The 57,671-nt window shown below is 67.9% G+C and carries 46 protein-coding genes, 1 pseudogene and 1 riboswitch (2 of these 48 cut by a window edge); of the genes and pseudogenes, 23 read left to right on the top strand and 24 right to left on the bottom strand.

Annotated features, from left to right (window positions below):
* Window positions 1–1,563, bottom strand: partial view of an FUSC family protein gene (locus AQ611_RS12695; RefSeq protein ID WP_069234727.1) — the 5' portion only. The gene continues 720 nt to the left of window position 1, outside the view; the window shows 1,563 of its 2,283 coding nt (coding positions 1–1,563); it begins with the start codon at window positions 1,561–1,563; its stop codon lies beyond the left edge, outside the window.
* Window positions 1,564–1,865: 302 nt separating this feature from the next.
* On the opposite strand from AQ611_RS12695, the gene recC reads away from it, so the two are divergent.
* The 4 genes from recC to arfB are packed head-to-tail and all read left to right on the top strand — an operon-like array spanning window position 1,866 to window position 12,035.
* Window positions 1,866–5,213 carry an exodeoxyribonuclease V subunit gamma gene (gene recC / locus AQ611_RS12690; protein WP_069234726.1) on the top strand — a complete coding sequence of 1,116 codons (3,348 nt, stop codon included), beginning with the start codon at window positions 1,866–1,868 and terminating at the stop codon, window positions 5,211–5,213.
* Entirely contained in the window at window positions 5,210–8,995 is a 3,786-nt protein-coding gene (recB, locus tag AQ611_RS12685) for an exodeoxyribonuclease V subunit beta (RefSeq protein WP_069234725.1), read from the top strand. Before recC ends, recB begins: the two co-directional genes overlap by 4 nt.
* A complete protein-coding gene (locus AQ611_RS12680; RefSeq protein WP_069234724.1) occupies window positions 8,992–11,619 on the top strand; it encodes an AAA family ATPase in 2,628 nt (875 codons plus the stop codon). The genes recB and AQ611_RS12680 overlap by 4 nt, the downstream gene beginning before the upstream one ends.
* On the top strand, window positions 11,616–12,035 hold the full coding sequence (gene arfB, locus AQ611_RS12675; RefSeq protein WP_069234723.1) for an alternative ribosome rescue aminoacyl-tRNA hydrolase ArfB: 420 nt from the start codon (window positions 11,616–11,618) through the stop codon (window positions 12,033–12,035). The genes AQ611_RS12680 and arfB overlap by 4 nt, the downstream gene beginning before the upstream one ends.
* Window positions 12,036–12,080: 45 nt before the next feature.
* Here arfB and AQ611_RS12670 read toward each other — a convergent pair whose 3' ends face one another.
* The 5 genes from AQ611_RS12670 to thiC all read right to left on the bottom strand — a co-directional run bounded on the left by AQ611_RS12670 (window position 12,081) and on the right by thiC (window position 17,459).
* Entirely contained in the window at window positions 12,081–13,370 is a 1,290-nt protein-coding gene (locus AQ611_RS12670; RefSeq protein WP_069234722.1) for a sensor domain-containing phosphodiesterase, read from the bottom strand.
* A gap of 12 nt (window positions 13,371–13,382) precedes the next feature.
* Window positions 13,383–14,315: a DMT family transporter gene (locus tag AQ611_RS12665; protein WP_069234721.1), complete on the bottom strand. Its 933-nt coding sequence runs from the start codon at window positions 14,313–14,315 to the stop codon at window positions 13,383–13,385.
* Window positions 14,316–14,498: 183 nt separating this feature from the next.
* Window positions 14,499–14,753: a hypothetical protein gene (locus AQ611_RS12660; protein ID WP_059514060.1), complete on the bottom strand. Its 255-nt coding sequence runs from the start codon at window positions 14,751–14,753 to the stop codon at window positions 14,499–14,501.
* A gap of 222 nt (window positions 14,754–14,975) precedes the next feature.
* Entirely contained in the window at window positions 14,976–15,188 is a 213-nt protein-coding gene (locus AQ611_RS12655; protein WP_059514057.1) for a glycine zipper 2TM domain-containing protein, read from the bottom strand.
* Window positions 15,189–15,527: 339 nt separating this feature from the next.
* Complete coding sequence (gene thiC, locus AQ611_RS12650) at window positions 15,528–17,459, bottom strand: phosphomethylpyrimidine synthase ThiC (RefSeq protein WP_069234720.1); 1,932 nt, start codon at window positions 17,457–17,459, stop codon at window positions 15,528–15,530.
* A gap of 165 nt (window positions 17,460–17,624) precedes the next feature.
* Window positions 17,625–17,741: riboswitch (TPP riboswitch) on the bottom strand.
* A 184-nt stretch (window positions 17,742–17,925) separates the two neighbouring features.
* Here thiC and AQ611_RS26355 point away from each other — a divergent pair.
* The 3 genes from AQ611_RS26355 to AQ611_RS12630 all read left to right on the top strand — a co-directional run bounded on the left by AQ611_RS26355 (window position 17,926) and on the right by AQ611_RS12630 (window position 20,603).
* Complete coding sequence (locus tag AQ611_RS26355; protein ID WP_069234719.1) at window positions 17,926–18,402, top strand: hypothetical protein; 477 nt, start codon at window positions 17,926–17,928, stop codon at window positions 18,400–18,402.
* Between the two features lie 13 nt (window positions 18,403–18,415).
* Window positions 18,416–19,270: a DUF1223 domain-containing protein gene (locus tag AQ611_RS12640; RefSeq protein WP_069234718.1), complete on the top strand. Its 855-nt coding sequence runs from the start codon at window positions 18,416–18,418 to the stop codon at window positions 19,268–19,270.
* 397 nt (window positions 19,271–19,667) lie between these two features.
* Window positions 19,668–20,603, top strand: coding sequence for an EamA family transporter (locus tag AQ611_RS12630; RefSeq protein ID WP_059514046.1), 936 nt, complete (start codon window positions 19,668–19,670; stop codon window positions 20,601–20,603).
* 326 nt (window positions 20,604–20,929) lie between these two features.
* Here AQ611_RS12630 and AQ611_RS12625 read toward each other — a convergent pair whose 3' ends face one another.
* Complete coding sequence (locus AQ611_RS12625) at window positions 20,930–22,126, bottom strand: MFS transporter (RefSeq protein ID WP_069234716.1); 1,197 nt, start codon at window positions 22,124–22,126, stop codon at window positions 20,930–20,932.
* A gap of 300 nt (window positions 22,127–22,426) precedes the next feature.
* On the opposite strand from AQ611_RS12625, the gene AQ611_RS12620 reads away from it, so the two are divergent.
* Together AQ611_RS12620 and AQ611_RS12615 are read left to right on the top strand one after the other, a co-directional pair.
* Window positions 22,427–23,185, top strand: coding sequence for a COG4705 family protein (locus tag AQ611_RS12620; protein WP_069235287.1), 759 nt, complete (start codon window positions 22,427–22,429; stop codon window positions 23,183–23,185).
* Window positions 23,186–23,281: 96 nt separating this feature from the next.
* The gene (locus AQ611_RS12615) at window positions 23,282–23,695 is read left to right on the top strand and encodes a hypothetical protein (protein ID WP_059514040.1); all 414 of its coding nucleotides are present in this window, start codon (window positions 23,282–23,284) and stop codon (window positions 23,693–23,695) included.
* 267 nt (window positions 23,696–23,962) lie between these two features.
* On the opposite strand, the gene AQ611_RS12610 is transcribed toward AQ611_RS12615, so the two are convergent.
* The 7 genes from AQ611_RS12610 to AQ611_RS26350 form a co-directional block, all read right to left on the bottom strand.
* Complete coding sequence (locus AQ611_RS12610) at window positions 23,963–24,790, bottom strand: phosphodiesterase (RefSeq protein WP_069234715.1); 828 nt, start codon at window positions 24,788–24,790, stop codon at window positions 23,963–23,965.
* A gap of 68 nt (window positions 24,791–24,858) precedes the next feature.
* The gene (locus AQ611_RS12605; RefSeq protein WP_069235286.1) at window positions 24,859–25,887 is read right to left on the bottom strand and encodes an ABC transporter ATP-binding protein; all 1,029 of its coding nucleotides are present in this window, start codon (window positions 25,885–25,887) and stop codon (window positions 24,859–24,861) included.
* A gap of 155 nt (window positions 25,888–26,042) precedes the next feature.
* Window positions 26,043–26,951 (bottom strand): ABC transporter permease, encoded by a 909-nt coding sequence (locus AQ611_RS12600; RefSeq protein ID WP_102720212.1) that lies wholly within the window; start codon window positions 26,949–26,951, stop codon window positions 26,043–26,045.
* 25 nt (window positions 26,952–26,976) lie between these two features.
* Window positions 26,977–27,801 carry an ABC transporter permease gene (locus AQ611_RS12595; RefSeq protein ID WP_059514035.1) on the bottom strand — a complete coding sequence of 275 codons (825 nt, stop codon included), beginning with the start codon at window positions 27,799–27,801 and terminating at the stop codon, window positions 26,977–26,979.
* 45 nt (window positions 27,802–27,846) lie between these two features.
* On the bottom strand, window positions 27,847–28,908 hold the full coding sequence (locus AQ611_RS12590) for an ABC transporter substrate-binding protein (protein WP_069234714.1): 1,062 nt from the start codon (window positions 28,906–28,908) through the stop codon (window positions 27,847–27,849).
* Window positions 28,909–29,038: 130 nt separating this feature from the next.
* Window positions 29,039–30,064 (bottom strand): LacI family DNA-binding transcriptional regulator, encoded by a 1,026-nt coding sequence (locus tag AQ611_RS12585; RefSeq protein WP_069234713.1) that lies wholly within the window; start codon window positions 30,062–30,064, stop codon window positions 29,039–29,041.
* A 360-nt stretch (window positions 30,065–30,424) separates the two neighbouring features.
* Window positions 30,425–30,601 carry a hypothetical protein gene (locus AQ611_RS26350; RefSeq protein ID WP_156789224.1) on the bottom strand — a complete coding sequence of 59 codons (177 nt, stop codon included), beginning with the start codon at window positions 30,599–30,601 and terminating at the stop codon, window positions 30,425–30,427.
* A 503-nt stretch (window positions 30,602–31,104) separates the two neighbouring features.
* Between AQ611_RS26350 and AQ611_RS12575 the strand changes: the two genes are divergently transcribed.
* Window positions 31,105–31,989, top strand: coding sequence for a BON domain-containing protein (locus tag AQ611_RS12575; protein WP_069234712.1), 885 nt, complete (start codon window positions 31,105–31,107; stop codon window positions 31,987–31,989).
* A gap of 145 nt (window positions 31,990–32,134) precedes the next feature.
* Complete coding sequence (locus AQ611_RS12570; RefSeq protein ID WP_059514023.1) at window positions 32,135–33,088, top strand: glycosyltransferase; 954 nt, start codon at window positions 32,135–32,137, stop codon at window positions 33,086–33,088.
* Between the two features lie 18 nt (window positions 33,089–33,106).
* On the opposite strand, the gene AQ611_RS12565 is transcribed toward AQ611_RS12570, so the two are convergent.
* Window positions 33,107–34,093, bottom strand: a complete 987-nt coding sequence (locus tag AQ611_RS12565) for a sigma-54 interaction domain-containing protein (RefSeq protein WP_059514020.1) — start codon at window positions 34,091–34,093, stop codon at window positions 33,107–33,109.
* Window positions 34,094–34,433: 340 nt separating this feature from the next.
* Between AQ611_RS12565 and AQ611_RS12560 the strand changes: the two genes are divergently transcribed.
* On the top strand, window positions 34,434–35,801 hold the full coding sequence (locus tag AQ611_RS12560) for a sigma-54-dependent transcriptional regulator (RefSeq protein ID WP_059514016.1): 1,368 nt from the start codon (window positions 34,434–34,436) through the stop codon (window positions 35,799–35,801).
* Window positions 35,802–36,360: 559 nt separating this feature from the next.
* On the opposite strand, the gene AQ611_RS12550 is transcribed toward AQ611_RS12560, so the two are convergent.
* A complete protein-coding gene (locus tag AQ611_RS12550; protein WP_069234710.1) occupies window positions 36,361–37,053 on the bottom strand; it encodes a PIG-L deacetylase family protein in 693 nt (230 codons plus the stop codon).
* Between the two features lie 116 nt (window positions 37,054–37,169).
* Here AQ611_RS12550 and AQ611_RS12545 point away from each other — a divergent pair, with 116 nt between their 5' ends.
* Window positions 37,170–39,647: an ATP-binding protein gene (locus AQ611_RS12545; protein ID WP_102720210.1), complete on the top strand. Its 2,478-nt coding sequence runs from the start codon at window positions 37,170–37,172 to the stop codon at window positions 39,645–39,647.
* A gap of 162 nt (window positions 39,648–39,809) precedes the next feature.
* Here AQ611_RS12545 and AQ611_RS12540 read toward each other — a convergent pair whose 3' ends face one another.
* The 3 genes from AQ611_RS12540 to AQ611_RS12530 form a co-directional block, all read right to left on the bottom strand.
* A complete protein-coding gene (locus tag AQ611_RS12540; RefSeq protein WP_069234709.1) occupies window positions 39,810–40,298 on the bottom strand; it encodes a PRC-barrel domain-containing protein in 489 nt (162 codons plus the stop codon).
* Between the two features lie 93 nt (window positions 40,299–40,391).
* Window positions 40,392–40,823, bottom strand: a complete 432-nt coding sequence (locus tag AQ611_RS12535; RefSeq protein WP_069234708.1) for a CBS domain-containing protein — start codon at window positions 40,821–40,823, stop codon at window positions 40,392–40,394.
* Between the two features lie 63 nt (window positions 40,824–40,886).
* Window positions 40,887–41,180, bottom strand: a complete 294-nt coding sequence (locus tag AQ611_RS12530; protein ID WP_069235285.1) for a hypothetical protein — start codon at window positions 41,178–41,180, stop codon at window positions 40,887–40,889.
* Window positions 41,181–41,488: 308 nt separating this feature from the next.
* Between AQ611_RS12530 and AQ611_RS12525 the strand changes: the two genes are divergently transcribed.
* From AQ611_RS12525 to ligD, 5 genes and pseudogenes are all read left to right on the top strand, one after another.
* Window positions 41,489–41,794 (top strand): hypothetical protein, encoded by a 306-nt coding sequence (locus tag AQ611_RS12525; protein ID WP_069234707.1) that lies wholly within the window; start codon window positions 41,489–41,491, stop codon window positions 41,792–41,794.
* Between the two features lie 1,357 nt (window positions 41,795–43,151).
* On the top strand, window positions 43,152–43,313 hold the full coding sequence (locus AQ611_RS12515; RefSeq protein ID WP_069234705.1) for a DUF1328 domain-containing protein: 162 nt from the start codon (window positions 43,152–43,154) through the stop codon (window positions 43,311–43,313).
* Window positions 43,310–43,696, top strand: a complete 387-nt coding sequence (locus tag AQ611_RS12510; RefSeq protein WP_069234704.1) for a DUF3022 domain-containing protein — start codon at window positions 43,310–43,312, stop codon at window positions 43,694–43,696. Before AQ611_RS12515 ends, AQ611_RS12510 begins: the two co-directional genes overlap by 4 nt.
* A 66-nt stretch (window positions 43,697–43,762) precedes the next feature.
* Entirely contained in the window at window positions 43,763–45,865 is a 2,103-nt protein-coding gene (gene katE, locus AQ611_RS12505) for a catalase HPII (RefSeq protein WP_069234703.1), read from the top strand.
* A 107-nt stretch (window positions 45,866–45,972) separates the two neighbouring features.
* Window positions 45,973–47,061 (top strand): annotated as a pseudogene (gene ligD / locus AQ611_RS12500) (non-homologous end-joining DNA ligase); the annotation flags it as partial.
* A gap of 15 nt (window positions 47,062–47,076) precedes the next feature.
* On the opposite strand, the gene AQ611_RS12495 reads toward ligD, so the two are convergent.
* The gene (locus AQ611_RS12495; protein ID WP_059514193.1) at window positions 47,077–48,396 is read right to left on the bottom strand and encodes a cation:proton antiporter domain-containing protein; all 1,320 of its coding nucleotides are present in this window, start codon (window positions 48,394–48,396) and stop codon (window positions 47,077–47,079) included.
* Window positions 48,397–48,785: 389 nt separating this feature from the next.
* Between AQ611_RS12495 and AQ611_RS12490 the strand changes: the two genes are divergently transcribed.
* From AQ611_RS12490 to AQ611_RS12475, 4 genes are all read left to right on the top strand, one after another.
* Complete coding sequence (locus AQ611_RS12490; RefSeq protein ID WP_069235284.1) at window positions 48,786–49,145, top strand: DUF3022 domain-containing protein; 360 nt, start codon at window positions 48,786–48,788, stop codon at window positions 49,143–49,145.
* A 199-nt stretch (window positions 49,146–49,344) separates the two neighbouring features.
* Window positions 49,345–49,542, top strand: a complete 198-nt coding sequence (locus tag AQ611_RS12485; RefSeq protein WP_102720225.1) for a hypothetical protein — start codon at window positions 49,345–49,347, stop codon at window positions 49,540–49,542.
* Window positions 49,532–49,873, top strand: a complete 342-nt coding sequence (locus AQ611_RS12480; protein WP_069234701.1) for a DUF1488 family protein — start codon at window positions 49,532–49,534, stop codon at window positions 49,871–49,873. Before AQ611_RS12485 ends, AQ611_RS12480 begins: the two co-directional genes overlap by 11 nt.
* Before the next feature lie 265 nt (window positions 49,874–50,138).
* Window positions 50,139–50,363: a hypothetical protein gene (locus AQ611_RS12475; protein WP_059513980.1), complete on the top strand. Its 225-nt coding sequence runs from the start codon at window positions 50,139–50,141 to the stop codon at window positions 50,361–50,363.
* Between the two features lie 112 nt (window positions 50,364–50,475).
* Here the strand turns inward: AQ611_RS12475 and AQ611_RS12470 are convergent, their stop codons facing one another.
* Both AQ611_RS12470 and AQ611_RS12465 read right to left on the bottom strand, forming a co-directional pair.
* Complete coding sequence (locus AQ611_RS12470; protein WP_069234700.1) at window positions 50,476–51,249, bottom strand: endonuclease/exonuclease/phosphatase family protein; 774 nt, start codon at window positions 51,247–51,249, stop codon at window positions 50,476–50,478.
* Window positions 51,250–51,965: 716 nt separating this feature from the next.
* A complete protein-coding gene (locus AQ611_RS12465) occupies window positions 51,966–54,353 on the bottom strand; it encodes a two-partner secretion domain-containing protein (RefSeq protein WP_308410723.1) in 2,388 nt (795 codons plus the stop codon).
* A gap of 1,046 nt (window positions 54,354–55,399) precedes the next feature.
* Between AQ611_RS12465 and AQ611_RS12460 the strand changes: the two genes are divergently transcribed.
* The gene (locus AQ611_RS12460) at window positions 55,400–55,690 is read left to right on the top strand and encodes a putative quinol monooxygenase (RefSeq protein ID WP_069234698.1); all 291 of its coding nucleotides are present in this window, start codon (window positions 55,400–55,402) and stop codon (window positions 55,688–55,690) included.
* A gap of 183 nt (window positions 55,691–55,873) precedes the next feature.
* On the opposite strand, the gene AQ611_RS12455 is transcribed toward AQ611_RS12460, so the two are convergent.
* Together AQ611_RS12455 and AQ611_RS12450 are read right to left on the bottom strand one after the other, a co-directional pair.
* Window positions 55,874–56,662 (bottom strand): TetR/AcrR family transcriptional regulator, encoded by a 789-nt coding sequence (locus tag AQ611_RS12455; protein ID WP_083237313.1) that lies wholly within the window; start codon window positions 56,660–56,662, stop codon window positions 55,874–55,876.
* 52 nt (window positions 56,663–56,714) lie between these two features.
* Window positions 56,715–57,671: the 3' portion of an MFS transporter gene (locus tag AQ611_RS12450; RefSeq protein ID WP_069234697.1), read on the bottom strand. Its footprint extends 258 nt past the window's final position; the window shows 957 of its 1,215 coding nt (coding positions 259–1,215); its start codon lies beyond the right edge, outside the window; it ends in the stop codon at window positions 56,715–56,717.

Below are 57,671 nucleotides of genomic sequence, written 5' to 3'. Positions count from 1 at the left end.
CTCGCCGATGATGCGCATGTTGCCGGGCGCGAGCAGGTGGAACATCAGCAGCACATATGACGACGTGAACACCACGCTCGCCGCGTAGTTGAAGAGGAGCAGGCTGTAGCTCATCACCATCGACGCGAACATGATCGCGATCAGCACATGCGGTTCGTGCACCGTATAGATGAGCGCGAGGCTCGCCGCGCAACCGATCAGCGTGCCGACGATCCGCTGCGCGTTGCGCTGTTTGGTCAGCGAGTAGCCGGGCTTCAGGATGATGATGCTCGTCATCACGATCCAGTAGGCATTGGTGAGCGGCAGCAGGCGCCCGAGCCAGAAGCCGACCGCGACCGCGACCGTCACCCGCAGCGCGTGGCGAAAGCTCGGCGAACCCATGTTCAGGTTCGAAAAGATGAGAAGCGGCGACATCCGGCGCCGCTGCAGGAAGCGCGACAACGTCTTGTCGATCTTCAGCTCGGTTTGCTGGGCGTCGACGCTGCCCGACAGATTGCGGCGCATCTTGTCGATCAGGCGCGTCGCGCTCCAGATCCGGCGGAACGTCGTGAGTACGGCTGCGTAGGCTTCGGCGTTCGTCGTCGCGAACTGTTTCTTGCGCATCAGCTCGATCTCGTATTCGATCGCGCGCAGCTCCGCCTTCACGCTGACCCGCGCGTGCGGCATGCGGTTTTCCAGCACCGCTAGGCCGACTTCCTCGAGATCGGCCGCCGCCTTGCGGATCAGGTCGCGGTAGAAGATCATCAGGTCCGAGCCGCCGAACGTATTGCGCACGAGCGGGTAATCGGTGTGCGCGCCGACGAACAGCTCATGCAGATCGACGCTGTTGATGAACAGGTTGAACATCATCGTGCGGCCCGGATCGAGCTTGCCGCGCCGCAGCTTCGGCAAGTTGCGCAGCACGATGTCGCGCGCGGTTTCCTGTGTTTCGACGGCCGTGATCTGCTTGGCGATGAGATTGCGGTAACACTCGTCCAGATCGGCGTCGAGATCGTAGAAATCGGCGCGTGCGAGCAGGTATGACGCGCACGCGAAAAGGCTCTCGGCAAGCGCCTGCTGTTCGATGCGGCGTGCCTGCAGGCGCGATACGAGCGTGGCCCAGTACGTATACCAGAGGCCGCCCGCGAGAATCCATGAAGCGTTGATGAGTGCTTGCTTCGGCGTGAGCGTTTCTTCGAGCGTCATCACCATCATGAACAGCGTCGCGAAGCTGATCTGCGGCCAGCGGTTGCCGTAGACGACGATGAGCGACAGCACGAACGTGAGCGGTACGATCGTAAGCCAAAGCGCGAAGATGTGCGGCGTCGCGAGCCCGGTGGCGAGCGCGGAGAAAAAGCCGATCACGCTGCACGCGAGCATCTCGTTGTGCTTGTACTTGAGCGGGCCCGGCATATCCACCACGCAGGCGCCGAGCGCGCCCGTCGCGATCGTGAAGCCGAGTTCGCGGTTGTGAAATACGATGAGACAAAGCACGGCGGGCAGCGACACGCCGAATGCGATCCTCAGGCCACCGTAGAAATACTGGCTGTAGAGGAATTTCCTGATTTCGGTCGAATAGCGCATCGATGAGCGAAAGAACGGGCGACGAAGCACCGGGAGGTCCGAGTTGGCGACGAGTCTATCGTATTTCCGTGGCCTCGCAGCCGCGCGGCGCGTCGCATTTCGCATCGGGCGCGTCGCGTGGCGAGCGGTAAGCGGCACGCATGGCGCGAGCGAACGATTCCGAGCGGCATGGTAGCGCGTGCCGCATGGCGCGGACTATTGGCCGAACGGCCGATTCTCCGGCGGTGCGCGCTTTGTTATCCTTGGTTCCTTGATAGGCCGGGCCTGCGTCCGGCGGTCCTTACAGGTTTTTACCGGCTGTCATGCTTCATCTTTTCTACTCGAACCGCCACGAGACGCTGGTCGATGCGTTGCTCGACGATCTCGCCGCCGTGGCGGCCGGCGCCGGGCCGTGGGAAACCCAGCAGGTCATCGTGCCGAGCGCGGCGCTGCGCCGGCGGCTCGAACTCGACATCGCGCAGCGGCACCGCGTATGCGCGAACGTGGATTTCCGCTACCTCGCGCAATGGCTATGGGCGCAGATCGGCAAAGTGATCGCCGTGCCGCCGAACTCTCCGTTTGCGCCCGATCGCCTCGTGTGGCGCTGTTATCGCCTGCTGTCGGCGCATGACGACGGGCCGTGGCGCAAGTCCGCGCGACTTTGCGCGTATTTGGCCGCCGCCGATGCGCCGATGCGCTACGAACTCGCGCACCGGATCGCGACGGTGTTCGATCATTACCTTGCCTATCGCCCGGATTGGCTTGCGCAGTGGCAGGCGGGCGAATCGATCTTGGCGCTCGAAGGCGCGCCGCGCCACGGCGCCGAGCCGGTCCGCGACGACGAGGCTTGGCAGGCGGCACTCTGGCAGGCGCTTGCGGCCGAGTTGTCCGACGGCGCAGCGCCGCCCGCGCACCGCTTTTTGCGTGATGCCGGCTCGCTCGACCCCGATGCGCGCGCGCGCGCCGGGTGGCCGGCGTCGGTTCATGTATTCGCGCTGCCGACGATGCCGCCGCTGCATATCGCGTTGCTGCGCGAGTTGTCGCGCTGGATCGACGTGCGCATTTACGCGCTGAATCCGTGTCGCGAGTTCTGGTTCGACATCGTGAGCGCCGCACGTGCCGAATCGCTGCGCGCGGCCGGGCAGCTCGATTATCAGGAGGTGGGCCATCCGCTGCTGGCGCAATGGGGGCGGCAAACGCAGGCGCAGCTCCACATGTTGCACGAACTGACCGAGAGCGCGGCGGCGGGCGACGCGTCGCGCTACGAGGAAAACCCCGCGCCGACCTGGCTCGCACGCGTGCAGAACGCGATCCTCACGCTTGAGCCGGAGGCGGCGCTCGGCGAGCCGCCCGGCGAGCACGGCATCGAGGTACATGTGTGCCACAGCCTCGCGCGTCAGCTCGAGGTGTTGCACGACCGGCTGCTCGGCTGGTTCGACGCCGATCCGAGCCTTTCGCCGTCGGACGTGCTCGTCGCGATGCCGGATCTTGCCACGGCGGGTCCGCTCATCGACGCGGTGTTCGGCACGACGGCGGGCGGCGGCGCGACGCGTATTCCATACCGCATCTCCGGTCTGCCGCCTTCGCATGCGAATCCGGTTGCGCGCGTGCTGCTCGATTGGCTTGCGCTGCCGGAGCGCGATGTCGGTGCGCCGGAGCTGATCGAATGGCTGCGCGTGGATGCGGTTGCCGCGCGCTACGGGGTGGATGCCGCCGCGCTCGAGACCGTGCAAACGTGGCTTGCCGCGGCTGGCGCGCGGCGCGGGCTCGCCAACGCGGATGCCGGCAATGCCGCTGGCGCGCCGCCCGCGCGGCGCCATACGTTTGCCGACGCGTTGACGCGGCTTTTTCTCGGCTATGCGATGCCGGACGGCGCGGCGCCCGTCGATGCATGGCTGCCGATCGGCGGCGCGCTGGGCAGCGAAGCCGAGCTGCTTGGCCGGCTCGCGCGCTTTACCGGCGATCTGGACGGCTTCGCGCAACGCATTGCCGGCGATTTGACACCGCAGGACTGGAGCGATGTGTTCGCCGATGCGCTCGCGCGTTTCTTTGATTCCGGCCCGCTGTTTGCCGACGCGCTTTCCGGCGTCCGCGACGCGCTCGACGCAATGCTTGCTGCAATGGAAGAGGGCGCGGCCGGCGTCGAAATGCCGGCCGCCGTCGTGCGCGCGGGGCTTGCCGCCGCGCTCGACGATCCCGCGCGCGGTGGCGTGCCGTGGGGGGGCGTCACGTTTTCGTCGCTGACGAGCTTGCGCGGGCTGCCTTATCGCGCGGTTTGCCTGCTCGGGATGGACGACGGCGTGCTGCCGAGCCTCGCACGGGCCGACGAATTCGATCTGATGGCGGTATTCGCGAAGCTCGGCGACCGGCAGCGCCGGGACGACGAGCGCAATTTGTTCCTCGATCTGCTGCTTGCCGCGCGGGACCGTTTGCTGATCGCCTACACGGGCCGCAGCATTCGCGACAATGCGCCGTTGCCGCCCGCCGCGCTGGTCGACGAACTGCTCGACCATCTGGCGGCCGTGTCGGCGGGACCCGATGCATCGCCCGAGGCGATCGATGCCGCGCGCCGTGCATTCGTCGTCGAGCATCCGTTGCAGCCGTTTTCCGCCGAATATTTCGCGCCGGGCGGCGCGCTTTTCACTTACGACGCATCGCGCGAGGCGCTTGCGCGTTTGCTTGCCGACGGCGCGGCGGCTGCTGCCCGGCCGTTTTTCGCGCAGCCGCTGCCGCCGGAGCCCGCCGAGCCGGTTGCATTTGCCGATTTCGAGCGGTTTTGGCGTCATCCGGCGCGTGCGCTGTTGCGTGCGCGGCTCGGCATTGCGCTTGCCGATGCGCAGGCCGAACTCGTCGACGTCGAGCCGTTCGAACTCGATTACGGCGGCAGCGATATGCTTGCCGCGCGCGTGCTGCCGCTGCTGATCGATACGGCGGGCGAGGCCGATGCAGCCGCGTTCGATCACGCGTGGCGCGTTGCCGACGCGAGCCCCGAATTGCCGGGCGGCGCGACGGGCGCGGTGCGGCGCGATCGCGCGCTCGGCGCGCTCGCGCAACTCGCGGGCAACGTGCGCCGCGCGCTTGCCGGCGGCGCGACGCGCGTGCCGTTCGCGTTCGACGTAGCGCCGCTTTGGCCGGAAACGAACGGCGCGCCGTGGTTCGGCATGCACGACGCGGAGTTGGCGCGTGCGGCAACGCGTGAGCCGTTGCGCCTTCACGGCGCGCTTGCGAGGCTCACGTCGGCGGGGCAGGTGGTCTACCGTTATGCGCGGCCGGGCGCACGCGATTATTTGTCCGCGTGGCTCGCGCATCTCGTTTATTGCGCGATCGATCCGGACGGCCCGCGCCGCACGCTTTGGTTCGGTAGCGGCGAGGCGTTTGAATTCGTGCCGGTGGCCGCGCCGCTCGAGCAGCTTGCGCCGCTTGCCGCGCTGTTCCGCGCGGGCCGGCGCATGCCGCTTGCGTTCTTTCCGAGAAGCGCGTGGGCGCTCGTTTCGGATGGCGAAGCCAAGGCGGCCGGCGTCTGGATCAACGATCGCGTTGCAGGCGAGGCCGACGATCCGGCGCTCGCGCTTGCGTGGCGCGGCGCGAGTCCGTCGCTCGACGAGCCGTTCGGTGCACTCGCGCATCTCGTATTCGATCCGCTGGTCGAGCATTTGCGGAGGTCGTCATGAGCCGGGCGGCACAAACGGATACACGCGCCGCTGAACTCGATGTGTTCGCGTGTGCGCTCGATGGCGTCAACCAGATCGAGGCGTCGGCGGGCACGGGCAAGACGTGGAACATTTGCGCGCTTTACGTGCGGCTTCTGCTCGAAAAGGATCTCGGCGTGGACGAGATTCTTGTCGTCACGTTTACGAAAGCGGCGACCGCGGAGCTGCACGAGCGGATTCGCAGCCGTCTCGTCCAGCTTGCGCATGTGCTCGGCACGGGCGAAGGCGGCGCCGATCCGTTCATTGCGCAATTGTTCGCGACGACGCTCGCGCCGCAGCGCGGCATCGATCGGCAAACGGCGGTGCAGCGCGTGCGGCGCGCGTTGCACGCATTCGATCAGGCAGCGATCCATACGATTCACGCGTTTTGTCAGCGTGCGCTGCAAGAAGCGCCATTCGCCGCGGCGATGCCGTTCTCGTTCGAGATGGACGCCGATGACGGCGCATTGCGTTTCGAGCTTGCCGCCGATTTTTGGCGCACGCGCGTCGAGCCGGCCGCGGCTGCGCACCCGGCGTTTGCCGAGTGGCTCGTCGAATACGGCGCGGGGCCGGCGGTGCTCGACGCGCAGCTTGCGCGGCGTTTGAAGAAGCCGCTTGCCGAGCTGCGCTGGGATGGGCTCGAAGCGGCCCGTGACGATGATGAGGTCATCGCGCGCGAGCGTTTCGACGCGGCCGCCGCGCTTTGGCGCGCGTCGCGCGACGAACTCGAGACGCTGCTCGTCGCCGCGCAGCCGTCGCTGAAGCAGACCTCGCACAAGCCGGAAGCGCTTGCCGGCGCGCTCGACGCATGGGCGCGCTATTTCGGGCAGGCGAGCGCGTTTGCCGCGTTGCCGCGTGCGGCGCTCAAGCTGACCCAGGCGGCGCTCGAGAAGGCGACGAAAAAGAACGGCGCGACGCCGCGCCACGCGTTCTTCGAGGCCGCGCAGGCGCTGGAAGAGGCGCTCGCCGCGCTCGAAACCGCGCAGCGCGCGCGTTGGTTGTCGCTCGTCGCGCAATGGCTTGCCGAAGCGCCGGGCGAACTCGCGCGGCGCAAACGCAAGCGCCGCGTCGTGTCTTTCGACGATCTTCTCGCGAATCTGTATCACGCACTCGATGCGCATCCGTGGTTGCGCGATACGCTGCGCGCGCGCTATCCGGCCGCTTTGATCGACGAGTTTCAAGACACCGATCCGCTGCAATTCGCGATCTTCAATACGGTCTTCGCGCCGGCCGGACCGCTTTTTCTCGTAGGCGATCCGAAGCAGGCAATCTACAGCTTTCGCGCGGCGGATCTGCATACGTACCTCGCCGCGCGCGCCACGGCATCGGCGCGCTATACGCTCGCGGTCAATCAACGCTCGACGCCCGCGATCGTCGATGCATGCAACCGCTTTTTCGGCGCGAATCCGCATGCGTTCGTGTTGCCCGGCCTCAATTACGATCCGGTGCGCGCGGGCGGGCGCCCGCGCCCGCCATTTGCCGACGCCACCGATCCGCTGGCCGGCACGGGCGATTTCCGCGTCTGGATGTTGCCGTCGGGCGAACGGACATTGACGAAACGCGACGCCCAGCGGCAAGCCGCGCAGGCGTGTGCGGCCGAGATCGCACGCCTGATGGGCGGTGCGCGCGAACGCGCGGTGACGCTCGGCGCCGAGCCGCTCGCGGCGTCCGATATCGCGGTGCTGGTCCAGACGCACAAGCAGGGCAGCCTGGTCAAGCGTGTGCTGGCGGCGTGGGGGATCGGCAGCGTCGAGTTGGCGCAGGCGTCCGTGTTCGCGACGATCGATGCGGAACAACTCGAGCGAGTGCTGGCGGCGATCGATGCGCCGGGCGATCTGCGGCGCTTGCGCTCGGCGCTTGCGTCGGACTGGTTCGGCCTCGACGCGTCGGCGCTCTGGCATCTCGAGCAGGGCGATGCGGTGCCGGGCGAAGCCGGTCAAGCATGGGGCGAGTCGGCCGCGCGTGGCGGTTCGCATGCGGCGGCGAGCGATGCCGCGCGCGCGCCGGGTGGCGCCGTCGACGCGATGGGCTGGGTCGAGCGGTTCTCCCGCTACCGGCTGCTGTGGCGCGAGCGCGGTTTCGCGGTGATGTGGCGCACGCTGGCGAGCGAGCTTTCGATCGCCGAGCGTCTGATGGCGGGGCCGGACGGTGAGCGCCGCGTGACCGACGTCAATCACCTGGCCGAACTGACGCAGGCACGCGCGAGCGCGCAGCCGGGCATCGCGCCGACGTTGCGCTGGCTCGCGGCGCAGCGTCTTGGCGGCGGCGGCGACGACGCGCAATTGCGGCTCGAATCCGATCGCAATCTCGTGCAGATCGTGACCGTCCACAAATCGAAGGGGCTCGAATATGCGGTCGTGTTCTGCCCGTTTCTGAACGACGGCGCGCTGCGCGATCCGAACGGTTCGGGCTTGCCTGACGCACGCGAGTATCACGACGACACGGGCCACGCGGTGCTGCATTACGGCTGTGACGATGCGATCGCCGAGCGCGCGGCCCGCGATGCGATGCGCGAGCAGGCAGCGGAGCGCGCGCGGCTTGTTTATGTTGCGCTGACGCGCGCCGTGTACCGGTGCTATCTGGTCGCGGGGCCGTATTTGTCGTCGCGCTCGACCAAGGAGGCACGCCGCAGCGTGTTGAACTGGCTCGTCGCAGGCGCGGGCCGCGAGTTCGATGCGTGGCTCGAAGAGCCCGCCGACGATGCGGAGCTGACCGAGCGCTGGCAAGCGCTCGCGCTCGGGCCGATCGCGCTTGTGCCGCTGCCCGCGCCCGCCCGCCGCGAGCCGCTTGCGGGCGGCCACGAAGCGGGCGGGCTGCGCGCGGCGCGGCGCGCGGTACGCGGGCTGCGCGACGCGTGGCGGATCGCGAGCTTCAGTTCGCTGACTTCCGCGATCGCGCTTCGCGAGAGCCATGTGGCAAGCGTGCTGGACGACGAACTGCGTCCTGATCACGACGCGCTTGCTGCGGCGCTCGATGCGCATGTGCCGCCGATCGAAGCGGCATTGGCGCAGGTGTCGCCGCCCGAGCCGGCTGGCGACGATATCGTCGATTTTCCGCGAGGCGCGGCGGCGGGCGAGTGCTTGCACCGGCTATTCGAGCTTGCGGATTTTTCCGATCCGTCGACATGGCAGGACGCGGCGCAGCGCGCGCTGCGCGAGCGCCCGGTTGAGGCGCTGCCCGCGCTCGCCGCGCGGCTGCCCGCGATGATGACGCGGCTCGTCGATCAGCTTGCCGCAACCGAACTCGTGCCGGGCATGCGCCTGGCGGCGCTCGATCCGGCACGGCGCTTGACCGAGATGGCGTTTCTATTTCCGGCGCCCGCGCTCGATTTCAATGCATTACGGCGTCTTCTTGCCGCTCACGGCTATCCGGACGTCGCGCTCGAAGCCGGCACGCTTACCGGATTCATCAAGGGGTTCATCGATATGATCGTCGAGCACGAGGGCCGCTTCTGGATCGTCGACTGGAAATCGAATCACCTCGGCGCGACGGCGGACGCATACGGTCCGCGTGCGCTCGATGTCGCGATGGCGCAGCATGCGTACCATCTGCAGGCGTTGCTTTACACGGTCGCGCTGCATCGCTATCTACGCGTGCGGCTGCCGGGCTACGACTACGACACCCATGTTGCAGGCTATTTGTATTTGTTCGTGCGCGGCGTGCGGCCCGATTGGCGGGCAGGCGGCGCGCCGGCCGGCGTGCATGCGCGCAAGCCCGCGCGCGCACTCGTCGAAGCACTCGATGCGTTGATGGGGGACGCATGAATACGGTCGACGATCGCTTCGGATGGACGAGCGGGCTCGCCGAGCGCCTGCCCGAGCCGGCCGATTTCGGCCTCGCGCTCGCCGAAGGGTTTGCGCGCCGGATCGGCGGGCTCGCGCGTCGTCAGGGCGCGCCGGCCGTAGCGGCCCGATGGGCGGCGCGCGCGGCGTTCGCCGCGAGTCGTGCGACGGCGGCGGGGCACGTATGCGTGTCGTTGCATGCGCTCGCGCAGCGGTACGGCGAGTCATTGGCCGACGTGCGCGAGATGCTCGCGGCGAGCGGCATGGTCGCATTTGACGGCATTGTCCGCGGCGGCGAGCGTCCGCTTGTCGTCGATCGCGATGGACGCCTTTATCTTGCGCGCTATTTCGAATACGAAACGCGGTTGGCGCGCGCGCTCGTCGAGCGGGCTCGCCCGCGGCACGCCGGTGACGCGGCCGTTTGCGGCGCCGCCGAAGCTTGCGCGCCGTCGCCCGAGGCGCTCGGCGAGCGTCTCGCGCGTTATTTCGGGCTGCAGAAGGAGCGTGGCGTCGATTGGCAGCGGGTGGCCGCGCTCGTCGCGCTGACGGGACGCGTGACGATCGTGAGCGGCGGGCCCGGCACGGGAAAGACGACGACGGTCGTCGGCGTGATTGCGTGTCTGCTCGACACACAGCCCGATTTGCGAATCGCGCTCGCCGCGCCGACGGGCAAAGCGGCGCAACGGATGCAGGAAGCGTTGCTCGCGCGGGCCGGCAGCTTGCCGCCCGAACTCGCCGCGCGTTTGCCGCAGACGTCGTACACGCTGCATCGGTTGCTGGGAGGCGGCGCGGGCGGGCGCTTCGCGCATCATCGCGATAATCCGTTGCCTTACGATCTCGTCGTTGTCGACGAGGCGTCGATGATCGACGTCGCGCTTGCCGCGCATCTGCTCGATGCGCTCGCACCGAGCACACGCATCGTGCTGCTTGGCGACAAGGACCAGCTCGCGGCGGTCGAGGCGGGAGCGGTATTTGCGGAATTGAGCGCGCAACCGGCGTTCAGCGCGGCGGCCATCGATCGGATCGCGCGCGCGCTCGGCATGGAGGCGGCCGAATTCGCCGGCGCGTTGCCGGAGGGTTTCGGCGGCCGCGCGGCTTCCGCGCCGGCCGATATCGCGAGCGACGCCGGGTCTGCATCAAGTGCCGCGTTGACCGGCGCGGCGATGCCCGCCAACGCGTCCGACTCCGTGCAGGGCGGCTCGGCGGCATCGAACGGGCCTCGGCCCGTTGCGCGGCGATCCGGCACGCGCGGCGCGCAGCGGATGATGCACGCCGTGCAGCGCTCGCTGTTCGAGACGGACGACGAAGGCGCCTTCGACGGCAAGCCGAATCGACCGGGCCCGGCAGATCTCCCGGATCGGCAAGCCGAACCCGGCGGGCAGACCGAGTCCGGTGGTGATGCGGGCTTGAGCGGAGACGCGCATGGGGAGGGCATGGCTGCCGATTCGTTTGCGTGGATCGACTCGGGCGAACTGGCATGGCTGGACGACGCGAGCTTCGCGGCGTCCGATGCCGAGATGCCGCACGCCGCCGTGCCCGACGAGCGTTCCGCCACGTCGTTGGCGCGCAATGCGAATGTCGACGCGCATACCGGGCCATACGCCGCCGCTGGCGCGCGCACGGGCTTGCCGCAGCGGGATCACGCGGGTTCTGCCATTGCCGCTGCCGCTCGGCACACCGGCGCGCCGGTGCCGGGCGGGGTAACAGCGCGGCAGAGCGTCGAGTCCGCTTGCGTTGCAGGCCGCGCGATCGCGCCGTTGACCGATTGCGTCGTCTGGCTCGAACGCAATTACCGCTTCGGGCTCGATTCGCCGATCGGCCGGCTGTCGGTTGCGATTCGCCGTGGCGATGCGCGGCAGGCACTGGAGGCGCTATCGACGGACCCCGGCGCGGCCGCATGTCTGCACGACGACGGCAATGGCCCGACGTTGCCGGGCGCGACCGTCGAGCGGATTGCGCAGGGCTTCTCCGGTTATGCCGCGTCGCTGCGCGACGCGCTCGCCGCGCCCGTGCCGGACCCCGGGCCGCTTTTCGATATGCTCAACCGCTTCCGTGCGCTATGCGCGACGCGCACCGGCATGCGGGGCGCTGACGAAGTCAACGCGCTTATCGCGGCGGAGGTGCGCCGCGCCGTGCGCGTGCCGCTCGCGATCGGCGCGCAGTGGTTTGCGGGGCGGCCGGTGATGGTGACGCGCAACGATTACGCGCTCGGGCTGTTCAACGGCGATGTCGGTATCGCGCTGCCGGACGCGCAGGGCACGCTGCGCGTCTGGTTTCGCGGTGCGGACGGCCGCACGCGCGCCGTCACGCCGGCCGCGCTGCCGCCGCACGAAACGGCGTTTGCATTGACCGTTCACAAATCGCAAGGCTCGGAGTTCGACGAAGCGGCGTTGATTTTGCCCGCGTCGTTCAATCGCGTGCTGTCGCGCGAACTGGTCTATACGGCAATCACGCGTGCGCGCTCGCGCGTGCAGGTGATCGGCTCGCGCACGGTGTTCGCGCAAGCGGTCGCAACGCGTACCGCGCGTGATTCCGGGCTTGCCGCGAGGATCGCCGATGCGCTGCTGTGCGCGCAGCAGCCGATGCCGCAAGAGGGGGCGATATGACGCTGCGCTACGCGTTTTCGCCGGAAGAGGTCGAGTTGACGGCCATTCGCGCGCAAGGCGCGGGCGGGCAGAATGTCAACAAGGTATCGAGCGCGATCCATCTGCGCTTCGACATTCGCGCGTCGTCGCTGTCCGATGCGCTGAAGGCGCGTCTTCTCGCGCGGGCCGATCAGCGCATCACGCGCGACGGCGTTATCGTGATCAAGGCGCAGACATACCGGACGCAGGAAAAGAACCGCGCGGCCGCGCTCGCGCGGCTCGACGAGCTGATCCGCAGTGCGGGCGTGACGCCGCGTAAGCGGGTCGCGACACGGCCGACGCGTGCGTCGAAGGAGCGCCGTCTGGCCGACAAGCGGCAGCGTGGCGACGTGAAAGCGGGCCGCGGCAAAGCGGGCCGCGGCCAGATGACCGAATAGGCGCAAATGACCGCGCGCGGCCGGTGTGCAGGACGAAGCGCGCGGCTACGCGCCGGCCGAGCGTGCGCCGGCATCGATGCCGGGCGCGGAGGCGAGATCGACGCAGAACACTTTTAGCGTGGCGTTGAGCAGGATCGCGACCGCTGCCGTATAGCAGTCGCGGCCGTCCGTCAATGACACATGCGGTCCCATCAACGCAACGCGTCCCGGTGTGGCGATCGCGCGCTGAAAATACGCGCGGCGCGACCAGTTGCAGTGCAGATCCGGCATCAGCGGCGCGAGCCGCCGCGTTGCCGTGCGTGGCGTGTTCGACGCGATCGACGGTTCGATCTGATCGCCGTTCGCCTCGGCGACGAACACTCGCCGCACGCTCGGATGCGCGAACATGCGTTGCGCGGCGCCGCGCAGATCGCCGGTCGCCGCGTATTCGGCGGCGCCCGCGAGCACGATGCGCTCGATCGTGTCGACACCCGGCTGCGCGCTGTTGCGCCGCCGGCGCATCCGATCGGTGAAGCGCGACCATGCGGCCTCGACGCATGCGCTCACCTGGGCGCCCGCGTGCGCGATTGAAGGGCCGGGCTGGCCGAAGCAGAAGCCCTGAACGAAATCGACGTCGGCATCCATCAGCAACTGTAGCGCGTCGTCGGTTTCGACGCCTTCCGCCAGTACCAACGCGCCCGCGTGATGCAGCATCGTGACGAGCGGTGGAATCAGCCGGTGCGCGTCGTTGGCCGTGAGCGCGTGCTCGACGATCGAGCGGTCGAGTTTCACGATGTCCGGCTTGATTTGCCAGATGCGATCGAAATTGGAAAAGCCGGTGCCGAAATCGTCGATCGCAATCAGAAAATCGCCGTGCTGGATTGCATCGAGCGTATGCGCGAGCGCGACTTCGTCGCGCGACGGTTGTTCGATCACCTCGAGCACGACGCGCGCCGGCGGCAGCGCGAAGCGGGCGCACAGCGTCTCGATGAATTCGCGCGGCGCGCCGCCGGACACGAAAATTTGCGGCAGCACGTTCAGGAACAGCCAGCTCAGGCCGGTGTCCTGCGCCGCGAAGTTCGCGGCGTGCAGGCAGCGCGTGAGCCGATCGAGCAGCACCGTTTCGCCGCGCGCCTGCGCACGGGCGAACAGCGCGTCCGGCGTGACATGCGCGCCGTTCGCGTCGGTGGCGCGCACGAGAGCCTCATAGCCGACGACACGTTTGTGCGTAAGCGAAATCACCGGTTGGAAAACGCTCGCGAGCATCGCGTCGTGATAGCGCGCGCACCAGCCGTCGTCGCAGACGATGAGCCGCGAGATCAGGCTGTCGAGCGAGAACTCCGGCGCTTTGCTCATCGTGTGCCGGCGTCAGCGCGCCTCGCAGTGCCGGGTGCCGGCGCCGGGAAGCCGCTTGATCACGCCGGTCGCAAGCGCGGTGCCGAGCAGCACGATCGCGCCGCCTTCGATCATGCCGGTCGATACGTGCTCGCCGAGAAAGAGCGCGCCCCATAGGATGCCGAACACGGGAATCACGAACGTGACGGTGATCGCGCGCGCCGGGCCGACATGGGCAATCAGGTAGAAAAAGATGAAATAGGCGATGCCGGTGCACGCGATGCCGAGCGCGAGCACGGCTTCCCATGCGTGCGCGGAGACGGCGGCGGCCGGCCAGGTCGCGAGCGCGAACGGCACCAGCAGGAGCGTCGAGCTGATCATGCTGCCTGTCGCGCTGATGAGCGGGTCGACGCCCGTGAGCTTGCGTTTCGTATAGTTCGCGGCGATGCCGTACAGCAGCGTCGCGCCGAGCGCGGCCGCGGCGGCGAGCGCGACCGTGGCGGGCGCGGCCTGGTTCGAGCCGTGCGCGGAGAACACTTGGTCCCAGACGAGTGTGAGCACGCCCGCGAAACCGATCACGAGGCCGAGCGCGCGCGGCAGCGGCAGGGCTTCCTTGAGCCATAGATACGCAACGAGCGCGCCCCAGAGCGGCGCGGTCGCATTGATGACCGACGTGACGCCTGCCGACAGCGTCAGCTCGGCGAACGCGAACAGGCAGAACGGCGCGCCGGAGTTCAGCACGCCGACCACGAACAGGGGCCCGGCATGCTTGCGCAGCGCCGCGGCAAGCTCGCGCGGACGATAGCGGGGGAGCGAGAGGGCGATCAGGAAAAGCGCGCCGATTGCGACGCGCAACGCCATTAACGGCGCGACGCCGAACTCGGCTACGCCGACGCGGATGAAAAGAAACGACGCGCCCCATAGCGCGGCGAGGACGATCAGCAGGAGTGCGTTCTTGAAATTCATCGACAGGACAGGACGGGAGGCGGGTGGAGGTAAATGCTTGAAGCATCTTACACCGCGCTGCCGTCCGACGTTTCACGCTGTGACGAAACAACCGATCAAACGGCAAGCAATGATCGGACAAGAACGCAACGGCTCCCACGCGGCCGCTAGCGCGTCCTGTGCGTGCGTCCGGGCGGTTGGCGCTCAGTGGTGACGCCAATAGCCGCGACCGCCGCCCCAATAACCCCGATGGCCGCCCCAGTAACCGAAATTAAGCGACAGCGAAGGCGCCGGATAGTAGTAGCTCGGATAGGCCGGCGCGACATACGCGGGCGCAGTATAGACGGGTGCGGTCTCGACGGGCGCAGCGGCGTAACCGGCCGGATAGTAGCCATATGGGTAATAGCACCCGGCGAGCGCGAGGCTCGCGGCCGCGGTGAAGATGAGGGTCTTGTACATGATGGTGACGCGCTCGCGTGCGGGGCAGGTTTCGATGCGTTCGAGCTTAGATCGGTCTTATATGAAACGCTGTGTGAAACGGTAACCGATCATTTCGCGAAGCCGTCGCGCCACGTAGGACGCGTGCGCCGCCGCTGTCGCGCCAAAGGCTAGGCTGCCGGCCGGCCGCGCGTCGTTTGCCGGGCGGCGTCGAACGACACGCGCCCGGCCCGAACGACGGCGTTACTTGCCGACCTGGCTGCCGATCAGGCCGCCCGCCGCCGCACCGCCGACCGTCGACAGCGCGTTGCCGCCGAGCGCCGCGCCGGCGACGCCGCCAATGCCTGCGCCGATCGCCGCGTTACGCTGTTGAGTGGTCATCGTATCGCACGCCGACAGGCCCGCGACCGTGGCGATGAGCATCGCGCATACCCCAATACGCCGAATCGATTTCATGGTCCAATCCTCAGATAAAAGTGACGTCCCGGATAAAAGTGACGTAACAGAGACGTGTAGACGCGTATTTCGTCATGCTGCCTACGTCTGAAAATCTACGCGGGCCGCTTCGGTTGCGCTGTAAAGACTTGTTAGGGCGTTCGCGCTTTCGTAATCAAATGTTTCGCCGCGTCGGGCGCCTGCGGCAATCCGGCACGGCATGCGTGGGGGCACCGTCGGCGGCGAACGCGGCCAAGCGTGCGGCCCCCGCGCGATCGCGCGCGAAAACAACAAAAGCCCGCGCTGCGCGGGCTTTCGAGGGGGCGGTCGAACATGCGGCCGTGGGCGGCCGCGCGGGCGTCATTGACGCTGATAGATTTGCGCGCCGCTCTGCACGAACTCGACGGCCTTCACCTCGAGCCCCTTGGCGAGCGCATCGGCTTCGGACACGCCTTGCTGGGCCGCGAACTCGCGCACGTCCTGCGTGATTTTCATCGAGCAGAAATGCGGGCCGCACATCGAGCAGAAATGCGCGACCTTCGCCGAATCCTTCGGCAGGGTTTCGTCGTGGAATTCGCGCGCCTTGTCCGGATCGAGGCCGAGATTGAACTGGTCGGCCCAGCGGAATTCGAAGCGCGCCTTCGACAGCGCGTTGTCGCGCACCTGCGCGCCCGGATGGCCCTTCGCGAGATCGGCCGCGTGCGCGGCGAGCTTGTACGTGATGATGCCTTCTTTCACGTCGTCCTTGTTCGGCAGGCCGAGGTGCTCCTTCGGCGTCACGTAGCACAGCATCGCGGTGCCGAACCAGCCGATCATCGCCGCGCCGATGCCCGACGTGATGTGGTCGTAGCCCGGCGCGATGTCGGTGGTCAGCGGCCCGAGCGTGTAGAACGGCGCTTCGTCGCACCAGTCGAGCTGCAGATCCATGTTTTCCTTGATCAGTTGCATCGGCACGTGGCCGGGGCCTTCGATCATCGTCTGCACGTCGTGCTTCCACGCGATCTGCGTGAGTTCGCCGAGCGTCTTCAACTCGCCGAGCTGCGCTTCGTCGTTCGCGTCGTAGATCGAGCCGGGGCGCAGGCCGTCGCCGAGCGAGAAGCTCACGTCGTAGGCCTTCATGATTTCGCAGATTTCCTCGAAGCGTTCGTACAGGAAGCTTTCCTTGTGATGCGCGAGGCACCACTTCGCCATGATCGAGCCGCCGCGCGACACGATGCCCGTCATCCGGTTCGCGGTGAGCGGCACGTATTGCAGGCGCACGCCGGCGTGGATCGTGAAATAGTCGACGCCTTGCTCGGCCTGCTCGATCAGCGTGTCGCGGAAGATTTCCCAGGTCAGATCCTCGGCGCGGCCGTTGACCTTTTCGAGCGCCTGGTAGATCGGCACCGTGCCGATCGGCACCGGGCTGTTGCGGATGATCCACTCGCGCGTTTCGTGGATGTGCTTGCCGGTCGACAGATCCATGACCGTGTCGCCGCCCCAGCGGATTGCCCAGGTCATCTTGTCGACTTCCTCGCCGATCGACGACGTGACGGCCGAATTGCCGATGTTCGCGTTGATTTTGACGAGGAAGTTGCGGCCGATGATCATCGGCTCGGATTCCGGATGGTTGATGTTCGCCGGAATGATCGCGCGGCCGCGCGCGACTTCGTCGCGCACGAATTCGGGCGTGATCGCCGCGAGCGCATGAGCGCCGAATGCCGCGGCGCCGAACGCCTGGCCCGGATGCTGACGGCTCATCATCGCGGCGAGCTTCTCGCCGTTCGGGCCGCTCGCCTTCAGGCTCTCGATATATTCGGCGCGGCGCTGGTTTTCGCGGATCGCGACGAATTCCATCTCCGGCGTGATGATGCCCGCGCGCGCGTAGTGCATCTGCGTGACGTTCGCGCCCGCTTTCGCGCGGCGCGGCTGGCGGTGCAGGCCCGGAAAGCGCAGCTCGGCCGTGGCCGGATCGGCCGCGCGCTCGCGGCCGTATTGGCTCGTGAGGCCCGCGAGCGTCTCGCTGTCGCCGCGCGCCTCGATCCAGCGCTGGCGCAGCGCGGGCAGGCCTTGGCGGATGTCGATTTTCGCGTCGGGATCGGTGTACGGGCCGGAGGTGTCGTACACATAGATCGGCGGGTTACGCTCGCCGCCGAAGTTCGTCGGCGTGTCGGCCTGCGTGATTTCGCGCATCGGCACGCGGATGTCCGGCTGCGAGCCCGTCACATAGACCTTGCGCGAGTTCGGCAGCGGCGCGATGGCGGCGGCGTCGACGCGCGCGTCGGCGGAAAGGAATTTGGGGTTGGCGTTCATGCGATCTCCTATCGATCAGAGTGGGCGCTTTCGCGTGTGTCGACCGGAGTGAGTGCTCAAGCACCGACGCCGGTCTCACGCAGCGCGCTCTGGTCTCATGCAAGCTAAAGCGGGGTGCTAAGCAGGAGACGAGATTCGCAATGCGACGGGATTCTGACGCAGTTGTGACGAAGCCCGGACGCTTCCCTGCGCTGGCATTATCCAGATCAGGTTCAAAGGGTATTTCTCACCCGCTGCGGCAATCGGCAGACCGATCGCCACGCAGGACCCCCGCGTTAGCAAGCGCACACGATACACCGGGACGGCAACGGTTTCAACCGGGGGCGGATCGCCCGCTCGCCGCCGTGCGCGTCGCGGGCCGCGCGGCATTGGCGCGGCGGCGCGGCATTTTTTTCGCGCGGCCTGTCATATCCGACCGCGCGCGACGACTATTCGGCTCCTCAACCAAAAACGACGGAGTGATCCCATGAAAGAGCGCCTGATGGCTTGGGCCTGTGCGGCCGGATTTGCGCTGGCTGCCGGAGCCGCGCTTGCGCAGAACGCGGCGATGCAGAAGGACGGGGCAGCGATGCCGGCCGATACGATGTCGAAGGGAAGCGGCGCGATGCAAGCCGACGCGATGTCGAAGGGAAGCGGCGCGATGCAAGCCGACGCGATGTCGAAGGGAAGCGGCGCGATGCAAGCCGACGCGATGCCGAAGGAAGGCGGCGCGATGCACAGCGCAAACGGCATGATGCGGGCCGATGCGATGTCCAACGGTGCAATGGCGCAGCCCCAAGGTGCGATGCCGAAAAGCGCGATGCCCGGCGGCGCGATGGCCGGCGACAGCATGCGCATGAAGCCGGCGAGTGCGTCCAAGCATGCGATGCACAAGCGCCATGCGCCGGCGAGCGCGATGAAAAAGACGATGTCACCGGGCGAGCCGAGCCCGATGACGAACTGAGATCGACGCCGCCATGTTGCCGCATTGGCTTCCGGTCTCGATGCGCATCGCCGTCGCGGCGCTCGCGTTCGGCGCGGCCTGCGCCGCCAATGCGGCAGACGCCGTGTGCGCTGCGCGCAGCGGGGCCACCCGGCAAGTGCTCGTCGAACTCTATACGAGCGAGGGGTGCAGCAGTTGCCCGAGCGCCGACGGCTGGCTCGCGCGGCTCGCCGCGCAGCGCACGGCGTTGCGAGTCGTGCCGCTCGCGCTGCACGTCGATTACTGGGATGGCCTCGGCTGGGCGGATCGCTTCGCGCAGCATCGCTTCGCCGAGCGGCAGGCCGCGCTGGCGGCCAAGCATGGAGGCGGCGTCGTCTATACGCCGGAAATCGCGGTGGCGGGCCGTGAAATGCGCGACTGGCGGGATGTGGACGCGTTCGCGCGGCGTGTCGCCGCGACGGCGGCGCAGCCCGCGCGTATCGGGATTGCGCTGGCTGCGATGCCGGGTCCGCACGCGCTCGATGTGGCGCTGTCGGTGCTCGCGCGCGACGGCGCGCCGCGCGCGCTTAACGCCTATGTTGCGTTGTACGAGAACGGCTTGACGTCGGACGTGCGCGCGGGCGAGAACCGCGGGGCGACGCTGCGTCATGAGCGCGTCGTGCGGCAATGGCTCGGCCCACTCGTGTCGACAGTGCCTGCGCCTGCGGCAAGGCTCGACGTGCGGCGCAGCCTGCCATATCCCGACGGCTGGCGCATGCGCGATGCGGCGCGTTACGGCATTGTCGCGTTCGCCGAGGATGCCGACACGGGCGAGGTGTTGCAGGCGGTCGATCTGGGTTTGTGCGCGAACTCGCCGGCCACGGCCGTGCCTACTGAAAAGCGACAATAAATAGCGCAAATGCGACAACGGCGTATCGCGATGACGGTGACGGCGATGGCGATGGCGCGCTGCGGCAGCTTGCCGATATCGGCCGTTGATCGAAGACAGCATTCGCATCCATGAAATGTCGCGCCGAAACATCACCGAATGCGCATTCGAATCGGCTTGACAATTATTTTCTATTCCTTAATGCATAATGTCCGCGCGGCGTCGTGCCATTCGGCCGCGCCTGTTTTCGTTCAAGCTCTTCAATCCTCTTCCGCCATCATCGGTCATGCTTGCCGTCGCACGTCTCGTCCCGCCGTTTCGCATACAGTCATCCGCCGCTGTCCTTCAGGCGATTTGCCCGGCAGGCCATATCGCGCTTTGCGCCGATATGCGCAATCTCGCGCAGGCAAGCTGACCGATGACGCCATTCGACCGTTTGCTCGCGTTCGTCAAGCGCCATCCGCCTCGTCTGCCGCGCAGCCGCGGCGGCCGGGTGGCGCTGGCGCTGACGTTCATCTATTTCGCGTGGGGCTCGACCTATCTCGCGCTGCATGTCGCGCTCGGCTCGTTTCCGCCGCTGATGCTGTCCGGGCTGCGCAATCTGCTCGCGGGGATCGGGCTGTTCATCTTCGCGATGCGGCGGCGCCCCGTCTGGCCGACGTTTGTCGAAGTCCGCAACGCGGTGCTGGTGGGCACGATGCTCGTCACGCTGTCGTCGGGATTCATCGCGCTCGGGATGCGAACCGTCAGCAGCGGCTCGGCGGCCGTGATGGTCGCGACCGTGCCGCTGTTCGCGACCGTGATCGCGTCGATTGCCGGGCGGCGCGTCACTGCCGGCGAGTGGACGGCCGTCGGGCTCGGGATGGCCGGCATCATCGTGTTGAATTCGGGCGGCGCGTCGTCGCCCGGCTCGACGCTCGGCAGTATCACCGTGCTCGCGGGCGCGCTGTTCTGGGCGGGCGGCGCGCATCTGGCCGCACGGCTCGCGCTGCCGCGGGATCTGTTTTTATCGACGGCGCTGCAAATCGGCTTGGGCGGCGCGGCCTCGACGGTGATTGCGTGGCTGCTTGGCGAGCGCATCGAGCACGTCGCGTTGCTGCCCGGCACCGCGTTCGTTTATTTGATGCTTGCAGGCACGATGGCTGCGTATGTCGCGTATGGTTATCTGATCCGCCATACGAGCCCGATCATCGCGAGCAGTTGCATGTATGTGAACCCGGTCGTGGCCGTCGCGCTTGGCGCGCTGCTGCTCGGCGAGCCGGTGACGCTCGCGACCGTGATCGCGACGATGGCGATTCTCGGCAGCGTCGGCCTGTCGTTCATCTTCGATCCGGCGCGCAAGCAGCCGCAGTAAGCCGCAGTAGCGTTCACGCACAGCGCGCCGGCGGGCGCAGGCCGTTGCGCGCGTTCATGCAGTCCGGCGGTCGCGGGCGGCTCACGCTTGCCGTTGGCCGCGGCGCGCGGGTTTCGGCCCGGCGGTTTGCGGTATGGATGCGCAGTATTCGCCGCTGCGCGGCGAATCGTCCGGAACGGCCCGATAGGATTCGAGATGCGGCTCGGCGGCTCGATGCCACGAACGCGTTGGGCAGCGTCGACACGATTCGAGGGTCGCTCGTCGAACCCCGGGCCTTCAACGTTCCGAAGACTTGAAGCCCCAGCCAAGCGCCTCGCCGCGCGCGCTTACGCTGTATCCGCCCGGCCTTTGTAGTGAACGAACGCCGCGACGAGCGCGAACAGCAACCCCACCGCGCACGTGCCAAGCCATCCCGTCGCGCGCCATGCGGTAACGCCCGCCCACGAGCCGATCGCGCCACCGACGAAATAGCAGACCATGTAGACCGTGTTCACGCGGCTGCGCGCTTCGGGCTTGAGTGCGTAGATGCGCGATTGATTCGAGATCTGCGCCGCCTGCACGCCGATGTCGAGCACGATCACGCCGATCACGAGCCCAATGAGGCTCGTCCCCGACAACGCGAAAATCACGAACGATATGGCGACGAGCGCGATCGCGAGTGTCACGATCGCGCGCGGGCCGCGCTTGTCCGCGAAGCGGCCTGCATAGGGCGCGGCGAGCGCGCCGCATGCGCCGACGATGCCGAACAGCCCCGCCGCTTGCGGGCCGAGATGAAACGGTGCGCCCGCGAGCAGCAGCGTGAGCGCCGGCCAAAACGCGCTGAACGCGGCAAAGATCGCCGCGCCGGTTGCCGATGCTTCGCGCAGCCCGCGCAGCTCACGCGCGAGCTGCCACATCGATGCGAGGAGCTTGCCGTATGGCAGCGTCGACGTCGGCGTGCTGCGCGGCAGGCGCATCGCGATCACGGCCGCGAGCGCGGCGAGCGCTGCGACCGACGCGCCGAACACCGCGCGCCAGCCGAAATATTCGGCGACGAAGCCGGCCGCGGTGCGCGCGAGCAGGATGCCGAGCAACAGCCCGCTCATCACGGTGCCGACTGCCTGCCCGCGCTCGGCGGGCCGCGCGATCTCGGCGGCGAATGGCACGGCCTGCTGCGTGACCGTGGCGAGGATGCCGATCGCGAGACTCGCGGCCGCGAGCACGGCGAGCGTCGGTGCGGTGGCGGCGGCGACGAGCGCGAGCGACAGCCCGGCGATCTGCACCAGCATCAGCGTGCGCCGGTCGAAGCGGTCGCCGAGCGGCGCGAGCACGAACATGCCGGTCGCGTAGCCGAGCTGCGTGGCGGTCGGCACGACGCCGATCCATGCTGCGTCGCCCGGAAACGATAGGCGAAAGCTGTCGAGCAGCGGCTGGTTGTAATAGATGTTCGCGACGCAAACGCCCGCGATGATCGCGAGCAGCAGCAACAAGCCGCGCGAGTCGCGGCGCGACGCATCGGCGAAAACAGGGTTCGAGGCGGACATGACGCGTGTACGGAAGAATCGGCGCGCCCGGCCGCGCGGCATGCGCGGCCGGGCTGGGCCGGTGAGTCGGGACGGCGCAAGGCCGGAGCGCCGATCATACCGGAGGCCACGAAAATCCGCTGGCGGCCGCTTCGTTAAGCTGGTCTTAAGTGCGCGGCTTGCATAGTGGCGTCCAAGCGAGCCTCGAGCGCCGGCGGCACCCGCCGGTGCCGTAGCGGCGCGGCTCGCACGATGCGATTCACGCCGCGAGACAAGGAGAGTCCGATGAATCCTGCGATCCGTTCGCATGCCGCCCCCGGCATGCTCAACAAGGTTCCGGAGGTCACGCTGGCCTTCTGGGTCATCAAGATCATGTCGACGACGGTCGGCGAGACCGGCGCCGATTATCTGGCGGTGCACGTCGGGCTGGGCGCGGCCGTCACGGGCGTGCTGACGGCGTGCCTGCTGAGTGCCGCGCTGGCGCTCCAGTTGCGCGCGCGCGCCTATGTGCCGTGGCGGTATTGGCTGGCGATCGTGCTCGTCAGCGTGGCCGGCACGCAGATCACCGACGCGCTGACCGACGGCCTCGGCGTCAGCCTCTACGTCAGCACGCCGCTGTTCGCCGCGGCGCTCACGGCGACGTTCGCGCTCTGGTATCGCTGCGAGCGCACGCTGTCGATTCACACGATCGTCACGCCGCGCCGCGAGGGGTTTTACTGGGCCGCGATCCTGCTGACGTTCGCGCTCGGCACCGCGGCGGGCGATCTCGCGACCGAGGCGCTCGGTCTCGGTTTCCGGCTCGGGATCGTGGCGTTCGGCGGCGCGATCGCACTCGCCGCCGTGGCCGCGGCGCTCGGGATGAACCGTGTGCTTGTGTTTTGGCTCGCGTATATCCTCACGCGCCCGCTTGGCGCGTCGCTGGGCGATTTTCTGTCGCAGGCGCAGATGTACGGCGGCCTTGGGCTCGGCACGATCAAGACGAGCGCCGCGTTCGTCGCGGTCATCGTCGTGCTCGTCGCGGGCTTGTCGGTGGCCGCCGTGCGCGGCGGCCAGCCCGGCGCGTCGCCGCAACGGCGCTGAACGCATGCCGCAGACGGCCGGGCCACGCGCCTGCGCCGCATGCGCCATGTGCGCCGCATCGCTTCAAATCATTCGATTCATTCGTGGAGAAACAGCATGAACAAGCGCAAGCTCGTCGCATTCGCCCTTGCCCCGGTGCTCGCGGGCGCCGCATTCGGTATCGGCAGCGTGTCGCGGCACGGTGCCGTCGCGCCGCTGTCGGCCGAAGCGGCCGTCGCGTCGAAACTCGGCGATTTGTCGCCGTTCCGGGCGATTGCCGCCGATACGGCCAAGCTCGTCGACAAAGGCGATCTCGCCGGCGCGAAGGCGCGCATCAAGGATCTGGAGACGTCATGGGACGACGCCGAGCCGTCGCTGAAACCACGGGCCGCGGCCGATTGGCATGCGGTCGACGACGCGATCGACCGCTCGCTCGCGGCACTGCGCGCCGACAAGCCGCAAGCCGCGGCGTGCAGGCAGGCGCTGGCCGATCTGCTTGCCGTCTTCGACCGGTTCGGCAGCCGGCGCTGAACCGGCGCCGAGCGGGCCTGCGTGCCGAGTGTGGCGTGCGGCGTGCGGCGTGCGGCGTGCGGCGTGCGCTTGCGCGGATGCCGGCGGCGCTTGCGCGGCGCGCACGATGCCCGATGAGCGGATCGGCCTGTATGAGCGGATCGGCCTGTCTATGGGGCCGGCTTGTCTGTCGATCCGGTCAGCGCATATGGGGCGGCGCGTGTGCCGACCGGGGCCGCGCGACAGGCGATGCCGGCCGCGGCGCGCTGCGCTACGCGGCACCGGCCGTCAGTCGATCAACCCGCCGGCCGGATCGAAGAACGGATAGGGGCCGTCACTCGCATCGACATAGACGTGATGCGACGTCATGCCGGTTGCCGGCGCGTAGCGATGCACGGCGAACGCGGGCGGCTCCATCGTGAACGACGACGGGCCGTCGCGGCTCAGATCGAACGTGACTTGATGCGCGGGCGCGGGCACCGCCGAGGCGATCGTTCCGCCGAAGCGCGCGAACATCGCGCGGTGCACGTGCCCGCACAGCACGCGTTCGACGTTCGGGTGGCGTCGCAGCAGCGCGTCGAGGCGGCCGGCGTCGGGCGGGGCGAGCCGCATCGCATCCATGTGCTCGATGCCGGAGACGAACGGTGGATGATGAAGCGCGACCACGACCGGCCGCGCGCGCGCCGCGTCCAGTTCGGCTTCGAGCCATGCGAGCCGCGCGTCGCACAGCGTGCCGCCGCTCGTGCCCGGCATCTGCGAATCGAGCGCGATCACGCGCAGCGGCCCGGCGTCGATCGCGTACTGCACGAACTCGCCGCCCGTGTGCAATTCCGCCCGCTCGACGAACGCGCGCCGCAACGCCGCGCGATCGTCGTGATTGCCGACGAGCAGGTAATACGGCATCTCCAGCGGTGCGAGCAGCGATTTCAGATGCGCATATTCGTCGTCGGTGCCGAAGTCGGTCAGATCGCCGGTGATCAGCACCGCGTCCGGACGTGGCGTCAGCGCATTGAGCCGAGCGACGCAGCGCGTGAAATGCGCGGCGGTGTCGACGCGCCGATACGCGAACGCGCCGGGCCGTTTGATGTGCAGATCGCTGATATGGGCAAGCAGCATCGTCGTTCCTTGTGGTTCTTTGTGGCGGCCGGTGTGGTGGCCAGTGTGCCAGTGTTGACGGCCGTGCGTCAGCCGAGCGCGAGCAGGCCTTCGGGCGCGATCTCGATGCCGACCGCCGTGCCGCATGCGAAATCGATGCGTCCGGGCATGTCGACGACGAGCGCATCGGGCGCGGCATGCTCGACGGTGACGCGCGTGCGCTCACCGAGAAACGCGCAGTGCGCGATCCGGCCGCGCAGCGCGGCTGCGTCCGGGGCGACGATGCGCGCATCCTCCGGTCGAAAGAATAATTCGCTGGCCGGCACGGCGGCGGCGATCGTGCCGCCTGTCGTGACGAGCGCGCCGTCGCGCCACGCGCCTTCGAGACGGTTCAGCGTGCCGATGAAGCGCGCGACCGCGCGGTTCGCCGGACGGTAGTAGATGTCGCGCGGCGTGCCGATCTGCTCGATTCTGCCCGCGCTCATCACGACGATCCGGTCGGCGAGTTCCATCGCCTCGTCTTGATCGTGCGTGACGTAAACCGTCGTCACGCCGAGCGCGCGCAACAACGCGTTCATTTCGCGGCGCAACGTGTCGCGCAGTTGCGCATCGAGCGCGGTCAGCGGCTCGTCGAGCAGCAGCACGCGCGGGCGCACCGCGAGCGCGCGCGCCAGCGCGACGCGCTGACGCTGGCCGCCCGACAGCGCGTCGACGGGTTTGTCCGCATGCGCTTCGAGCCGCATCATCGCGAGCAGCTCGTCGACCCGCGCGCGCAGCACGGCGGGCGGCGTCTTGCGAATCTTCAGCCCGTAGCCGACGTTGCCGCGCACCGACAGATTCGGAAACAGCGCGTAGTTTTGAAACACCATGCCGACGCCGCGCTTGTCGATCGGCCTGGCGGTCACGTCTTCGTTACCGAAGACGATCGCGCCGCCCGCATCGGGAATGTCGAGCCCGGCGATCAGGCGCAGCGTCGTCGTTTTGCCGCAGCCGGACGGGCCGAGCAGCACGAGTGTTTCGCCCGCGCGGATCGCGAGATCGAGCGGTTCGAGCACGCGTGTGCCGTGGAAGGTTTTCGCGCAGCGGGCCAAAGTGATCGGAACGGATTCGAGTTTCATCGTCATGGTCGGCAATCGGCAATCGGTGGTCGGTGGTCGGTGGTCGGCAATCGGTGGCCGGTGGCCGGTGGTCGGTGGCCGGTAGTCGGTGGTTGGCAATCGACATTCGGCTATCCACAGTCGACAACCGATCGCCTGCGCGATGCAGCCGGCGTTTATCGGCGCGCCAAACGCGGGGCGCGCCGCGCCTCGCGCTTGCCGGCACCCGGCACGCCGGGTGCGCGGCGACGGCGCGCACCGCTGCGTGCGCCGGTCGGATCGACGCCGAGCCGCTGCATCGCGATCAGCAGCGGCAGTGTCATCAGCAGGAACAGGATCGTGTACGCGCTGCCGATTTCGAGCCGCAGCGACGCGTAGGTATCGGCCAGCCCGACCGGCAGCGTTTTCGTGTCGGGCGTATGCAGCATCCACGTCAGGTTGAATTCGCCGATCGACAGCGTCAGCACGGCGAGCCCGCCGGCGACGATGCCGTCGCGCAAATTCGGCAGCACGACGCTCGCGAAGCGCACGGCGAACGAAGCGCCGAGACTGGCCGCGCCCTCCTCGAGCGTGCGCAGATCGGCTCGCGCGGCGACCGCCGCGACCGCGCGCACCATGAACGGCAGGGTGAACACGACATGCCCGGCGACGATGAACCACGGACTGGTGCGGAACGCGGACCAGCCGCCGTAGACGGTAAGCAGCGCGAGCGCGGACGCGAGGCCCGGCAATGCCACGGGCAGCACGAGCGCCTCCTCGATGAGCCGCGATGCGCGGCCGCGGCTGCGCGCGAGCGCGTAGCCGGCGGGCACGCCGGTGACGAGCGTGATGGCGAGCGTCGCGAACGCGATCTCGAGCGACAGGAAAACCGAATCGTGATATTGCGTCCACACTTGGCCGAGCCAGCGCAGCGTGAGGCCGCTCGACAGCCCGTGGAAATAGTTGACTGTGAGCCCGGCGAGCACCGACATCGCAACGGGCACGATCAGGAAGGCGCCGAGCGCGAGCGTGACCGCCCATTGGATCGCGGCCAGCCAGTTCGGTGCGCGGCGCGCGGTGCGGCGTGCAGGGACGGGAGCGTTCATCGTCGAATCCTCGCGGCTCGCGCCGTCATGCGCAGGCGGCGGCGGTCTGGCCGCTCACGCTGCGCGCGAGCGCGAGCACCGTCCATGTGACGAGCCCGAGCACGATCGACAATCCCGCGGCGGCCGCGACGTTCGCGTTCAGCGTGAACTCGGTGTAGATCGTCATCGGCAGCACGTTCAGATCGGTGGCGAGCGTGAAGGCGGTGCCGAATGCGCCCATCGCGGTCGCAAAGCAGATCGCGCCCGCGGCGGCGAGGCCGGGCGCGAGCGCGGGCAGCACGATGTCGCGCAACACTTGCAGCGGCGATGCGCCAAGCGAGCGCGCCGCCTCCTCCAGCGACGCATCGAGCTTCGACGCGGTGGCGATCACCGTGACGATCACGCGCGGAATCGAGAAATACAGATAACCGGCGAAGAGCCCCGCGACGGAATACGCGAACACCCACTTGCTGCCGGTGAGCTTCGCGCTCAGCATGCCGATCAAGCCTTGCCGCCCCGCGAGCATGATCACCATGAAGCCGACGACGACGCCCGGGAACGCGAGCGGAAACGTCAGCAGCGCGATCAGCGCGCGCTTGAACGCGAATTCGCGGCGCGCGAGCAACAGCCCGGAGAGCGTCGACAGCACGAGCGTGACGAGCGTGACGGCCGCCGACAGCGCGAGCGTGGCCGCAAGGCTCTTCATATAGCGCGCGTTCGACAGCAGCGCGACGTATGCATCGACGAACGCGTCGCCGCCGGACAAGCGAACGAGCGCGGCCATCGGCAACAGCCAGAACGCGGCGAACACCGCGAGCGCGGGTGCGACGAGCGCGATGCGCCAGCGCACGGGAAACGTGAGATCGGACATCGAAGAGCGCCTTCCAATCGTCAAATCGTCAGGGTGACGAAATATTCATTGCATCACTTGAAGATACCGCTGGCCGAACGCTTGCTGGCCGGCCGCGAGCTTGCCGAAATCGACGCTTTTCGCGCGCGCGTATTCGCTGGCGGGCAGGAACTTCGCCGCGACGTCGGCGGCGAGCGCCTGCGCGCGCACCGGCCGCAGATACGCGTTGGCCCACAGCTTCTGCCCCGCGTCGGACAGCACGAAATCGAGCACCTTCTTGCCGTTCGCGTCATGCGGCGCGCCTTTGACGAGGCTCATCACATAGGGCACCGAGATCGTGCCCTCCCTCGGAATCACGAATTCGACGTTCGCGCGATCCTTATATTTCGCGCGATACGCGTCGAAGTCGTAGTCGATCAGAATCGGAATCTCGCCCGACAGCACGCGTGCATAGGCGGTCTGCTTCGGCACGATCGGCTGGTTTGCCTTGAGCTTGCGGAACCAGTCGAGCGCCGGCTGAAAATCGTCGAGGCTGCCGCCCAGCGCCTGGTTCACCGCAACCGCGCCCGCATAGCCGACGAACGCGCTCGACGGATCGAGATAGCCGACCATGCCCTTGTACTCGGGCTTGAGCAGATCGGCCCACGAGCGCGGCACCGGCTTGCCGTCGAGTGCGTCCTTGTTGACGAAAAAGCCGAGCGTGCCCGAATGGATCGCGAACCAGTAGCCCTGCGGATCTTTCAGGTTTGCCGGGACGTCGTTCCAGTGCGCGGGCTTGTAAGGCGCGATCACGCCTTTGTCCTTGGCCTGGAATGCCGACGACACGCCGAGATAGACGACGTCCGCGACCGGGCTTTTCGCTTCGGCGATGAGCTGCGCAATCGCCTGGCCGGAGTTTTTATTGTCGAACGGTACGCGAATGCCGGTGTTCTGCTTGATCGCCGCGATCTGCGCGGCCCAGTCTGCCCATTCGGGCGGGCAGTTGTAGCAGATCGCGGTTTCGTCCGCGTGCGCGGCGGGTGCGGCGGCCGACAGCGCGGATGCGGCAAGCGTCGTCAGCGCGGTGGCGCAGGCGCGGCGCAGCGCGGCGCGCGGCAGGCGCGGAAATAGCGAACGGCGGACAGTCACGGCAGGTCTCCTTGAGTGAGCAGGCATGGGCGATCGATGATCGGGGCGGCATGGGCGGCATGGGTGGCGCGGCGCGCGGCGTGCCGAGACGGCGTCGGCGCGGCGGTGGCGGGAGGGCGCCGCGGCGGCATCACACGAGCCTCGGCGCGTGCGCGTCGCGAGGCGGCGCGACGGTCGCGCCCGCGCGCAACGTGTGCGGCAGCGTCAGCGCGAGCGGCGCATGGTGCTCGCCGGCGATGCGCTCGGTCAGGCGCCGCCACGCGGCGCGGCCGATTTCGCGATTCGGCGTTGCGATGCTCGCGAGCGGCGGCGCGAGTAGCTCGCCAACCGCGAGGCCGTCGAAGCCGAGCACCGAGATATCGTGCGGCACCGTCAGGCGCGCATCGCGCAGCCCGCGCATCACGACCATTGCGAGCCAGTCATTGCTGCAAAAGAGCGCGGTCGGGCGCGTGGCGGGCGCGCTCAGATGCGCGAGCACGGCGGGCGGCAGCGCTTGAGCGTTGAAATCGACTTCGAGCGCGGGCAGCGGCGCGAGGCCGTGATCGGCGAGCGCCTGCGTATAGCCGCGCGCACGCTGCCGCGCGCGATCCGATGCGTCGAGCGAGCCGGTGAGCATCAGCACGCGCCGGTGGCCTTGACCGATCAGCATCTGCACGCCGTCGTACGCGGCGCGGTAATTGTCGACCGCCACCGAAGGGCGGTGCGGCGTGTCGTTGTGCATCAGCACGTAGACGGAGCCTTCGTCGTCGAGCGCGTCGAGCAGCGGATGGGCATCGGCATCGGCGACGGTCAGCACCAGCCCTTCGACGCGCTGCGCGCGCAGCGTTTCGATGGCATGCCGCTCGCGCGCCGTGTCGTATTCGGTCGACATCACGATCAGCTTGAAGCCCGCGCGCGATGCGAGTTCGTCGATGCCATGCAGGCATTCGGCGAACACCGGGTTGGACAGCGTCGGCAGCACCACGCCGATCAACTGCGTGCGCTCGCTGCGCAACTGCCGGCCGAGCGGGTTCGGACGGAAGCGCAGCGTGTCGATCGCGGCGCGGATTTTCGCGAGCGTGGCCGGGCTGACAGTGTGCGGCGCGTTGATGGCGCGCGACACGGTGGCGATCGAACAGCCGGCAAGCGCGGCGACATCTCGAATAGTCGGCGTCATGGCGTGGGTCGGCGTGATGGGATGTAAACGTTTTCGTCTTCGGTATTGTCGCGGGCGTCGATGAAAAGCTGATGACGCGCGCTGCCGACGCAACGTGGCGGGCCGGGGGCGGCAATTGGGGACGAAAGCGGGCGCCGTGGCGCACAGATGGTAGAATGCGCTCCGCCCTTGCCGGGGTGATGAAATTGGTAAACATAGCGGACTTAAACGATTGAGTGCCCGGCCGGAAACGGCCGGTGCAGAACCCTTCAAATTCGGCGAAACCCCTGGCGCGCGATGCGCCGAGGCAACGCCGAGCCAAGCCCGAAGCGAGCGCGCAAGCGGCGCGGGGGGAAGGTGTAGAGACTAGACGGGGGGCGCCTAAAGTGACGCATGCGGCCCACGCCGCATGCGGGCGATGGCGAAGGCATAGTCCAGCGCACGAACGGCGCGCGCATCGCGGCGCGCCGGCTTCGAAAGAAGTGGTGTGACGAAAATCCGCCGCCTTAATCGGCTTGCCGGTTCGAGCCCGGTCCCCGGCACCAGTTCGTTTTTCAAGCCGTTCTTCCGATGTGGTCTGAAACCCGCGATGGCGCAACGCTTCGCGGGTTTTTTGCTGTGGGCCGCGGCCGGGGCGAGGCCGGGATGCCGGCGTGATGGCGCGCGCGGCTGTCCGGCGCGAACGGCGCAAAACGGAATACCGGCGTGTCCTGCATCTATCCCGATGCGTTTGCCGCGTCCGGCAGCAATACCCTCCAAGCGACGCGCGGGCGCGCGCATCGGCCGACGGCGCCGCGGCGCCCGGCGGCCGCGCGCATATCGACGCGGCTCGCGCGCGCGCGACTCCACCCCGGACGTATTCGATTGCGGCCACATATCGCATCGGGCCGCGTACACGAAAAAACTGCAACGGAATGGAAGATAGGAACAACCGGCCCGCTTCGGCGCGCCGTGCCGTGCATCGCCTGTGGCGCACCGCGTCGGCACGGGGATTGCGACACGCTGACCGGCATAAGGCGCGGGGCCGCGCCGTTTGCGACACGCAATCAAGGAGAGGCACGATGAAGCGACGATACCCTGAACCTGGAGTGGGCCGGCAACTCGAGCGGCAACGGCCGCCGGATTGGCCCGCGCGCGACGAGCGGGCGTGGCGGGGCATAGGCGAGCCGGACATGGCGGGCTATGACGAATCGCTGCTGCCGGACGATAGCCGCGAATTCGCCTACCGATTCGCACGCGATGACGACAGTCCGCCGCCCTGGGGCGGCGAATGGGGCGAACCGCCGCCTCGTCCGCTGCCTCAGGTGGGGCGGCGCGACGCGGGCTGGCGCGGTGCGCCAGCGGGTTACGCGCGCGAGCGCGGCTATGGCGAACCAGACAGACGCGCGGACGAACGCCGCGGCGGCAACGAGCAGGCGGCGTATCGCGGGCATTTCCGGATCGGCCGGTACATCGACGAGCCCGATGACGGCGGCGCGCGGCAGCCAGTTGGCGAAGCGCACGGGCTGTCCCGCTGCGGCGCGGGCGGCGAGTGCGACACGCCTCGGCACCGGCAGGGGCCGAAGGGCTACACGCGCTCGGACGAACGCATTTGCGAGGACGTATGCGAGCGGCTCACGCGCGCATTCGACATCGACGTCAGCGACGTCAGCGTGCAGGTGCGCGACGCGCGTGTCGAACTCGACGGCACCGTGCCCGCGCGCTGGATGAAGCACGGAATCGAGGATATCGCCGATAGCTGCATGGGCGTGCGTGACGTCGACAACCGCGTGCGCGTGCGCCGCGACGCTCGAGACGAAGACAAAGGGGAAGCAATGCGTGAAGACAGCGGCCACGGCGATGCCGGCACGGTGCTGAATCCGTCGCAGCGGATCGTCGCGCCGACGCCGCCTGCCGGCCGCGCGTCCGAGCCGGACATGTCCGGCCGCGAGCCGCCTCGCCGTTGACGGGCGATCCGCGCGGCGCGCCGGCAGCGGCGCAATGGGCCGCGTATGTTCGACGCATGCGCACCGGCTCCCGCGTGCGCGACGGCGATCGGCGCGGGCGACGTGATCGATCGGGCAACGGCATGGCTCGCGAAGGAGCGGCATCATGCAACGTAACAAGCGTTTGCGCGTACTGACTTGGCATGTGCACGGCAATTATCTGTATTACCTGTCGCACGCGCCGCACGATTTCTTCATCGTGACCAAACCGCAGCATCCGCCCGGCTATGCGGGCCGCGTCGGACATCTGCCGTGGGGGAACAATGTGCACGAAGTGCCGGCCGAGTGCGTGCGCGACACGGCGTTCGACTGCGTGCTGTATCAGCATCACAGCCACTATCGGCACGATCGCGTGCGGCTGCTCGGCGACGAACAGCGCGCGCTGCCCGCGTTGTTCGTCGAGCACGATCCGCCGCGCGAGCATCCGACCGACACGCTGCATCCCGTGCAGGACGAAAACGTGCTGCTGGTTCACGTCACGCCGTTCAACGCGTTGATGTGGGACAACGGCATCACGCCTGCCCGCGTGATCGAGCACGGCGTGCCGGTGCCCCGCGATGTCGCGTATCGCGGCACGCTGCCCAAGGGCGTGACGGTGGTGAATCATCTGGCCCGCCGCGGCCGGCGTCTCGGCGCGGATCTGTTCGACCGCGTGCGCCGCAGCGTGCCGCTCGATCTCGTCGGCATGGGTTCGGCCGAACTGGGCGGAATCGGTGAAGTGCCGAACCCGGCGTTGCCGCGCCTGCTGTGCGATTACCGGTTTTTCTTCAATCCGATTCGCTATACGAGCCTCGGGCTTGCCGTCATCGAGGCGATGATGATCGGCCTGCCGGTGATCGCGCTGGCCACCACCGAGATGGCGCAACTCGTGAAGACGGGGCGCAACGGCGTGGCCGACACGCGGATGGCGGTGCTGACCGACGCGATGCACATGCTGATTCGTGATCCGGGGCTGGCGCGGCAGTGGGGCGCGGCCGCGCGCCGCGATGCGCTCGAGCGCTTCGGCATCGAGCGGTTCGTGCGCGACTGGGATGCGGCGCTGCGCGATGTGACGGCGTGAAATAGCGATATGGCAGCTTTAGCGGGAGGCGGCGCGGGTCGTTTTCGCGATGTCGCGTTCGTGTTCGGGCATCAGCGCGAGGCGGTTGTACAGCGTCTTCAGGCTGATGCCGAGCGCTTTCGCGGTGCGCGGCTTGTCGCCATTGAAGTGCCGCAGCGAGCCGGCGATGAAGCGCTGCTGCGTATGCGCAAGCGTCGTGCCGATGTGCAGCTTCATCGCGTCGTGGCACAGATCGTCGCGCGGCGGCGGCCTGCGCGGCAGATGCAGCTCGATTTGCTCGTCCGCGAGGATGAACGCGCGTTCGAGCGCATTGCGCAACTCGCGGACGTTGCCGGGCCACGTATAGGCGCGCAGCGCCTTCATCGCCTGCGTCGACAGCCGCTTGCGCGTGCGGTGCTTCGCGTTCAGACGCTCGACGATTTGCACCGCGATGTCGCCGACGTCGTCGTCGCGCTGGCGCAGCGCGGGCACGTGCAGCGCGATCGCGGCGATCCGGTAGAACAGATCTTCGCGCAGGCGGCCGCTGCGCACGGCCTCGACGGGATCGTGATGGGTGGCCGCGACGATGCGAAGATCGAGCGCAACGGGTTCGTGCCCGCCCACGCGCAGAATCGTGTTCGTCTCGAGCGTGCGCAGCAGCTTGACCTGCAAATCGGCCGGCATCTCGGCGATTTCGTCGAGAAACAGCGTGCCGCCGCGTGCGGCTTCGAACATGCCGATGTGCTGAGCGACGGCGCCCGTGAAGCTGCCTTTCTCGTGGCCGAACAATTGCGACTCCGCGATATCGCGCGCAATCGCGCCGCAATTGACCGGCACGAACGGCCCGCGCCGGCGCGGGCTCATATCGTGCACGAGCCGTGCGACGATATCCTTGCCGGCGCCGCTTTCGCCGACAATCAGCACGCTGGCCCGCGTGGCGGCCACCCGCGAGATCTTCAGCAACAGGTTTTGAATCGAAGGCGAGCGGCCGAACAACCGCCCGCCGTCATCACCGGGTTTCGACATGGCGCAATGGGAAATGGAGACGTGCCGACAAACTGCGTCGAGACAGAATGAAAATCACACACGTTGCTTTACCGTGTTGACCCCTCGTTCAGCTTATATTTTTTACCTGTGACGGAGCATTGAATCTCGCAATGCCAATGTATGCCGCGGATAGATTTATTCGATGATTGCCGCAGCGCGCCACGACTCTTCTATACTGCTAAGCATATTTTTTTCATGGCAGGCGCTCTCTATCCAGTCGCGAGCCGCGCGCCGAACGCGCCGCGCTCGGCGCACGGATGCGCCGCATGCTCGCCGCGGTTCCGTCGTTTGCGCGCCTGCCGCATTGCAGGAGGGTCCGATGCCCTATGTCTTGATCGTCGAAGACGATGCCGACACGCGCTCGATGCTCGCGGCGGTGGCGCAAACCCAGCAACTGTCGTGCGATACGGCGGCCACGCTGGAGCAGGCGCGCACGCTCGTCGCCGCCCATACACCCGATCTCGTGCTCTGCGATCTCGTTTTGCCGGACGGCAGCGGGATGGATTTGTTCGATGCGCTGCCCAAGCGCGCGCATTGCGAAATCGTGCTGACGACCGGGCATGCGAGCCTCGAAACCGCGATCGACGCGCTGCGCCGCGGCGCGACCGACTATCTCGTGAAACCGCTCAACATGCAGCGCCTCAACAGCATCTTTGCGCGCGTGCCGCGCACGGGCGCGCTGCACGAGGAGATCGCCGAGCTGCGCTCGGAGCTGCAGCGCCTTGGCCGCTTCGGCCGCATGCTCGGCATTTCGCCCGCGATGCAAACTGTCTACGACGCGATCGGGCGCGTCGCGCGCACCGAGGCCTCGGTGTTGCTGACGGGCGAATCGGGCACCGGCAAGGAACTGGCCGCGCAGACGATTCACGATCTGAGCCTGCGCCGCCGCGGGCCGTTCATCGCGATCAACTGCGGCGCGATTGCGGCGAATCTCGTCGAGAGCGAAATGTTCGGCCACGACCGCGGCAGCTTCACGGGCGCCGAGCGTCAGCACAAGGGTTTCTTCGAGCGCGCCGACGGCGGCACGCTGTTTCTCGACGAAATCACCGAAATGCCGCTCGAATCGCAGGTCAAGTTGCTGCGCGTGCTCGAGACCGGGCGTCTCACGCGGCTCGGTTCGATGCGCGAGATCGACGTCGATGTGCGCATCGTCGCCGCGACGAACCGGGACCCCGAGGCCGCGATAGCCGGCGGCAAGCTGCGCGAGGATCTCTATCACCGCATCAACGTGTTTCCGATCGCATTGCCGCCGCTGCGCGAGCGCGGCGATGACATCCCGATGCTCGCCGACGCATTCCTGCAGCACTACAACGCGCAGAGCGGGCGCAATCTGCGCTTTGCGCCGGCCGCGCGCGAAGCGTTGAAGGGCTATGCGTGGCCCGGCAACGTGCGCGAGCTGCGCAACTTCGTGCAGCGGGCGAGCATCTTCAGCGACGCCGACGTGATCGATTCGCTGCCTCCGCCGATCATGGAGGAACTGTCGGACATGGTGGATGCGCACGAGGAGCGCATGACCGTGCCATTCGGCACGACGTTGGAGGAAGTGGACCGACGCCTGATTCTCGGCACGATCGAGCAGTGCGGCGGTGTGCGCTCGCAGGCGGCCGAGGTGCTCGACGTGAGCCTGAAGACACTGTACAACCGGCTCGCGCAACACAAAAGCGGGGCGGACAAGCCTGATTCCTGATGTCGAGCCGATTGCGTCGTTTCTGCGTTCGCTTCGGCGCGGCGGCGTGTGTTGCCGGCGCGCAGGCGTTCGACGCTCGGCACAACGACGCGGCGTTCGCGCACGATCCATCGCAAGCCTGCAAGCGCCGGCGCGGGGCCTTCGCGCCGCAGGCGCGGCGGCCATCGCACCGTTTGCGCGCGTGGCCGGCGCGGCCATGCCGTCCCTGTCGCACGGCGGGCGGCAACGCGGCGGCGCGTTGCCGCGTCGCGCAGCGCCAGCGGCAAGTGAAGGACCGTCAATTGCTACGTTCGAACAAGCCACGCGCCGGCGCGGCACCGCACGAGCGCACGCCGCGCCGGTGGGCCGCCGAGCGGCGAAGGCGCGCGGCGGCCGCGCGCTTGCATGAGCGCCGCGTACCGCCGGGCCGCCGCTTCGGCCGGGCAGCGTGGCACGATCGGGCTGCCCGGCAGGGCGAACCGCCGTGTCGACGTAAAAGAGGGGGCGGCCGCGCGCCGCCGCGCCGGGTTGATGGCGATGATGCGCGTGTCATGCGGCGGCGCTGCGATTCACGCGGACGTCATGCGGATGCCGTGCCGCATTCGAGCCGCCAGTATGTTTCGGGTTGATGGAGGTCGACGAGCGCATGGGGCTCGAACAGCGCAATCTGACTCGCATAGCTGTCAATCGCGGCCGCCTTCGCCGTCAGGCTGTCCGCGTGGTACACCGGCGCGGCGACCGGATGCGCAATCCAGCCGCATTCGCGCCATGCCGCGATGCGTGTGGCCATCAGTCCGCGAATCCGGCGGTATGGCGCGTCTTCGAAGAATCGCCAGGTGCGCGTTTGGGCGCTGTCACGCAGCAACGACAGCGCAGCGTACTGAACCCGCACGTGATCGCGATGAAACAGGCCCGCCGGCGCGAGCACGCCGAAACCCGGATGCGCGTCGATCACCGCGCCGATGCATGCGGCAATCGACATTGTCGGGGCCGGCACGCCGTATTGATCGTCGAGAAAATCGAGCCAAACGGGCCGCGCGCCGAGCCGCGCCAATGCAAGGCGATCCTCGTCGCGGCGTGCGCGCATCGCCTCGTCGGCCGTGGCGAAACCCGCGCGCCGGTCCCACGGCGGCACAGCCGTGCCCGGCGGCGGAATGCCGGCGAACACGGTGACGACGACCGAACCGGGTGCTTGCGCGAGCCACTGCCCGCAACTGAAGACAGCATCGTCGAGATGCGGCGAGATGACGAGCCAGTGTGTCGGAGAGGTCATGGCAGGACAGCCTCGAGCGTGCGCGGACGGGTCCGCGGGCTGACCTGGCGAGCATGGGCCATGCCCGCGGGCGTTACCAGCGGCGCGCGCCTGGCAAGCGCAACGGAGGGCGTGTGATGGGTGAGGCGAACCGAACGCGGGCGGGCGATTACGTCATTGCCGTGATGATGGTCGCCATTGCGACCGTGCTGCAGGCGCTCGCGATCCGCTTCGGCGGCGTGAATCTGCCGCTGATCCTGTATTACCCGCTGCTCGCGGGCGCTGCGTGGGCGACGTCGTTCGGGTTCGGCGCGGCCGCGACCGTGGCAAGCGCGTTGCTCGTCTGGACGCTGTTCCTGTCCGACCCGTCGGCCTATACGGAGCCGTTGTCCATCCGCGTGATCCGGCTCGGCGCGTTCGTGATCATCGGCGTGCTCGTTTGCGCGGGCGCGTCGATGCTGCGTCACGCACGGCTCACGAACGAGCGGGCGCGCCGGCGCGAGGCCGCCGCGCGGGCGCGGCTCGAGGCCGTGCTGCATGCGCTGCCGCACGGCGTGATCGCGATCGACGCGCAGCGCCGGATCACGCACTTGAACGCGGCGGCGGCCGATCTCGTGGGCTGTCCGCTCGACGGCACGATCGGGCGCCCGGTGCACGACGTGCTGCGCCTATGCGACAGCGACGGCCGCAGCGTGCGCACGGCACCGCTCGATCGCGCGCTCGGTGGGGCCGCGGCGACGTGCCGGCACTGGCTGCACTCGCCGGGGCGCGGCGGCCTCGTGCCGGTGGCCGGCATCGCGTCGCCGATCGGTGGCGCGCGCGGCGATATCGACGGCGCGGTGCTGTTGCTGCACGACGAGCAGACGCAGAGCGATAGGCGCGATGCGCATCGCGGACACGGCGAACTAGGTGAGCACGGCGAGCGTGGCGAACGAAGCGCGCACGATGAGCACGATAAGCACGAGGGGTGCGAAGGACGAGAAGGACGAGAAGGACGCCAAGAGCACAAAGAACACGAAGAACACGAAGAACACGAAGAGCGGGCGCGCGCCGACGCGTCGCGATTGCCGCATGCGCTCGTCGACGCATCGCCGGACGCGATCGTCGGCATCGATCGCGAAGGCCGCATCGTCAGTTGGAATCCCGCCGCGCAACGGATGTTCGGATACGACGAGCGCGAGGCGATCGGGCGCGAACTGGATAGCTTGATCGCGATGCGCTGGTTAAAGCGCGAGCCGGCCGTCAAGACATTCGACGGCGTGCGCGGACCGCTCGATCTGCTTTGTGTCAACCGCGATGGCCGGCGGTTTCGCGTGACCGCGTCGGCGGGCCGGGTGCGCGGCGACGCGTTCGCGCGGGTGGCGCTGTCGCTTACGCTGCGCGAGACCGGTGAGCAACGGCGGCGCGATCTGCGCGCGCGGCGTTCGCTGCAAGGCGCACGCGACGCGCGCGATCAGGCGCACACGTCCAACCGCCTCAAGGACGAACTGCTCGCGACCGTATCGCACGAACTTCGCACGCCGCTGAACGTGATCTACGGCTGGGTGGAAGTGTTGCGCAATTCCGGCGACAAGACGCTGCAACAGCAAGCGATCGATGCGATCGACCGCAGCGCTCGCTCGCTGACGCGGATGGTCGGCGACATTCTCGATGCGTCGTCGCTGTCCACCGGCAAGCTGCGGCTCGACTTGATGCCGGTCGATATCGTGCGCTTGTTTTCCGATACGGTCGACGCGTTTCAGACAGCGGCAGCGGCGGCCGGCATCGCGCTGCGTTTCGATTGCACGGTCGTCGCGTGCGTCGTGTCGGGCGATGCCGAGCGGCTGCGGCAGATGTTGTCGAATCTCGTATCCAATGCGCTGAAGTTCACGCCCGGCGGCGGCACCGTGACGGTCGCGCTCGCGCGCGACGACGCGCACGCGGTGTTGCGCGTCTCCGATACGGGGCAGGGCATCGCGCCGGAATTCATGCCATACGTGTTCGACATGTTTCGCCGCGCGGACGATTCGCCGGCGTCGTCGCGGCGCGGGCTCGGCCTCGGGTTGTCGATCGTGCGTCATATAGCGCAGTTGCACTGCGGAAGCGTGGCCGTCGACAGCGAGGGCCGCAACCGCGGCGCGACGTTTACGGTGACGTTGCCGGCCAGCCCGTCGTTCGCCGGTGCGATGGCGTGGAGCGCCGCGCCGGCCGATGGCGGGCGCGATCCGCTCGCGCTGCATGCGCAGCGCGTGTTGATCGTCGATGACGATGCGACGACGCGCGCGAGCCTGACCGCGGCGCTGACGACGTTCGGCGCCACCGTGGCCATCGCGGCGTCCGGGCGCGAGGCGCTCAAGGTGGCGGCCGACATGCAGCCGAGCGTCGTGCTGTCGGATCTGGCGATGCCCGACGGCGACGGCTTCTGGCTGCTCGATGCGCTGCGGCGCGGCGCGAAGGGCAACGGCGGCGAATCGCACGAGGGGCGCGATGTGCGCGTGCTGGCCGTCACCGCGCATGCGGGCCTCGCCGACGAGCGGCGCGTTCGCGAAGCCGGTTTCGACGGCTATCTGCGCAAGCCGATCGACGTGCGTCAACTCGCGCGGGAGATCGAACGGGTCACGAAGCGAGACGGTTGAAACGTGGTGTCGAAACGCACTGCGCGGCGGGCCGCGCGCGGCCCGCCGTTGCGTGGCGGGCGGACGGCCGGTTGCGGGTGGCGCGTTTGCATTCGCGCGGGCAGGCGCGCCACGATCCCGCATGCCAGGCGCGGAATCGACGCGCCGGTGCGCGGCCGCCGGTCAGAGGCGAGTGCCGCGCCCGAGCGAGCCGCTCGGCTCCTCGGTGGGATCGGTCAGCCCGAGTTCGTCGCCGGCGGCCCAGTATGGCGCGCTGCCGTAGAACTGATGCAGCGGCTCAGCCCATTGCGGGTCGGCCATCCTGGGCCAGTGATCCTTGTCGAAGCCCGGCGCGCTGCGAATACGCTCGGACGAAACCGACAGCAGAAAACCCTTGCGTTCGGTATCGAGCGTGAGCGCGCTCCACGGAATCGCGAGCAGCTTGTCGCCGATGCCGAGCAGGCCGCCGCTGGAGAGCACCGCATACGCAATGCGGCCCGATTGCACGTCGAGCATGATGTGCTTGATCTTGCCGATGTTCTCGCCGTCGGTCGTATAGACCTTGTCGCCTTCCAGCGTGTCGGCCGCCATCACGTCGGGACCGGGGCCGGCCGCCGTCGCGGCGCCCTTGCCGATGATGCGGGTCTGGCCTTGCTGTTCGGATGTTTGCATGATCGTCCTCCTTACTGGCTGCATGAACGCGCCTGCGCGCTGAGCGGCGCGCAGGCGCACGGGTGACCGAGACGCGGGCCGCGTTGCGCTCCGTCAGGTTTGCTTGGGTTGCGACACGCCTTCGAGCGTGTTCGCCACCTCGCTGTGCGAGGCGTCCTGCGTGCGGGTCGCGATATCGGCGAGCGACAGCATGCCGACGAGTTGCTTGTCGCGATTGACCACCGGCAGCCGGCGCAATTGGGCGTTGGCCATGTAGCGCTGGATTTCGTCGATCGAATCGTCGTCGAAACACCATGCGATCGGCCCGGACGCCACTTCCTGAACCCGCGTCTCGGGCGGCTTGCCGGCCGAGACGGCCCGCACCGTGACGTCGCGGTCCGTCACCATCCCGATCAGCCGGCGGTTGTCGCACACGGGCAGTGCGCCGATGTCGTAGCGCTTCATCAGTTGGGCGGCTTGGCGGATCGAGTCGGTCGGCGCGATGCGCACGACGTCGTGCGACATGATTTCGTTGACGCGATGCATGAAGTCCTCCTTGCGTTTGGTTGGGCGAATCGCGCGCCTCCGGTTCGGCGGGCGGTGCGCCATTCAACGGGGTGGGCCGCGGCGCTCGCGGCTGTCCTGCCACGGTCCTTCGTCGTGCGTGCCCGGCGGCGTATCCGGATCGATACGCGTCGCACGCGTGGCGGCGGGCGGGTTGCCGGCCGCACCGGCGCCATCGCGCGGCGGGACGGGACGGCGTTCCGGGTGGCGCGGCTGATGCGTGCGGTGGCGCGCGCGCGTGACGCCGCGCTCGTTCGAAGGCGGCGGTTCCGTTTGCCGCTGGTCGAACGGTGCGTTGGCGTCTGAGCGGGGCGGGCTCGAGCGGGTCGAATCGTTCATCGTGATGCTCCGTGCCATGACGTCGGTGATGACGCATTTGCCGTGCCCGGTGTGTCCGCGGCACGCGGCTTGCCGCATGCCGGCGGAGTGGCGGGGATGGCGAGGGGCGGTGCAATGGCACCAAACGCGATGGAATGGCGCTAAACAGCGCGATGGCGCGAAGTGGCGCGATGGCCCCAAACAGCGCGGGGCGGGGCGCGCAACAGTGGGGGCGGTGTCGAACGGGCGGAGGCGGTGTCTGCCGAACGGCGCGCTCGTCGCGCCGCGGCGGCGCGACCGCCACGCGATGGCAAGCGGGAGGCGCAACGATGATTGCAGCGAAACAGCAGCAAAGTATTCACTACGAAGTCAACGTATGCGGCGGTGGGTTCGATTCCGTGACGCGCCGCTTCACTGCGTGGAAGCAGGAGCCGCTGATCTATCGGCCCGAGCGCCGAATGTTCGAAGGCAAGACCGACGTGCGGCCGCTCGGCGACGAGACTTTCGCCACCGCCGAATCCGCCCGGCTCGCGCTGCAGCGTGCGTGCAAGCCGCAGGACCGGTATGCGCTCGCGGCGCGGGTGCGCGACGACGGGCGCGAACTGTGGATCGTGATGGCTGCGTATGAGATCTGACGGCGCGCGATGCGGCGCGCGCCGCGCGCAAACGGCGGGGCGAATGTGCCGCGCGGCAGCGCATCGCGCCGGCGCGTGAGGTATCGGCGGGCGTTGGCCGAGCGTTTTGCCGCGAATCGCGCCGCCTGCGTCGACGTGAAGCGATGACGACGTGCTGCGCCACCGAACAAGGCGGCTCGCCTCAAGGCGGCGGTCGTATTGGCCGCATCGGTTCGCGAACCGATGCGGGGTGCCGCACCCGATGTGTTGCTGGCGGCCTTTGGCGGGCGGCACCCACGCGCCTAAAGTTTCCAGCCTTTTGTAAAAAAGAGGTCTTCGCCGAGGGCGCGGAGAGATACGGCGCAGCGACAAGCGACAAGCGACAAGCGACAAGCGACAAGCGACAAGCGACAAGCGACAAGCGACAAGCGACAAGCGACAAGCGACAAGCGACAAGCGACAAGCGACAAGCGACAAGCGACAAGCGACAAGCGACAAGCGACAAGCGACAAGCGACAAGCGACAAGCGACAAGCGACAAGCGACAAGCGACAAGCGACAAGCGACAAGCGACAAGCGACAAGCGACAAGCGACAAGCGACAAGCGACAAGCGACAAGCGACAAGCGACAAGCGACAAGCGACAAGCGACAAGCGACAAGCGACAAGCGGCTGGCACGAAAGCTGCACGGATGGCGCGATGACGAATCCCGCGAACCGTGAGGAGTCTGATCGATGCGCGTCACGCTTGCATTTCAGAGGCAACCGTATCTGCCGCGCTCACGCGCACTCTCGCGACGCGCGGCATCCTGTTTGCGCGCCACACCGTCACGAAATGCCGGCCGGCGATGAGGATTGCGCCGGCCGAGCGGCGGAGGGGCGCTGCGTGGCGAGCCCGCGCCGATGCGCACGGCACGCATTGGTTCGGCAGCGGCGAAACCGTGCCGGTGCCCTTGCCGGCCGCACGGTGTTTCGCACGGCCATCATGCAGGCGAACCCGGGCGTCTCGGAAATCAAGCCCGTCAGATGAAGCCATCTCAAGCGATGGGATGTGACGTGAAGTGACGCTTGCGGCTCGAGCGCGCCGCGCCCGGCAGCCGCCATCGGCTGCCGGGCGGCAGAACGGCAGAACGGCAGAACGGCAGAACGGCAGAACGGCAGAACGGCAGAACGGCAGAACGCAGAACCGCAGAACCGCAGAACCGCAGAACCGCAGAACCGCAGAACCGCAGAACCGCAGAACCGCAGAACCGCAGAACCGCAGAACCGCAGAACCGCAAAGCAACACGCAGCGCGAGAACCCCGCCGCCCCCCGGGCGCACAACGCCCGATCAAGCTGCCGGATCAGCGGCGGCGATCAATGTTTCCAAGGAGGAATTCATGCTTCGATACGCCCTGATCTTTTTTATCGTCGCGATCGTCGCGGCCGTGTTCGGCTTCGGCGGCATCGCGGCCGGCGCGGCCGAGATCGCGAAGATTCTGTTCTACCTGTTCGCCGTGATCTTCATCGTCACGCTGTTGCTGGGCATCGTGCGCCGATGACTGCGCCCCATGGCCGGCCGGTCTGCATCGCGGCACTCGGACCTGCGCGTGCGAGCGCATCGGCGTCGCACACGAGCGTCGCCGTGTATGCGGACGAAACGTCCGGACGGTTGACGATTCAGGTGACGTGGGTGCGCGCGTCGGCATCGGCCCGTGTGCGCGATTGCCGCTGCACGGTCGATCTGGCGTTCCAAGCCGACGCGCTTGCCCGCTATACGACGCTGGACGCGGCCGAGCGCCGGCGTGTGCGTATGCATCTGTGCAACGCGGCGTGCCGCGCCGTGGACGAGCGCCAGTGGCATGCCGACGACGCCGCGATCGAATGCCGCGTGGCGCTCGAGGTGACGGCGGCCGAATTGGACGCCGCACTGCGTTTGCGTTGACCCCCGGGCCGCGGCGCAGGTGCGTTTGCGTTGCGGCTGCCTTCCGACCCTGACGAGGAGCTTCAGATGACGAATTCCCATCGCGGCCATCCGCCGTCGAACCCCGCGCCGCAGCCCGACAGCGCGAAATCGCGTCAACTCGACACATACCGCGTGCATCCCGACGGCGAGGCATTGCGCACCAACCAGGGCGTGCGCATCGCCGATAACCAGAATACGCTGCGCGCCGGCGCGCGCGGCCCGTCGCTGCTCGAAGACTTCATCATGCGCGAGAAGATCACGCACTTCGATCACGAGCGCATTCCCGAGCGTGTCGTGCACGCGCGCGGCTCGGCCGCGCACGGCGTGTTCCGCGTGTACCGGTCGATGGCCGAATACACGAAAGCCGCGTTCCTGCAGGACCCGGCCGTGCAAACGCCCGTCTACGTGCGCTTCTCGACGGTGCAGGGGCCGCGCGGCTCGGCCGACACGGTGCGCGACGTGCGCGGCTTCGCGGTGAAGTTCTACACCGACGAGGGCAACTACGATCTCGTCGGCAACAACATGCCCGTGTTCTTCATTCAGGACGCGATCAAGTTTCCCGACTTCGTGCACGCCGTGAAACCGGAGGCGCCCAACGAAATGCCGACCGGCGCGTCCGCGCACGACACGTTCTGGGATTTCGTCTCGCTCGTGCCCGAGGCCACGCACATGGTGCTTTGGCTGATGTCCGACCGCGCGTTGCCGGCCAGCTTTCGCGCGATGGACGGCTTCGGCGTGCACACGTTCCGCTTCGTGAACGCGGCCGGTGCCGTGCGCTTCGTGAAATTCCACTGGCGGCCCGTGAACGGCGCGTATTCGCTGTTGTGGGACGAGGCGCAGCGCATCGCCGGGCACGATCCGGATTTCAACCGGCGCGATCTGTGGGAGTCGATCGAGCGGGGCGACTATCCCGAGTACGAACTCGGCGTGCAGATGATCGAGCCCGAGGACGCCGACGCGTTCGATTTCGACTTGCTCGATCCGACCAAGCTGATTCCGGAGGAGCGCGTACCGGTGCGGCCGATCGGCCGAATGACGCTGAACCGCAACCCCGACAATTTTTTCGCCGAGACCGAGCAGGTTGCGTTTCACCCCGGACACGTGGTGCCGGGCATCGATTTCACGAACGATCCGCTGCTGCAAGGGCGGCTGTTTTCCTATACGGACACCCAATTGAGCCGGCTCGGCGGGCCGAACTTCCATGAGATTCCGATCAACCGGCCGCTGTGTCCGTTCGCGAACAACCAGCGCGACGGGATGCACCGGCAGACGATCGCGGCAGGCCACGCATCTTATGAGCCGAATTCGGTCGACGGCGGCTGGCCGCGCGAGACGCCCGCGGCGGCGTCCAACGGCGGCTTCGAGACCGTGCGCGAGCGGGTCGACGGCGAAAAGCTGCGCGTGCGCAGCGAATCGTTCGCCGATCATTTCTCGCAGGCCGCGCTGTTTTACCAAAGCATGAGCGATGTCGAGCAGCGGCATATCCGCGACGCGTACAGTTTCGAACTCGGCAAGGTGACGGCGCTCGAGATTCGCGAGCGCGTGGTCAATCAGATCCTCGCGCGCTTCGACGCGGGGCTCGCCGCGCAGGTCGCCGAACGGCTGGGCCTGCCTGTGCCAAGCGCGGCGGTGACGCTGGCCGTCGCGCAGCGCTCGCCCGCGCTGAGCCTGATCGAGCGGGCGAAGCCGGGCATGCGCTCGCGCAAGATCGCGCTCGTCGCCACGCCGGGCGTGAGCCCGGCGCTCATCGAACAGGTGCGCGACGCGCTGTTGGCGCGACACGCCGTGCCGAGCGTCGTCGCGCCGACGCTCGCGCCGATCGGCCACATCGTGCCGCAGGCGAGCTTCGCAGGGATGCCGTCGGTGATGTTCGACGCCGTGTTCGTATGCGGCGGCGACGGCCGCGATCTCACGCACAGCGCCGACGCGCGCCACTTCGTGCGCGAGGCGTTCAAGCACCTGAAACCGATCGCGGCCATCGGCTCGGGGCGTCAACTGCTGAGCGCCGCGCATCTGTCCGAATCGGCGCCCGGCGTGTGCGTGGGGCAGCAGGGCGACCTCGACGCGGTGCTGCGCGCGTTCGCCGACGCGCTCGGCGAGCATCGCTCGTGGGCGCGCGAGCCGCAGGCGGCCGAACTGGATGCTTAGCGCCGCGCCGTTCGGGCGGCGCGCGATCGGAGGGCGACGGCCGAGCGTATGGGTGATGACCAACGGTGATGGCCGGACGTGATGGCCGAGCCGGCCGCGAATCGTCAGAAAAGTCGCCCGCTCGGCCCGTATCCGCAACCCGCCATTCTCAACCCGCAACGGAGGCGACGATGGGCGCTCGCCATACTTACGCAGGCCGCCGCGCTGGCGCCTCGCGCACGCAAGACGCACCCGCGCAGCGCGACCACGGCGGCCGGTCGCATCGATCGCCCGCGCGCGCTCGCGCGGCACACGACGAATCGCGGGCCGGCACGGCCGACCCTGTGCGCATCACGCATCCGCAGCGCATGCTCGATCCGCGGCATCACATCCGCAAGATCGATCTCGTGCATTACTGGCAATGGGTGGCCCCGTGGCTGCTGCCCGAGCTGGCAGGCCGGCCCGTGTCGCTCGTGCGCGCTCCGCAGGATATCGAAGGCGAATTGTTTTTCCAGCGGCATGCCGGGCGCCGCGAGATTCCATTCGTCACCCAGCATGCCGGACTCGATCCCGGCCATAGGCCGCTGCTGACGATCGATAGCGTCGAGGCGCTGCTCGGCGCCGCGCAGATGGGTGTGATCGAACTGCATACGTGGAATGCGCAGGTGCGCCGAATCGAGCGGCCCGATCGGATCGTGTTCGATCTCGATCCCGGTCCGGGGTTGCGTTGGCATGCGATGATCGAAGCCGCGCAAATCCTCCACGAACTGCTCGATGAACTCGGGCTTGCATCGTTCTGCAAGACGAGCGGCGGCAAGGGGCTGCACGTCGTCGTGCCGATCACGCGCCACACGCAGTGGGACGACGCAAGGGCGTTCGCTCGCGCGCTCGCGCGGCATGTCGCCGGCGCGCTGCCCGATCGCTTCACCGCGACGATGGGCCCGCGCCATAGGCACGGCAAGGTCTTCGTCGATTATCTGCGCAACAGCCGCGGCGCGAGCACAGTCGCGGCCTATTCGGCGCGCGCGCGGCCCGGGATGGGCGTATCGGTGCCGATCCGTTGGGACGAGGTGCCCGCGACCACGGGTGGCGCGCAATGGACGATCGGCACGTTGCGCGCGCGGCTGGACGCGCTCGCGCGCGATCCGTGGGACGGTTATGCGCATGCGCGGCGCCGCATCACCGCGAAGATGCTTGCGCGGCTCGCGCCGGCGTAATGCGATCAGCGGCAATCAGCGCCGGTGCGGCAGCCGGTGGTACCACTTCATCAGCGGCGTTGCGGACAGGCCGTGCGCGATGACCGACGCCGAGATCGCCGCGAGCGCCGGCGCCGCGAGCGGGCGCACCGCGTCGGCGGGCCCGTGTTCGAGCGCGAACAACAGGTAGTAGAACGAGCCGATCCCGCGAATGCCGAACCAAGCCATCAGGCGCCGCTGCGTGTGCGTCGCGCGCGAGCCCGCGAGCGCGAGCTGTACCGCGAGCGGCCGCACGGCAGCCAGCAGCGCGATCGCGAGCGCCGCGTTGCGCCACGTGACTAGCGGGCCGGGCAGCGTCGCGAGCACGCTGCCGACCATCGTCATCACCAGCGCTTCCGCGATCCGTTCGAGTTCGATCGTGAAGCCGAGCACGGTTTCGGCCATGAACGCATGGGCTTTGCCGGGGTGCTTTTCGGTTGCCACGACGTCCCCAGAATCGATTTGGCCGATCACCTCGCGCGGCGCACGCTCGCCGCTCGCACGGTGCTCGACGCGTCGCATCGCGACGCCTGCCGCGAACGTCGCGATGAAGCCGAACGTCTGCGCAAGCTGCGCCGCGCCGAACGACAGCACGATCAGCGCGAGCGCGAAAAAGCCTTCGAGGCCGAGCGCTTGTGCGTGCCGCGTGCGCAGCCAGCCGATCATCTTCGTTGCCGACCAGCCGAGACCGCCGCCGATCGCTGCGGCCCCGGCGATGCCCCATAGCACGGCGAGTCCGAACGCGGCCGACAGCGGCGGCAGCCCGTGCGTGGCGGCCGGCGCGCCGCACAGCGCGAGACCGGCGAGCGCGAACGGCAGCGCGATGCCGTCGTTCATGCCGCCTTCGCCCGACAGCGCGAAGCGCACCAGGTCGCGGTCGCCCGGATCGCGGACCTGCACGTCGTGCGCGAGCACGGGATCGGTCGGCGCGAGGATCGCGGCCAGCAGCAGTGCCGGGCCCCAGCCGAGCCCGAGCGCGAGCATCGCGCAGGCCGCGAGCAGCGGCACGGTGAGGGCCATGGCGAGCAAGCCGAGGCGGCATGGCACAAGCCAGAGCCGGTCTGACAGCGGCACGCGCAGCCGCAGCCCGATCGCGAACAGCGACACGAGCAGCGCGATCTCGACGACGATGCGCAGCAGGCGCGCGTCGCGTTCGATGTCGAGCCGCAGCAGTCCGATGCCGGCCGGGCCGAGCGCAGCGCCGAGCGCCAGATAGATCATGGCGGCGCTGATGGGCAGGTGCCGCAGCGCCGATGCCACGATGCCCATGCCCATCAGCACCGTGCCGACGGTCAAATACCAAAGAATTTCGTGCATGAGAACAAGCCGGGGCGGACGGGTGCGCAACGCGGCAGACTCCGGCTTCGACGTCACCGCCGCACCGCGACGCGGGCAACGCGAATGCCTCGGCCGCGCGCGTGCTGCACATCGATGAAACAACGCCGATGAATGGCCGACGAAAAGCCGCGCCGCAATGCACGTGCCGCGTGCAGCGTCCGCGTTGCCCGGTCCAGTCAGGTCCGGTCCAGCCGCGCGCCGGAATGGCATTTGCTGAAAAACGGCGCAATTCATCGGTTTTCATGAGCGGCACCGGCGTCGAGCGGCCCGGCTCGCCGGTCGGCTATCGACGCTCGCGCCGGCGCACCGGCACGGCACCGTGGCCCGCGCTTGCCGATGGGCGCGCGGCCCTCATCCAGGAGAACACCATGCAATCGAGTTTCCAGCCCCGGCTTGCACAGGCCGAGATCGACGACGGTGTGGACGACGGCGATTTCGATACGACCGTTCATCTCGATGTGGAAACAGGCAGGATCATCTTTCATGCGGCGTGGGCCGTGGCGGCCGATGCGCCGCCTGTGTCGACGCACCACTCGGTCGTGCTCACGCTCGACTGCAGCACGATGGCGCGCTACGCGGATCTCGATGACGGCGCTCGGCGCCGCGTGCACGCGATGCTGCACGAAACCGTGCAGCAAAAGCTCGAGCGCCTGCCCGAGGGGCAAGCGCAGACGCTGAGCGTCGAGCTGACCGATGCGATGCTCGATGCGGCCCGCCGTTTGCAGTGACGGGCGGCGGGCGCGGCGCGCGCTTACATGCCGTTGAAATCTTTACAGGCGCCGCGCGGCGTTGCGCGGTTGCCATCGGCGCCAAGCCGCGCCGGTTGGTTCACTTCGGGCAGCGTCACACATGCTGTTTTCGCGAGGCGCGGGATGGTGACGTGACGATGGCGGCGCGTTCCGTGCCGCGATGCATCAGGAGAAGGGGATGAGCGATCAATCGGCGCATGGCGTCATGGCGATGCGTGCCGCGCGCGGCGGCTATCGGCAAACGCGCAGCGCTCGGGCCGCGCGCGGCGGCCTGAGCGCGTGCCGCACGCCGCCCACACTCGGCGCGTTCGGCGCGTTCGACGGCGCGCCGGCCAACGGCGCTGACGAGCAGGAGACATTGACCGATGCCGGCTGAATCCGTTGCGCGCGTGCGCTTGATGGGCGAGCCACCCGAATTCGACGGCGCCGCGCTGCTGTTGCGCTTTTGGGCCGACGTCGACGGTCGACGCGTGCCTTGCGCGATCACGGCCGAGGCGCTCGAAGATCATTTCGGTGCGCGTGGCGCGCTGGAAGACGATCTGCGCGCCGCGTTCGAACGCGGCCGCGAGCGCATCCGCGCCGCGTGCGCGGACGTGCTCGCGCGCGACAACGGCGGCGTGGTGCTGCACAGCGGCTATTTCCGCCGCCGGGACCGTGCGGTGGCCGCGCTCGCGAAGGCGCGCGCCGTCGAACCGCGTCGGCGATGACCGCTCGCGCGCAATGCCGTTGCCGCATCGTCCGTCCGGGGCGGCATCCGGCTTTACACGCGATTGAAAGCTTTCCAAGCAAAGCGGGCGCGCGACCAGGCGGGCGCACGGCACATCGTCGGCCCGCGCCGCGCGCCGCCGGTGTGCGCGGCGGCCGGCCCGCTTTGGCATGTTCCGTGCAAGCGTCTTCGTTCTCGCGTGCAGCGCCGGATGCGTCCGTGCAGCCGCCGCATTGCGCCAAGCCTTCAACGGGGAAACGACTACTATGCTGAGCGCTCATGAATTTGCCGCGCTGTTCCTGATCCATCGCGCGCCGGAACAGATCCAGCTCGATCGCGACGATGTCGTCGCGCTGTTCGAACGGCGCCTCATCGTGATGCGATGCGACGCGGCGGGCGAGAACCGGCCCGCGCTCACGGACGACGGCCTGTCGATCCTGCAATGCATGCAACGCAACGACGATGGCCCGCTGCGCGACAGCGACGGGTGAGCGCCGTCGACGCGCACGTTCGCACGCGCCTGCGCGATAGCGCCGTGCGCAGCCGGCGTCGCGGGGCGCACCGGGCCCGCCGCCTCGCCGGCCGAGGCTCCGGCACATTGCGTCACGATCGCTTCACGCCCGGCTCCACCGCCGTTCGTATCCGGGCGACGAGCGGATAGTGGTTCGACGCTTGCCGCGCGCGGGCGCTGCGATGCACGAGCGCGTCGATCAGCAGTTCGCCGGGATGAACCCAGATCCGCTCTGACGAGAGCGCCGGGCACAGCGTAGGGAATGTGCGCGGCGCCGGGGCGCGCCGGAACCGCGTGACAAGCGCTTGCAGCGCGCGGCCGTGCACGCATCGCTCGTTGATGTCGCCCAGCAGGATCACCGGCGACGCGCCGGTATCGAATGCCGCGAGCAGCCGCCGCACCTGCGCGCTGCGCTCGATCACGCACGGCCCAAGGTGGGCCGTGACCACGCGAATGCAGCCCGCGCGGCAGTCGATGTCGACGTCGAGTGCGCCGCGCCGCTCGCGCTTGCGAAGCGATAAGTCCAGTGCGCGCGCCGCGCGGATCGGCCAGCGCGATAGCACCGCATTGCCTTGGCGGCGTTCGGGCGTGTCGATCGTCGCGCCTACCGCCAGGTGCATGCCCAATGCCGCGCGCAGCGGCGCGAGCACGTCGGGCGTGCGCGTGCCGCCGAGCGGCACCTCCTGCAACGCGATGACGTCCGCATCGAGTTCGCCGACCACCGCTACGATGCGCTCGACCGCCCGTGCCGACCACACGCGGCGGCCGCCGTGCACGTTGTAGGTGGCGATTCGCAACCCGCGTCCATCGGGCGGCTCGTCGGCCATCACGACTTCGGGCGAAGGCGCATACCGGCTCGTCGTCATGGTCGTCGTCCGGGCGCGCTCGCGAGCAACGCCGGCGGGCCGGGCCGCGAGGCGGGCACGATGCGCAAAAGTCGCCTGAAGTGTTTGATCATGGCGTACATGTGACGGTTTCGCGCGGGTAATCAGTGAGGGCTCGGCGCACGAGCCGGGGACGGCGGCGCAAGCCGCGTGCCGAGCCGGCCGGGACTGGGCGTCGTCAGTGTGTAAGTGCGGGCGGATGTAGAGGCGGGCGGGGAGGAGGCAGATGGGAGTGCGGCGAGGCGCGGATACTGGGGATGCGACAGCGGATGCAAATGCGGACGCGCAGCGGATTCATGTCACGCACCTTTTACATCGTCATCGGCAGATGCGCGCGGGAGGACATCGTGCAACCTCGATCAGACTCAGATGCCCACGTGCGCGGCACATATCGCGACTGCGAGATCGGTGCCGCCTGCGTGACGCGACGTGACGTGACGTGACGCTACGCGGCGTGACGATCGCCGCACATCGGGCGGCAACGTGCGGGGATAGACGCACGGCGCGCGCGTCGTGCGCGATGCCACGCTCCAGCGGCTGCGACTGTCCGGCCGGCGACGATGCATCGCGCGTGTGCCGATCCGGCATCCGGCGCGACGAGCGCTGATGCAATCGTATCCGGCAGTGCGGCGCCGTATTCGAAAACATCAGCGCCGCACGCGCATCACGCCAACCGCATGCGGCCGAACAGGTTCACGTCAATGCGAGCCGGTTTTCCACGCTTGCGAGTTGAGCTGCCACGCCAGCATGGGCGACGTCGCGCCCGCCGGCATCGCCCAGGTTCCGTTCGGGCCGAAATTCCAAGAAGCGAAATTCGACGGCTGGGCCATCTGCGCGTTGTTCAACCCGTTCGCGAGCGGCGGTTGCGCACCGGAGCCTGACGTGACCGCGGGCATTCCATAGGTCAATCCCGACATTTGCGCATTCCAGTACACGTTATTGGCGATCACGCCGGTGTTGCCGTAAGCGACATTGCCGCCCATGCCGATGCCCCTGCTTGCGATCTGCACATTCGCATACGATTGATCGATTACGCCGCTTGCATTGTTCTGGAAGACGAGCCCCCCGCCCGAAAGGGCCGAGCCCGTCGCATACGATTGGGCAATCAGACCGTTGTTGATGCCGGCGAGCCCGGCGCTGCAGCAGGGCGGCAGCGAGCCGGCCGACGTGGACCAGGCGACCGATTGGCGGATCGTGCCGTTGTTGACGGCCGCCAATCCGCCCGCCATCTGATAGGCCGAAACGGAGGTTTGATAAGTCGACGATCGATCGATCGTACCGTTGTTGATGCCCACCAGTCCGCCGGCGAATTCCGCCGTCGTCCAGCCGCCGGTTGCCGGGTCTTGCGCGATCGGGCCGATGCGGCTGTTGTAGCCCGCGATCGACGCATTTGCGATTTGCCCGTCGTTGCGGCCGGCGATCGCGCCGAGCGCGCCGTGCGCGCCGCTCACGATTTCGTCCGTCAGCACGACGTTGCGTATCACGCCCGTCGCGCCGACCAGGCCGAATAGCCCGACGTAGGTATTCTGCGTTGCGCCGGCCGGCGCATTGACCGTCAGGTGGTTGATCAGGTGTCCGAAGCCGTCGAACTGCCCGGCGAACGGCGCATCGGAGCCCGCGCCGATCGGCTGGAATGCCGCCGCGCCCGACGTCGACGATGCGTCGATGTCGCGGCCGAGCGCGTAGTTCGCCGTCAGATCGTGCGATACGTTTTGCAGATCCGTCAGCGTGTTGACCAGCTTGTATGCCGTTGCCTGCGTCACGAGCCCGCTGAACGGCGCCGCGCTCCAGCCGCTGTTGGTCAGAATCGTCCCGGCGCTGTACTGGCCGTTCATGTCGTAGAACGCATTGACCAGGCCCGTGCTCGACGACCAATCGATCGTGCCGCCGTTCATCACGCTGCCGCCGTTGTTCACGCCACCCGCATCCGCGCGCAACGTCAGGTTCGCGCCGCCCGTGTTGCCGATTATCGTGCTCGGCGCGATCGCCACGCTATGCGCGGCACTGAGCGTGAGCGGCGCATTGCCGTTCCAGCGCACGTTCGAGCCGACCGTCAGATCTCCGCTCGCCCCGTTCGCACCGGTCGCCTCGACCGTCACCGGCGTGCCCGCGCTCAAATTGCCCGCGACCGTGCTCGCGTTCGCGCCGTCCAGCGTGAACGCCGGCGCACCGAGTTTCCACAGCCCCGCCTGCACCGTCGCGCCCGACACGTTCAGCGACTGGCCGCGCGTTTCCACCACGGCGCCCGTGCCGTTCGCGTTGGCCGCCGAGATCACGCCGTGCGCCTGTACGCTGCCTTGATCCGCGACCAGCCACACGTGGCCGTCGCGCATCGCCGTGCCGGTCGCGCGAATCGCCGCGTTGTTGCCCGCCAGCGCGTAGATGTTGCCGTCCGCCGCTTGCAGGTTCGCTTGCGCGGCGCGGATCGTCCCCGCGTTCAGCACGCTGCCGCCGCTGCCCGCTTGCACGAACACCTGCGGCCCCGTCGCCGAATCCTGCAACAGCACTTGTTGGCCCGCGGCCAGTTCGGTCGTGCCCTTCGGCGCATTGATGCTGCCTTGGTTCGACACCTGCGTGCGCGATACCAGCAACACGTCGCCGCCCGTCGAGCTGATCTGCCCGAGGTTGACGATCGCGCCGTTGCCTGCGCCGGACAGCGTCAGCGGCGCGCCCTGCATGAATGCATCCTTGTCGATGTTCAGCGCCGAGGCGACGAAGCGTCCGCCCGTGGATACCACGCCGCCCGGCCCGATCAGCACGCCCTGCGGGTTCAGCAGATAAACGCTGCCGGTTGCCTTGAGCGAGCCGAGGATCACCGATGGATCGCCGTCCGTCACGCGGTTGAGCGTTGCACCGGCGCCGTTGTTGATCGTCACGCTGCGGCCGCTGCCGATCGAGAAGCTGCGCCAATCGATCACGCCGCGCGCCGAACTTTGATTGACCGTCAACGACGTGCCGCCGCCGAAGATCGCGCCGGTGCCCGACACGAACGCGCCGCCGGCAGGCAGCGCCGATTGAGCGCATGCGGTGCCGGTATAGGCGAGCGAGCACGCGAGCGCAACCAGCATTGAAAGGGTTTTAGGCACGGGCACGCGTGACGACGATATATAAAACGACATGACTTCCCCCCCGGAATAGTCAGGATATGCGAATGGGAGGCGTGAGCAAAAGAGAAGGACGGAAGGTTTGACTTCTTGCTTCAGTCGGACGGAAACGCAGGCTCATCGTGAAGCGCTCGCGAAATCGGAGCGCGGGACAATGCCGTTTTTCCCCAAAACTGAAGTCTGCTTCTCTGCGGCAATTTCACGCGAACGCTTACTGCGCTATGCAGCGTAATGAGTCGCACCCGGGGCGAATGTGCGAATGCTCACACTTTGATGATGTATTGCGCCGCCGCTCGGGCTTGCATCATTTGGCGATTTAAATCGAATAATGGCGGCGCTTATTGATTCATCAGCGTCGGTAACTGCCGATTCACCAATTAGCGCGAAATCGATTCGATTGTTATCCGAGGCGATGTTTATATTGCGCTTTGGCGCGATGAAAGATGTCAAGCGTTCATGCGACGCCCGCCTTTTTCCATTTTCTCTTTCACATCGCACCTGGCGACGGATGCGGGGTTATACGTATTGCCGCCGGTTTGCGTTCGTGAATTTCAGACAGAGGGTTTCGCAAAATCGGATGCCGCAATGGCATCAAGCCGCGCGGCGTTTTTTGTGGTCGTAGCTTGTTGGCGGGTCGTTGGGTCATTCGTTTCGCACGCTCTGCGCGCCGGCCGTGCGATCGTGCAGCATCTCGTATCGCGTTGTCCTCAATGCGGGATTGCTGAAAAGAGAAGACGGGCGTTATCCGCGCATGCCGTGCGACATTCGCCGTGGCTTGCTTGGCCGAACGCGATGGCGGGCGTGCGCGTTGCAGACGGCGCGGCCTGTGTGAGTGCTGAAAATAACGCGAAGCCTGATTGACGGCGCGATGTCCAATGCCTAAACTCGCGTGCATTGCACTGTGCAGTGCAATGCACGCATGCGAGGCCGTGCGCGTCGGCGAATGCGATTTGCGGGTTCGCGGGCGTTCCGGGCCTCTTCCATTTATAGCGCCCGTTGCGTGAGGCGCTACGATCGAGGAATCGGTTATGAAGTCAGTTACTGTCGTTGCGTTTTTGAGTGCGCCGATCGGCACCGAAACGGCGCTGTTCGAGCGATTGTGCGAACTGGTGCCGGCCACCCGCGCGGAACCGGGTTGCTTGGCCTTTACCGCGCATCGGCATGCGCAAATCGCCAATCGGTTTGTGGTGTACGAGAAATTTCAGAATCGCGACGCATTCGATGCGCATCTCGAGTACGCGCACACGCGCTCGTTCGTCGCATGGGTGCAGGCCAACGATGTGGCTTTGAACTTCGAATTGTGGGACGAGCTTGCGTGACTGAACCGCGTGACTGCGCCGCGCGAGCGGCGCCTGCGGTAACGCACCCCAGCGTTCGAGCCGATACGCGCAACGCAGCCGCGCGCGTCGGCACGGTCTAGACGCGGCGGCTTGCGGCGCTTGCCGAAAGGCGCGCGTGTTGCCGTTCTTTTCGCCGTTCGCGCGCGAACGGCGAAAAGAACGTTAGGCGGGCCGTTTGACCAGATAGAAGCCGAGAAACATGTCGACGGCGTTTTGGACCACGAGATCGCGTTCCTGCCGGGTATAGGTTTCCTCCAGGCCGACGACGCGCACCCACAGCAGCGGCTCGTCGATGAGCCCGAGAAATTGTCTGGCGGCGAGTTTCGGGTTCTTGACCGAAATCAGCCCGCGCTTGGCCAATGCGCCGATGTAATCGGCCACGGCGCCCATCGCGGGCGCCTTGCCCTTTTCGAAGAACGTGTTCGTCAAGCCCGGAAATCTGGAGCCTTCCGCGATCACCATCCGCAGAAACGCGACGGCCGACGGCGGAATCCAGAATTCGGAGACCGCATGACCCAGCCGTGTGAGCCCCAGCCGCGGATCATGAAGCGATTCTTCGTCGCGGGTGATGTCGAAGACGGGAAAGCTCGCCCAGATTCTGGCGATCATCGCTTCGAACAGCGCCTCCTTGCTTTCGAACTGGTTGTACAGCGTGCGCCGCGCGGCGCCGGATTCGGCCGCGACGCGATCCATGCTGGTGCCTTCGTATCCGTATTGCAGGAACACGCGGGTTGCCGCGTCGAGAATCTGATCGCGTTTGGACGGCGGCGCCGCATTGTGTTGCGCGAGATCGTCCCGCGCGCGGGAGCGGGCGCGCGCCGCAGCGGGACGGGTTTTTTTTCGAGCGGTAGGGGTATGGGCTGTCTTGGCCACGATGATCGGCGTATCCCGGAAAATACTCAGCGTCCGATTGTACGCAATCGCGCCTCGCACGCGGCGGCATGCGGTCATGTGCGGCCGTTTTCGTGTCCGTCTGCGCGGCCGTTTGCGTCGCGGCATCCCGTCATTTCGCGCTCGCCGGGGTGCGGCGCCGGATCAGCGATCGGCTCAACAACAAGCCGCCTGCGACGCCGAGCAGTGCAAATCCCGTCATGCATACGCCGCGCCATCCGTGGATGCTCCACGCGGCGGTGCCGAGCGCGGTGCCGAGCGCGCCGCCCGCGAATGTCGACACCATGTAGACAGTGTTCAGCCGCGCCCGCGCGGCCGGATCGAGCCGGAAGATGCGCGCCTGATTGGCAATCTGCCCGGCCTGATTGCCGAAGTCGAGCAAATTCACGCCGGCCACGAGCGCCAGCGCGGAGGTGTCGCCGGCGATGAGGAAGACGAGGAACGCCAGCGTGGCAGCGCATATCGACAGGCCGTTGACGAAGGTCGGGCCGAAACGGTCCGACAGGCGGCCGCAGCGAGGCGCCACGAGCGCGCCGGCCGCTCCCCACACGCCGAACAGGCCGGCCTGCGCCGGACCCAGACCGAACGGCGGTTGGGCGACGTGAAACGCGAGCGTTGCCCAGAACGCGGAAAACGCACCGAACATCGCCGCGCCGAGGCACGCTGAAAAGCGCAGATCGCGCCAGGTCAGCAAAAGCCGCGGCAGCGAGCCGAGCAGCGCAGCGTAGGCCTTCGGTGCGCCTGGCGCGGCATGCGCGCGGCTCGGCACGAAGCGAGGCAGGATCAACAGCAACGCGCCGGTCAGCACGGCGGCCACCGCATAGGGCGCGCGCCACGAACCGCTCCATTGCCCAATCGCGCCCGCCGCGGTGCGCGACAGCAGAATGCCGGCAATCAGCCCGGTCTGCATCGTCCCGACGACACGGCCGGATTGGTCCGGCGGCGCGAGCGACACCGCAACGGGAATCAACACTTGGGGCACGACGGTTGCCATCGTCACCAGCAGCGACATCAGCGCGAGCCATTGCATCGACGGGCTGACGGCGGCGAGCGCGAGCGCGAGTGTGGT

Source organism: Burkholderia singularis (assembly GCF_001718875.1).
GTDB lineage: Bacteria > Pseudomonadota > Gammaproteobacteria > Burkholderiales > Burkholderiaceae > Burkholderia > Burkholderia singularis.
This window is presented reverse-complemented; position numbering and strand designations above follow the sequence as displayed.

Excerpts from the sequence above, each read along its gene's own strand:
- AQ611_RS12475 (WP_059513980.1), top strand. The coding sequence starts at position 50,139 with ATGCTGAGCGCTCATGAATTTGCCGCGCTGTTCCTGATCCATCGCGCG.
- AQ611_RS12595 (WP_059514035.1), bottom strand. The coding sequence starts at position 27,801 with ATGTCCGATCTCACGTTTCCCGTGCGCTGGCGCATCGCGCTCGTCGCA.
- AQ611_RS12530 (WP_069235285.1), bottom strand. The coding sequence starts at position 41,180 with ATGAACGATTCGACCCGCTCGAGCCCGCCCCGCTCAGACGCCAACGCA.
- thiC (WP_069234720.1), bottom strand. The coding sequence starts at position 17,459 with ATGAACGCCAACCCCAAATTCCTTTCCGCCGACGCGCGCGTCGACGCC.
- recC (WP_069234726.1), top strand. The coding sequence starts at position 1,866 with ATGCTTCATCTTTTCTACTCGAACCGCCACGAGACGCTGGTCGATGCG.
- AQ611_RS12660 (WP_059514060.1), bottom strand. The coding sequence starts at position 14,753 with ATGTACAAGACCCTCATCTTCACCGCGGCCGCGAGCCTCGCGCTCGCC.
- recB (WP_069234725.1), top strand. The coding sequence starts at position 5,210 with ATGAGCCGGGCGGCACAAACGGATACACGCGCCGCTGAACTCGATGTG.
- AQ611_RS12525 (WP_069234707.1), top strand. The coding sequence starts at position 41,489 with ATGATTGCAGCGAAACAGCAGCAAAGTATTCACTACGAAGTCAACGTA.
- AQ611_RS12605 (WP_069235286.1), bottom strand. The coding sequence starts at position 25,887 with ATGAAACTCGAATCCGTTCCGATCACTTTGGCCCGCTGCGCGAAAACC.
- AQ611_RS12620 (WP_069235287.1), top strand. The coding sequence starts at position 22,427 with ATGCTCAACAAGGTTCCGGAGGTCACGCTGGCCTTCTGGGTCATCAAG.
- AQ611_RS12600 (WP_102720212.1), bottom strand. The coding sequence starts at position 26,951 with ATGAACGCTCCCGTCCCTGCACGCCGCACCGCGCGCCGCGCACCGAAC.
- AQ611_RS12455 (WP_083237313.1), bottom strand. The coding sequence starts at position 56,662 with ATGACCGCATGCCGCCGCGTGCGAGGCGCGATTGCGTACAATCGGACG.
- arfB (WP_069234723.1), top strand. The coding sequence starts at position 11,616 with ATGACGCTGCGCTACGCGTTTTCGCCGGAAGAGGTCGAGTTGACGGCC.
- AQ611_RS12625 (WP_069234716.1), bottom strand. The coding sequence starts at position 22,126 with ATGTCCGCCTCGAACCCTGTTTTCGCCGATGCGTCGCGCCGCGACTCG.
- AQ611_RS12540 (WP_069234709.1), bottom strand. The coding sequence starts at position 40,298 with ATGCAAACATCCGAACAGCAAGGCCAGACCCGCATCATCGGCAAGGGC.
- AQ611_RS12510 (WP_069234704.1), top strand. The coding sequence starts at position 43,310 with ATGACTGCGCCCCATGGCCGGCCGGTCTGCATCGCGGCACTCGGACCT.
- AQ611_RS12585 (WP_069234713.1), bottom strand. The coding sequence starts at position 30,064 with ATGACGCCGACTATTCGAGATGTCGCCGCGCTTGCCGGCTGTTCGATC.
- katE (WP_069234703.1), top strand. The coding sequence starts at position 43,763 with ATGACGAATTCCCATCGCGGCCATCCGCCGTCGAACCCCGCGCCGCAG.
- AQ611_RS12665 (WP_069234721.1), bottom strand. The coding sequence starts at position 14,315 with ATGAATTTCAAGAACGCACTCCTGCTGATCGTCCTCGCCGCGCTATGG.
- AQ611_RS12545 (WP_102720210.1), top strand. The coding sequence starts at position 37,170 with ATGGGTGAGGCGAACCGAACGCGGGCGGGCGATTACGTCATTGCCGTG.
- AQ611_RS12550 (WP_069234710.1), bottom strand. The coding sequence starts at position 37,053 with ATGACCTCTCCGACACACTGGCTCGTCATCTCGCCGCATCTCGACGAT.
- AQ611_RS12655 (WP_059514057.1), bottom strand. The coding sequence starts at position 15,188 with ATGAAATCGATTCGGCGTATTGGGGTATGCGCGATGCTCATCGCCACG.
- AQ611_RS12575 (WP_069234712.1), top strand. The coding sequence starts at position 31,105 with ATGAAGCGACGATACCCTGAACCTGGAGTGGGCCGGCAACTCGAGCGG.
- AQ611_RS12570 (WP_059514023.1), top strand. The coding sequence starts at position 32,135 with ATGCAACGTAACAAGCGTTTGCGCGTACTGACTTGGCATGTGCACGGC.
- AQ611_RS12515 (WP_069234705.1), top strand. The coding sequence starts at position 43,152 with ATGCTTCGATACGCCCTGATCTTTTTTATCGTCGCGATCGTCGCGGCC.
- AQ611_RS12535 (WP_069234708.1), bottom strand. The coding sequence starts at position 40,823 with ATGCATCGCGTCAACGAAATCATGTCGCACGACGTCGTGCGCATCGCG.
- AQ611_RS12560 (WP_059514016.1), top strand. The coding sequence starts at position 34,434 with ATGCCCTATGTCTTGATCGTCGAAGACGATGCCGACACGCGCTCGATG.
- AQ611_RS12565 (WP_059514020.1), bottom strand. The coding sequence starts at position 34,093 with ATGTCGAAACCCGGTGATGACGGCGGGCGGTTGTTCGGCCGCTCGCCT.
- AQ611_RS12460 (WP_069234698.1), top strand. The coding sequence starts at position 55,400 with ATGAAGTCAGTTACTGTCGTTGCGTTTTTGAGTGCGCCGATCGGCACC.
- AQ611_RS12485 (WP_102720225.1), top strand. The coding sequence starts at position 49,345 with ATGAGCGATCAATCGGCGCATGGCGTCATGGCGATGCGTGCCGCGCGC.
- AQ611_RS12670 (WP_069234722.1), bottom strand. The coding sequence starts at position 13,370 with ATGAGCAAAGCGCCGGAGTTCTCGCTCGACAGCCTGATCTCGCGGCTC.
- AQ611_RS12495 (WP_059514193.1), bottom strand. The coding sequence starts at position 48,396 with ATGCACGAAATTCTTTGGTATTTGACCGTCGGCACGGTGCTGATGGGC.
- AQ611_RS26355 (WP_069234719.1), top strand. The coding sequence starts at position 17,926 with ATGAAAGAGCGCCTGATGGCTTGGGCCTGTGCGGCCGGATTTGCGCTG.
- AQ611_RS12480 (WP_069234701.1), top strand. The coding sequence starts at position 49,532 with ATGCCGGCTGAATCCGTTGCGCGCGTGCGCTTGATGGGCGAGCCACCC.
- AQ611_RS12490 (WP_069235284.1), top strand. The coding sequence starts at position 48,786 with ATGCAATCGAGTTTCCAGCCCCGGCTTGCACAGGCCGAGATCGACGAC.
- AQ611_RS12680 (WP_069234724.1), top strand. The coding sequence starts at position 8,992 with ATGAATACGGTCGACGATCGCTTCGGATGGACGAGCGGGCTCGCCGAG.
- AQ611_RS12470 (WP_069234700.1), bottom strand. The coding sequence starts at position 51,249 with ATGACGACGAGCCGGTATGCGCCTTCGCCCGAAGTCGTGATGGCCGAC.
- AQ611_RS12630 (WP_059514046.1), top strand. The coding sequence starts at position 19,668 with ATGACGCCATTCGACCGTTTGCTCGCGTTCGTCAAGCGCCATCCGCCT.
- AQ611_RS12610 (WP_069234715.1), bottom strand. The coding sequence starts at position 24,790 with ATGCTGCTTGCCCATATCAGCGATCTGCACATCAAACGGCCCGGCGCG.
- AQ611_RS12615 (WP_059514040.1), top strand. The coding sequence starts at position 23,282 with ATGAACAAGCGCAAGCTCGTCGCATTCGCCCTTGCCCCGGTGCTCGCG.
- AQ611_RS12640 (WP_069234718.1), top strand. The coding sequence starts at position 18,416 with ATGTTGCCGCATTGGCTTCCGGTCTCGATGCGCATCGCCGTCGCGGCG.